The organism is Streptomyces marinisediminis, assembly GCF_026262575.1.
Taxonomy (GTDB): Bacteria; Actinomycetota; Actinomycetes; order Streptomycetales; family Streptomycetaceae; genus Streptomyces; species Streptomyces marinisediminis.
This window is the reverse complement of sequence record NZ_JAPKFL010000011.1, coordinates 1-56219: the sequence shown is the minus strand read 5'-3', so window position 1 is coordinate 56219 and position 56219 is coordinate 1. Positions and strand designations below refer to the sequence as shown.

Sequence of the window (56219 nt, the reverse complement as noted above, 5' to 3'; positions counted from 1 at the left end):
CGGCGGACCGGCTGTGATGCTCGGGACGCTCGCCGGCTTCTCCCTCCTCGCCGCAGTGCTTGGCACCCGCAGCAGGACCGATCCGCTCGGGACCGCGCCGACGCAGGGGGGACTGCGCACCGGCTGGGCCACCCTGCGCTCGCTGCCGGCCCTCGCCTGGCTGGTCGGCGGCCTGGTCGTCTCCAACTGCGCCATCGGGCTCCTCCAGGCCGCCATGCCGGTGATCGTGATCAGCGAACTGGGGCACTCCAGCTCGGACGCCGGGCTCATCTGGTCCGCCGCAGCCGCCGCCTCCCTGCTCGCCATCACCGCCGCCCGCCGTGCGATCGACCGCTGGGGCCTGTGGCCGGTCGGCGCCGTTGCCGCCGCCGTCGCCGCCGTAGCGACCCTTGCCGTCACCCAGGCCGACACCTACCGCGGCTACCTGCTGCTGATCGCCGTCCTGATGGCCGGTGAAGGCGGCCTCACCGTCGTCCTGCGCACCCTGCGCTCCCACCTGATCCCGCCCGACGTCTTCGGCAGCACCCTCAGCCTCACGATCCTGCTGCTCCTACTTCCCTTCCCCGCCGCCGGACTGCTCGTCGCCGCCGTGCCACCCGCCCAGCTCGGGCACGCCATCACAGCCGCAGCCGTCCTCCAAGCCCTCGGTCTCGCAACCGCCTTCATCCGGCTGCGCAGGCTGCCCGCAACTCCCGCTTGACCACCCGGTACGAGAGGAGCCCTTGACGCTCATGTCCCTCATCACGCAGGACAGACTTCCCGGCCTCGGCCTCCCGCACCGAGACGGCCCGACCATCAGCGAGCAGTTCCACGCCTTCGACGCCCAACACCCATGGGCATACCGGGCGCTGGAACAGCTCGCCACCCAGCGACTCGCCGGGGGAGCGAAGCGGGTCGGCATGAAGGCGTTGTTCGAGGCCCTGCGCTGGCGCCACCCGCACGGGGTGAAGGGCCTCAACAACAACTACACCGCCCTCTACGCCCGCAGGCTGCTCGCCGAGCACCCCGACTGGGTCTCCGTCATCGAGGTCCGCCGCCGGCGCAGCCCGTGAAATCGCCCGTTCCCCGCCACCATCTGATTCTCCGAGGAGCCTGTTCTTGCCCGACCGTCCCGTCGTCCTGGTCGTCGCCGCGGCCGACATGGAAGCAGAGGCGTATCGCGGCTACTGCCTGCAGTCCGTGGCAGCCGCCTACGACGTCGTCCTCATCACCAGCGACGAGCCCTCGTGGGAAGTGCCGTACATCAAGGACTGCGTGGTCGTCCCCGACCCGGCCGACCAGGCGGCACTGTCCGCAGCCGGCCGTACGCTGGCCGACCGCTACGACCTGGCCGGCGTGTTCGCCTGGACCGAGTGGTACCTCGTCCCGGTCGCCCGCCTCGTACGCCAGCTCGACCTGCCCACCACCGCCCCCGAGGTGACGCAGGCATGCCGCAACAAGGCAACCGCGCGAGCCCTGTTCGCCCGCCACGGGGTTCCGTCGGCCGCCTCGGTGAGCGTCCGCACCCGCGCGCAGGCGCATGCCGCGGCGGAACGCATCGGCTACCCGGTCGTGCTGAAACCCGCCGCCAACGCGGCCAGCTTCGGCGTGGTCCGCGCCGATACCCCCGAACAGCTCACCGCCGCCTCCGACGTCGCCGGGCGGGCGGCCGAGCGCGGAGTGGAGAGCACGAGCGTCCTAGTCGAGGAGTACCTCGACGGGCCGGAGGTCTCGGTCGAATGCGTCACGTACCGGAGCGAGACCACCGTGGTCGCGGTCACCCGCAAGACCGTCAGCGCCCCGCCGTTCTTCGAAGAGCTGGCGCATTCGGTGGACGCCTCCGACCCGCTTCTCGACGTGGTCGCCCCAGCGGCGAAGGCGGCGATCCGCGCGCTCGGGATCACCGACGGCATCAGCCACGTCGAGATGCGCCTCGTCGACGGCAGACCCCGGCTCATCGAGGTCAACGGCCGCCTGGCCGGAGACATGATCGGCCACCTGGTCCGCCTCGCCACCGGCATCGATCTGCCCCGCGCCGCCGCCGACATCGCCTGCGACCGCACCCCGGGGCCTCACCCCGACCAGGTCCTCGGCCGCCGCGATCCGCCTGATCTACCCCGAGACCTCCGGCACCCTCACCACCCTCCGGTTCGACGGCCCGATCCCTCCCTGGCTGGACAAGGTCCACTTCCAGCACCACCCCGGCGACCAGCTCGTCCTGCCTGTCGACGGCGGCGACATGTTCACCGCCCGGATCGGCTACCTCATCACCACCGGCCCCACCACTGAGACTGCCGGCGCCCGCGCCGAGTCCGCCCTCGGCCAGCTCAGCGCCCGCGTCGAACCGGCACCCACCTCGACCTGACCACCGGACGCTCATGTCACTTGACAACGACCTTCGCACCATCGACGGGGACGTCTACGTCTCCCCGCGCTACCTCGCCGGCACCACCGCGATCGGCGACCCCGCCCTGGCCCCGCTCCGCGACCTCGGCTGGAACCTGCAGCACGACGACCTCGGCAACGCCTACCTCAACGCCCCCGACCGCAAGGTCCGCCTCGGCTACCTCCCCGAAGGCGAAGACGACGGCCTGTGGCGCATCAACGCCTACAAGGACCCCTTCGGCCCGCCGACCTGGGGCGTCTGCTTCAACGACTCCTGCCCGACGGAGTTCGTGACCGCCTTCACCACCGCACTCGCCGAAGCGTACGAGCAGGGCCCGGACGCCTACCTCGCGGCGCCGGACTCCCGCAGCGCGGACCGCGAGCCCTTCCTCGCAGCCGTCCCGCTCATCAAGCGCGGCTGGCAGCTCGACCGCCCCCGCTGGGGCGCCCTCGCGATCCAGGCGCCTGACGGCCTCGCCGGACTCGAGTTCACCACCGGCCATCTCGACCCGGAAGCCGAGCTGACCACCCGCGACGCCCGCTGGCAGCTGTGGGCCGGCACCTCCATCGACCGCCCCGCCTGGTACGCGACTGCCAGCACCGACACCCCCGTGGCCCTGGTCAAGGCCGTCACCGAGTGCGTATCCGACCCCGCACCCCTGCCGCGGTGGCGGGAGGAGACCTACAGCTACGTCCACGGCATGGCCCGACTCACGCCGGCTGTGCCCCCACGTCCGCCAGGCCCGACCCCCCTCGACGTCCAGCGTGCCGCGCGCCCGACTGCCCTCACCACCTCACACAGCGTTCCGCGCTGGAGCACCACCAGCCGTCCGGCGCTTCCGGGCCCGCGCCGTTGACCCGCGCCACCTCGCCCTACGACCGGAGACATCCGCTTGGCCCTATTTGCTGACGAGTTCTTCGTGAACCACCTGAAGCTCCCCTTCGCCGAGGCAGCCGTCGTCGGCAACACCTACTACGCGACCCCTGACCCCGGCAGCCCGCTACAGCTGCGCATCGACTTCGCCGGAACGATCCGTGCCGGTGAGTACGACGGTCTGCGTCTGGCCACCATTCACCAGGACCGAGGTGAACTCGACGTCGTGAAACTGCGGTTCGAGGATCACAAGACCTTCGACCACCGCGACGCGGCCCAGGGGCGCAGTCCAAGGCAGTCGGGGTACGGCACGTTCCACGAGTTCCGCGACCGTCCCGACTGGGTGCCGTGGGAAGGCGCCCACACAGGCGGACTACGCGAGGCCATCGAGCAGTACGCGTCCGTCTGGTTCCCCGGAGACCAGAGGACGACCGCATCGTCCCGCGCTCCTGGCCGCACCACTCGGATGGCACCGGCCCCGCCTCCCGCACGCAGCGGATCCCGATCCCGCTGACACTCCCAGCCCCGCATCCACCCTCGTCCTCTTCTTCGTTCAGGAGTCCTTCTTGCGTATCCGCCCTGTCCGCCGCCTGCCCGCTGCCGTCGCCGTCGCCGCGGCGGTGACCGGCACGCTCACCTGGGCCCCGGCCGCCAGCGCTCAGATGCCTGAGCCGACGCCATCCCCCTCCACCGCTCCCACCGAGACGACCGAATCCGCCGCAGGCAGCGTGGCCATCATCAAGAAGGACCCGGCCGGCGACCTGCTTCAGGGCGCGGCGTTCCTCCTCCTCGACGCCGCCGGCCAGGAGGCGGGCACGGGCAAGACCGACGCACAGGGGAAGCTGACCTTCACCGATCTCGCCCCCGGCATCTACCGGCTGAAGGAGACCTCCTCCGGCAGCCCCCTCCACAACGTCGTCGCCGACCAGGACGTGATCGTCACCCCCGGCGCCACCGCCAGCCTGACGATCATCGACCCGTTCAAGCCCGCCCAGGTCGTTCTCAAGGCCAAGGACGACAAGACCGGCAAGCTCCTTCCCGGCTCGACCGTGAACATCGGCTGCGGCGACAAGACCCTGCTCACCCTCACCACCGGCCCGAAGGGCACCACCACCGGCGAACTGCCGGTCACCAGCAAGAAGAGCGAGTGCTGGGTCCGGCAGATCAAGGCCCCCGAGGGCTACGACCTCTACAAGCCCACCAAGAGCTTCACCGTCGGCCCGGGCGCACCCGTCACCGTGACCGTCACGAACGCCAAGACCGGCACCCCTGCGAAGCCCACGCCGACCGACAAGCCGACGCAGCAGCCGACCGGCACTCCGTCCTCGCCTGCTGCCAAGCCGAGCGAAGAAACCACGAGCGAGCCGAAGCCGGACACCACGGCCACCAGCGGGTCCGACGCCGAGTCGTCTCCCGCCCCGGTCGCAGACACGGCGGACACAGCGCCGCCGAAGATTCCGGCCGGCTCCCTCGCTCACACGGGCGCCGACGCCACCCCGTGGATTCTCGGCGGAGCCGGACTGCTCCTCGCCGCCGGTACGGGCGCGGTCACCGCCGCCCGCCGACGGACGGCGGCCTCCGAGCCCGAGCAGGACGACGGCACCGAGAAGTCGAACTGACCATCCGTACAGCAGGCCCCCGGGGAACTCGGGGGCCTGCTGCGCTTCCCCTGTTCCAGCAGAGGTCCCCGGCACCACGCCTCACCCGCTGTAGAGGTCACGTCTCATGCCAGACGGGTCACACCGGGGCATACACAAACTTCAGGACAGTCCCCACTCGTCAGGCCGATCCGAAACGCTGACAGTCCAGGCACGGGTGATTGCAGGTGTTTCGTGGCGCCGTGACTCCGGCCGGGTAGACGGGCTCGCCCACGCGCAGGCCGTGAGGGATGTCGGCGACTCCTCCGAGGCGGAACTCCGTTCCGGGCACCCACCAGAGGCGGGCAAGATGGTTGAGATGGGTGGACAGTGCAACGAGCGGATGATGCGCCCGCGTCGCTTGGAAGCACATGAGCACCTCGGTTCCCGTGGTGGGCCAGGGAACACAGTTCCCGGACTGCGGGTCGCACCACATGAAGTGGCCCAGGTCAGCGATGGTGACGAATTTGGGCCACTCCTCTGGCGGACGGTCCCGGCACCAGCCCTCGATCCAGCGGGTCACCGTCTTTACCCGCTTCGACGTCGAGCTGTAGGCGAACACCCCACCAGAGGTCGGGATGTGGTCGACCTGTCCGGTGCTGGTGGGGAACCGAAGGTGATGTACCTCGGCCCGACGTCGGCGCGGGGCAGTCTGAACGTCCGCGATGGACTGCATGGCGGTGTCCAGGACTCCGCCGTCGAGCACGCTCTTCACCTCAACCGCGGTGTGGACAGCCGACGGGTCGATATACACCCGCCCGTCGTCCTTGAGCATTCGGTGGTGCTCGACGCAAGGGTCTGCCAGAACCACGTCCTGCTGTCGGAACCAAGCGCCTGTGTCGGAGTCCTCTACGCCGGCGCGCTTGTAGATCACCGCTCGCCGCTGAATGTACTTGCCGACCACCGACCGCACCGCGTATTCGCGTTCGTTGCCCTGATCACTGGGGTGCCTCAGCGTCGACGTGTCTTTGAACGTTTCATCCAGAAGTATGGCGTCGCGTACGAAACCATCCAGGATATCCAGCTCCGCACTCATACTTCCCCCGCCCTGATCACGACTCCAAGCGGGAGCGTAGTGCTGGGCACTGACACTCGTTCGCCAGCTCGCTGCAACGACGTCCGAGCAACAGCGGGACCAGTCAAAGTTCGGTGAGATCGGTCATGGTTCAGTGAGACGGGACAGTTCGCCGGGGGCAGACGGGAAAGATCCACGAAAGACTGGCCAACGCGTGCTGGGCATGTCAACGTAGACGACCTTCGGGAAAATAGCAGGTCAGAGAGGTGATCGCCCGTGACCGTGGCTCCCGTGAGCCCCGGATTTTCCACCACAGTCGAGGCACTTCGGCTGCGTGAGTGGCAGCTCGGCCCCGGCCAGCCCGCACTCGTCTTGGACCAATTCACCGCTACCGACTTCAACCTCGTCGTGGACGACCGCGCTGACGTACACGTCAGCTCGAAGGACGGCCGCTTCTACCTCGGCTGGTTCCCGCACGGCCGCCCCGGCGCCAGCGGCGAGGGATGGAAGATTGCCGTCACCGGAACGGCCAAGGTGCGGGGCTACCACGTGTCCTTCGACACCGAGACGCCGGCCGAAATCGTCGCCGCAGCCGTGGCGCGCGTACTGGAGACCTCCCGGCGCCTGTAGCGCCGGAGGCTCGAGCCCGGCGTACTCCGCCGCAGACCGCGCTCTGGCGGTCTCCCCGCCCGCCCATATCTCATGCAAGGAGGCTCCGTGGAAGGCACGGAAATGACCGTCGGCGATCTCATCGACCGTTTGTCGGCGTGCGACCGGGATGCTCCGGTGCGCCAGGCGATGAATCCCTTCTTCCCGATGGCACACCGCATTGCCCAGGTCATCCAGGCCACGGACGAGACCGGGCAGACAGTCGTCTACCTCGCCGAAGGCCGGGACGCGGATACGCAGCTCGGCCACCTACCGCCCGAGGTCGCTGTCGAGCTGGCCTGGCAGTCTCCCGTCCAAGCGCCCCCGCGTCGCCCCCGCCGTACCGCCAGCGGCCAGTAGACCCGCACCAGCCCTTGGAGGCGCCCCTGCACCCCGACCTTCCGCTCGACCCGTCCAACCCGACCAGCGCCCAGTCCGCGTACTGGGTCGGCCCCCGGCACCTGGCCGGCGACGACGGACGTCTCTATGACACCGTCGCCGACATTCTTGCCGGCCTCGGCTGGACGAGCCTGACGATCGTCCGCGGACGACAGGAGCCGGACGAGGCGCCGGAGGACCGTCAGGTTCTGCGCAGCACCGTCCTGCACATCAGTCCCGACACCCTCCGGTGGGCCCAGTGGGTCCTGCCGGACGAGCCGTTCCGCCTTGGCGAGCTGCCGATCGCCTGGCAGGTCTCCGCTCGCGCGGACACGAGCAGCCCGCTTGCCCAGTGGTCCGCCTACTTCACGCCCGATGTTCCTGGGGAGGTTCTCGCCGACTTCCTCTTCGCGCTCGACGCCCGCGACCAGCCTGCCGTGCCGCTGGCAGGGCCCGAGCTGGTCCTCGACACCGTCACGGCGCACGGCTGGCTGCGCGACGTCGACCAGCCCGGCGTGGCAGCGATGGACCCGAGCTTTACCTCGCACCTCAGTCACGGCGAGGTACCGCCGCTCATCCAGGACGCAGACCTGCGCGCCCTGGTGGCCGAGGCGGACGAAGCGGGTCCGGCCGGGTGGCAGGCGTGGGCTGAGCCGGCGCTGGGCGCGCCGTGCCTGTGGGCGGCTTCCTTCGGCGCCAGCGTGCCGCACGACCTCGTCGCCGCGTTTGCCGGCTCGCTCAGTTCTACCGCACCGGTTCTTCGGCGGGTGCTGCCCGAGAGCACTCAGGAGCGACTCCTGCGCGCCCCGGCCGGCTGAGCGGCGGGTCGGGGCGGCTGCACCCTGCCGACACAAGCGAAGCTCGGCCATCCCGATTCGGGGTGGCCGAGCTTCTCGTGTTCCGGGCTGGTGTTCACCGAGAGGGGTGTACGTGGCTTCCCGCACGGTGCTGCTTCCGTCAGAGCGCCGCGCCGTGGATGACCGCCACCCTCGCAGCCGATCCGCTGCGCCCGTAGCAGCACCGGGCCGGGGACCGCCCGGCCGGCCGAGCGCGCCGGCGCCCCCGACCGCGGGGGGCGAGGGCGCCGGGGTGGTCGTACGGGCCGGGTGTCAGCGGGCTGCTGTCGCTTTGGCGAGCGCCTTGTCGAGGTGCCGGTCGACCAGGGCTGGCGAGCCGGAGACGATCATCAGCACGCTGCCGTCCCGTATCGCGGTCTGCTTCACCACGCTGTCGCGTCCACCGGCGGAGAAGGTCATCAGCTGGCTCCACTGCTCGTCACCGAGCCGGGGAGGGGACGTCTTCTGCGTGGTGATGTCGATCGCGTTGCTGCCAGCGAGGACCTGATACTCCGGGCAGCCGGTCATGGCCTCGAAAATGCGGTCCATGCCGTCGGAGAGTTTGCTCGCGGTGTCGCTGTACAGCTCCTCGGAGACCTCCGAGTCGCTGCCGTCGCCGTAGGTGAAGGTGGCCTCTGCCTGGCGGGGGAAGTCGAGCGAGCCTCCGGTGGCTGCGTCGCCCCCCAGTTCGTTGAGGGCAGGGCAGTCGAGGACGGTGACGTCGTCGTGCTGTGAGGGGCGCTCGGGCTTACGGGTGTAGCCGTCGCCGAGGTCAGTCTCGTCGAGCAGGCGCGCCTCGAGCGCGGCCAAGGACAGCGGGGCATCGTTGTCGGTGCTGGCCGGCTTGCCGCTGCTCGCAGAGGAGGGGGAAGCGGGCTTCTTCGCCTCGTTGTGGCCCGTGGAGCAGGCGGGCAGGGCGAGGAGAGTGACGGCGGTGAGCCCGAGGGCGGCGGAGACGCGGACGCGCATGGGTGATCTGACCCCTTGTTGTGAGGTGACGGTTGGGCAGTGCGGGCCGGTGGCCCGGTGGGGTCGTAGGAGTGGGGGTCAGTGGCCGAGGTGTCGCAGGCAGTCCTCGAACGTGGCGTGCGTCGCGTCCGCGGGGCCGGAGTGTCGGTTGTACCAGGCAGTGTCGAGACGCGCCTCGTGCTGCTGGTGCCCCTGGCTGCAGCGCAGCCAGATCTGGTCGCGGGTGGAGATGATGACCCAGTCCCGGTACGCCCCGCACCCGGTACAGGCGACGATCTCGTCGTCGAGGACGATCGGCTGCGCCCAGGGCATGACCCGGCCGTCGAGCTGGTCGTGGCTCGGTACGCGCAGCTCCGGCGGCAGGAAGTCGTCCACCACCGTCGCCGGCTCGGCGGACCGCATGTCGGCCCGCATCCGCTCGACCTCCGGCGGCACTCGGCCCTCCAGCCGCACGAACGCCTCGTAGTGCTGTCGCTCCATCTCGCAGGGCTGCGCCGCGCGGCGGCGAATCCGGTGAAACATCTGACTGTCCTCCCCTCGTCTCGTCCTGCACGCGACATGATCGTGCCGCAAGTCCCCGACCTGCTTCAATTCACAAAGTCCACAGCCCCGATAGGCTGTTCGAGGCCCGAGGCTCCGCCCGGTGCCCTGACGCCCCACATCTCTCCGGTGCGGCGCAATTCTGCATTTCGTCTTCTCTGCTTCTGGGCGGCTCCGGCCTGCCCCGTGCTGCCGGCCAGCGCCGGCCCACTTCGCCGGCCCGGTCAGAACCGACCTTGGCCACTTCGCAGGCAACGAGACGGGATGGCCGGACTCAATCGGCCTGGCGGCAGCAAGTCCTTGGGACAGGCCGACGCGTGCTTCACCGGGAGTTGCCCATCTGCTGGTCGCCCGGCCGTGGGCGAGGGAACTTGGAACGTGACGGGACAGCTCTGCCCTTTGCCCTCTTCACCGCGTGGTTGCTGGGCGCCATGCCGATGGTGTCGGCGGGGAGGCCGGCTGTGCGGCGCAGGCGCCACACGAGCACGTCGCTGATCGACTCCGCGCTCGACAGCTCCCGTCGCTCGGCGGCTTCGCTTAGGAGGGCGGCCGGGTCGTGGCCGGCGGTCTCGGCGTCGGTGAGGGTGGAGGCGAGGGCGTACCAGCCGGGTTCGGCGAGGATCTGTTCGGCCAGCTCCGGCAGCGCCTCGCGCAGGACCGCGGCCTGCCGTTGCCGGAGGGGACGGGTGAGGTGCCGGCCGCGCTGGTACAGCGCGCCGAGAGGCTGGCTGGCGGCGGTCCGGTAGGCGGCGCGCAGGTGCTTGGCGGCCTGGCGAGCCGCAGCGGCTTGCTGGGCGTGGTTCTTCTTGGCGTGCCAGTGGGCGGCTGCGGTGATGAGGAAGAACAGCATGTCGATCGCCATCGCGGTCGTCGCGCCGTCCTCCCCGCGGCCGAGCGCGGGGCCGCTGTGGACGAGGTCGCGGGCGGCCTGGCGCAGTGCCCGGTCGTGCCCGCGCTCGGCCCGTACGTGGGAGCGGGAGGCCCGCTCGAAGGCCCAGGCCGCCTCGCGCAGTTCGTTGCGTGTGTGGGCGCCGGAGGTCTTGGCGAGTGCGTCCAGGACCTCACCGGCTGCCGCGATGTACGCGGCGGCGACCGCGTCGTCGCCGTGCTCGACGATGAGCAGCGCCTGCCACGCGGCCGATGCGGTACGCCGGCGCGCGACGGCCGGACTGCTCGACGCCGGCTGCGCGGACGGCTTCGTCGCAGCGGCATCACCACGGTCGGGGCTGTCGGCAGGCCAGCGTTCCCGGATGCGGGGCAGGGACAGGTCCGGGGCGAGCCGCGCGCCGGGGAAGAACACCGGCTCGCCGTCCTTGTTTCGGTCATCGGGGAGGGCGACCTTGTACCCGAGAAGGTCTCCCGAGGGCGCGACCCGCTTGCGGATGAGCAGGCCGGCGGCGGCCAGCCGGTCGAAGAACTCCTTCTCGCTCTGCACACCGGCCACCGCGCGGCGCACCGCCTCTCGCAGCTCCTCCCGCGCGGTGCGCTCGCGGCCCTGACGTTCGGCCTTGTGGCGCTCGGCGCTCGTGGGACGCTGGGCTGCGGTGCCGTCGCCGGGCGCGACCTGGTGCAGACCGAGCTCCTTCTCGATGAGCCGGCATTCGGCCTGGGCCCGCTTGCCGGAGCGGAAGTCGTCGGGGCGGCTTCCGTCCTCGCGCACCAGGGTGGCGACGATGTGGATGTGGTCGTCCGCGTGGCGTACGGCGGCCCAGCGGCAGCCGGGTTCGCCGCCGCCGGGATCGATGCCCGTGGCGGCGACGATCCGGCGGGCGATCTCGCCCCACTCCTCATCGGACAGGATCCGGTCGTCTGCGGTGGCGCGCACGGAGGTGTGCCACACGTGCTTGGCGGGCCGCGCGTGCTTCGGGAGGGCCTCGACGGGCTGGTCGAGGAGCTGCTGAAGGTCCTTGAGGGTGGCGTGCAGGTCGCGGCCGGGGTCGGGGGACATGCCGTCGAAGGATGCGACGAGGTGCGGGTCGATGTGCTCCTCGTGCCTGCCCGGCCCGTACAGGTAGGCGAGGAGGCCGATGGTGCGCGATCCGGACTCGTTGACGCTGGGGATCATGAGGAGCGGCGCGCGATGAGCTGGGAGGCGGCTTCGCGGACGGTCTCGGCCGCCCGCTGGACGGCGGCGACCGCTGCTTCTAGCTGCGGGGCCTCCGCGCCGGAGTTGAGGGCCTTCATCGCCTGGTTGAGGTTGCTACCGGCCCAGCCGAGTCTGCGGCGGCTGTCGAACAGTGCGGTGATCACTTCGCGTTCGTCGGCGATCTCGGCGCTGGTGCGGTCGAGGTCGCGGGCGGCGGCGAGCGCGGAACGGGCTAGGAACCCGGCGACGGACAGGTGACACCGGGCGGCGGCGGATTTGATCAGGGCGAACTCTTCTTCGTTGAAGCGGGTGTTGGGCTGGTGCAGGCGCTTCTTCTCGGGCGGCTGTCGGGGACGCTGGCGGGCGCGTGCGGCGCGGTCACGGCGGCTGCGCGGCTCGGATCGCGTCTCCTCCTGCTCTGGCTTCGATCCGCCCTCGGTCGAAGCCAGATGGACCTGCGCCCCCCGGCGCAGGTCCTGTCCCGTCCCCTTGGGGGCGGGTTCGGCGGAAGCTACGCTTCCGCCCCAACTTGCTCGGCCCGAGGGCGGGTTGTAATCGAGGGCAGGTTCCGGGGTGGTGCCGTTCTGGGGCGAGTGCGTCATCGGGATTCGGGCCTCGTGGAATGGATGTGGTGCTGGATTGTGGCTGCCAGGTCGAGGACGTCGGCCGGTCCCGCGAGGACTCGGACCGGGCCGTCGAGACGGCCCTGGACGAGCCACTGGCCCGTGGGCGCGAGGACTGCGGCGTGCACGAGCCGTCGGCGGACCAGGACCTCCGCCCAGGCGCCGGCCTCGGCGACCGTGGGCTCGGATGACCGAGGAAGAACCACGGCGTACCTTCCTTAAGCGGGGCGGTGGCCCGGCGCGAAGCCGGGCTACCCATGGCGGACAAGGGGCTGAGCTGGGCTTTGCTGGCTCAACCGCACGCGGGGCAGCGCCCGTCATGGCCGCTGAGGGCCCGGGCCGTCCGTTGCTTTGCCGATGCGGCCTGCTTCGCGCTGGACTTCGCCGCTGGACTGCCCTCGTACCGCTTGGAGTGGGCGAGCATGGAGCCGATCTCCCGCTCGTACTGCGTACGGACGGTGTCGAACTGCTGGCAGGTCTTCATCCGGTGGTGCTCCTTGGCGTCGTGGTGTCGATGCTCCGCAGCTCCTGGAGGACGAGGCTCAGCCGGTCGTTCCGGCCCCCCTTCAGCCCCTCGCGGCGAAGGATCTCCCGCAGCTGGACTCGGGTGATGGCCGGGTTGCCGTCGCGTTCGAGCAGGGCAGAGACATGAGGAAGGACCTGCTGGACGAGCTCGTCCACCGACTGCTCCGAGTCGCGCGACGGGCGCTGTGCCTGCGGGGTACGGGGGCGGCCCCCGCGTTGCCCCTTCTTGGTCCTGGTCTTCGAGTTCGTCTTCCGTCGGAGAGGGACCTTGTGTCCCCGGTCCTCGGTGGGCTCGGTCCCCGTGTCGGTGTCGGTGTCGGTGTCGGTCGGTCCCCGGTCCCCGGTGGGCTCGGTCCCCGACTCAGCGGCAGTCCGTCCCCGAGGGGGTTCGTCGCCCTGACCAGGCACTTCTCCCGAAGGATGGCCGGCACCAAGTTCTGCAAGGTCGCTCCCCGCGAGCGCGGGCTTGACGGGCACGGTCCCCGGGTAGGCGGTCGCTTCTCGGGGTTCGGTCCCTGTGCCATCGCCTTCGGTCCCCGTGGCCGAGGGGGCGTTGAAGCCCCAGTCTTCGGGGACCGGTCCCCTCGGGGCGCCCGGTTTCCGGTCCCCGTGTTCCGACTCACCGGGACCGTGGGGACCGGCTACGGGGACCGGTGATTCCGAGGTCTGCTGCCAGGGGACCGTGGCGGTGGTGGACACCGGGGACCAGGGAGAGGGCAGGGGGACCGTGGCGAGGGCGAGCGCGTGCCGGCGGGCGGCGAGCTGGTCGAGCAGCTGCGCACGCTGGAGGGGGTCGGTGCCGACCGAGGCTCTGGCGACCGCCTTCGACAGTCGCCGGGTGAGCCGCCGGCCACGCCAGCTCGCCTGCTGCTTCGAGCTACGCTCGGCGAGACGGGCGGCCAGGTCGACCGCGCGGGCGGTGGCCCGGTCGCGGGTGATCTGCGCGGCGTCGCGGTCTCGGGCGGCGATGCCGAGGCGGGACAGCAGCGACTCACGCACCTCCCGCCCCAGGACGGCGAGCAGCCCGCGGGAGGCGGCATTCGGGGTGTGCAGGCGCAGTTCGATTCCCATGGCGAGGTGCCACAGCATGGCCGCCATGATTGGGCCGACGAAGGCCCGGACGGTGCCGCCGACGGCGCCGCTCTCGGCGTAGGCGGGGATCACCTGCACTCCGGTGATCACCCAGACCAGGGTGCCGGGCAGTCCGGGGGCACCTTGCGTGGCCAGGTTCTGGCGTGCCATCAGCGCGGTAGCGAAGAGCGCTAGCTCAGCGGCGGCGAACATCGCGGCACGCTCGGCGGTACCGGCCATGTCGAGGTAGTCGGCCGCAAAGCGCCACGAGGTGTCGGCACTGTAGGCGGTGCAGCCGAGGGCAGCGAGGGCGGCGACCTTGACTGCCGGCCCACCGCCGAGAGGCTTCTGCGGGTGGGTTCCCCGGCGCCGGATCGCCCAGGCGACCAGCACCAAGGCGAAGACGGCGGAGACTCCGGCGGCGAGGATGAGAGGAAGGTCGGGAGCGGCACCCAAGGACAGGGCGGAGTGGGTCATGCGGCCTTTCCGAAAGAGGCGGGCGTCACGGTCGACGCTGCCTGGCGGGACGCCGGCTGTCGGGTGCCGGGCTTGGCAGATGCAGGGCGGCCTGCTGCCGGGGTGGACTTCTGCCGCTGCTTCTTGGGCCGGGGCACGCCGTAGGTGCGGTCGCGGTCCAGCACCTTGTTGGCCGCCTGCCGGAGCAGGTCACGGGCGTGCCTGGGGCTGACCTGCAGGCCGGCGGCGAGGCGGGCGGGCTGCCAGCCCCGGACGTAGGCGTGGTCGATCACGACCTGGCGCTCGGCCCCGGTCAGGTGGATGTCGCGGCCCTGGAAGAACGCGCTCACACGCCGGTAGTCGAGGCGCTGGGGCAGTCCGTCGTGCCACGGGCGCCGCTCTGCCTCGGTGAGACCGCCCCAGATGCCATCTTTCAGGACGTTCTCCAGCGCGTAGTTGAGGCAGTCGCTGCGCACCGGGCACCAGCCGCACAGCTCCTTCGCCTCGGCGATGGCTTCGTGGTCCCGGGGGAGGGGGAAGAAGACGGCGTCGGCGTCCTCCACGTCCATGCCGTGGCACGCTCCGCGGGTGTGCCAGCTGGTGTCCGCGATGCCGCGAAGACCGGTGGCTGGTGCGTCGTAGGTGGTGATGTGGCGCAAGGAACTCTCCGATGTGCTGCCGCGTCGCCGGCCAGGGTGGTGCCCGGCAGGTGTGCGGCGTCAGGTGTCGGCTGCGGCGCGAGCGCGTGCGCCGCAGCCGGGCGGACGGTGCTGGAGGTGGACCGGGCGGTGGCGCACCGCTCGTATACGCCGGTCAGGCCATCGTGGGCTGGCGGACCTGCTCGGTCTGCTGGGCCTGCTGGGCGGCAGCGAGGTCGATGCGGCCGGGGTGCGGGGTGGCACGCGGGGCAGTTCCGCGGGCTCCGCCGTCGGGGCCGACCCTTCGGCGGCGGCACGGCTCACCGGGTTGCGCCAAACACCACTCGCAGCGGACACCGAAAGGGTCGGGCTGCCCCTGCGCGACGGCGGCCTCTCGCGCGGCTCGGGCGGGCCGGTAGGGCGCGAGGGCGGCTCGGGCGGCGGGCGGTATGCAGGAGCCGCTCTCCCGCAGCCGCGCCTCCAGCTTCGGGTCGATCCCGCCGCGACCGCTGGTGATAGCCGGGGCCTGCGCAGGCTGAGCGATGCCAGCGGCGACGGCGCGGCGGGCGCCGACCAGTTCGGCGGTCCAGGCGGCCTGGTCGTCCGGGTCGACGGACGGCGTGGGGTCGGAGTGCCGGGCCAGGCGGTCGCGCCGGTAGCTCTCCCAACGGCGGGCCACGTCCGCGGGCAGGATCTGGTACGGCGAGGTGCGGATGTGTTGGCGGGCTGCGACTCGGGCGTCCCAGCCGTGCGGGGTGGCCATCGGCACGTCGCCGAGCAGCTCGTGCCACTGGGCGAGCTGGTCGGCCGCCTCGCGCTCGGTCGTGCGGATCAGCCGGGGGTCGAGTCGGCCGATGTAGGCCAGCAAGGCGGCGGTTTCGCGGCGGTCCATGGTCAGCCCTCCGTTCCGGTCGGCTCGTCGAGGGCGGCGAGAAGGGCGGCGGTGTGGGCTTCGGCCCGCGTCATGCCGCTGGGTGCGGCGGAGGCTCCGCCGGGCACGGCGTAGAGGTTCGGGCGGCTGGGGGCGTGCTCTCGGGCGATCCAGGAGCGCCAGTCGGTGGCCCAGGCAGCCGCCGGCCTCGGTGCGAAGTCGGCTCGGTGGGCACGCCACTTAGCGTCGGCCGCCCGCAGGCCGTCCTGGCCGAGGCGCTTGAGGTGTCCCTGCTCGTGGGCCCAGGTGTGGGTGGTGGGGTCGACCTGCCACTCGCTGGCCGAGAGGACGACAGCACCACTGCTGTACCTACGGTTCAAATCCGGTTCACTACGGTTCTGTGTGCCGGTTTCCGGTAGACCGCTGTGCCGGTTTTCGGTACGTCGGGGTGCCGGTTTCCGTTGGGACCTGCCGAATTTCGGTACTGCCGGTTTCCGGTCCCTCGCGGGGGATTTCGCTACTTCGCGCGGCCGGATTCCGTACCGCCGCAGAGCCGAGACCCGGAGGGCGGGGGTGGCCTTGGGCTCGCCCGCCACTGCCTGGTCGGCGTCCTCGTCTTCGTCCTGCGCAGTCTCTGCCACGGCCTGGGCGGCGAGGGGCAGGCGGTAGACCGTGCTGCGCTGCGGGCCGGCGAGGTCGACGAGCTGCTCCAGCTCACCGACATGGACCAGGCGGTCGATGGCCTCGCGCACCGTGGAGACGGAAGCGCGCGTGCGCTTGGCCAGGCTGGACAGCGAGGCCCAGGAGACGCACTGCTCGTCGGCCACCCGGTCGGCGATCGACAGCAGGACCAGGCGTGCGGTCCCCCGGCTGGAGCTGTGCTCCCAGACCCACTCGCGGGCTTCGCTGCTCATCGGCCGCTCCCGGCGACGGGGCGGAGCCGGCGGTTCGCCGGGGCAGGGGAGGTGGGCTCCGGCGCGGTGCACGAAGGCGCCGAGGCGGAGGTGGCTGCCGCGCAGGTCAGGCAGAAGGGCCTTTTGCGCAGTGCAGGAGGCATGCGATACTCCTCGTTGCAGTGTTGTCACGCTGACGCGCCCCTCGGAAGGACTCAGCGTGGTGACGGTGGGCAACCTCCGCCCTTGCCGGGGCGGACGTGCCACTTAGCGTTCGGCGTCTGGGAGTTCCCGCTCCCGGGCGCCGTCGCTGTATACGGACCTACACGATCAGCCGTGCTCCTTACGTCCGATGTGCCGGGCAGCGCGCCCGGAGGACGACGAACATACGCACGAACCCGTGTCAAGATCCAGACTTGGTTCTTAAACTCTGCACTGGTTGCAGAGAGCAACCGCTCAACAAGCTCTCCTCAACCCCTTCGGGCAACCCCCCAGTTCTCACGGCCTGTCCGCAGTCAGCCCGGCCGCTCACGCGCTGCCACACGAAGTGGACGCGCTCGCTCCGCCGGACCATCTGAATTTAAACCGGCAGGTCAACAGTTCGTCAACGATCGGGGTTCGACGCCTCATGACTGGGCATAGGCCGATGATGCAAACCGCCGTCGGTTCCCCGCAAAGGTCATCTCCCCTTAAAGACCGCCCTGTTGCACCAGAGGCAGAGGGAGTACAGCCGCAAGTCAGTCGCCCCGGTCCACCGGCGAAACCACTAACGATCACCACATGCCTAAAAGATTGAGCATGCACAAATTTTTAGGCATGACACTGTCCGTGACCATCATCATTCATTCAGCTCGCCTGGTGAACCTGAGTAACCAAGCCGACTTCCTGTCCACGTCGGCACCGATAGGGCTGCTGAAATCCAACTTTCAACAAGAGAAGATCACCGAGGCTCGATCAGAGCACCCTTGTTGATCTATTACGATGACAGGCGACCGCTCGGACGGGCCGCATCGCGCCTGGACCGTCTTTGATCTTGATTGCGCGGCGTACCGAGCGCCGTGACGGAGGAACGAAATGGCTGGCGGATCAGCGATACTTCACGGCGCTGAGCCAAGCACTCACGGCCCGCTTCTGAGCTTGCCCGGACTCTTGCGAGGTTGGCGCGCCGCCGCTGGCGAGAGGCGAGGTCTGGGACGCGCCCTCTCTCAGACGGAAATCGCAGAAGCGATTGGTCGCAGCCGAGCCTGGTACCAGGCTCTCGAGCGGGGAAACAGGCCGAAGACACTCGACCGCGAACTACTCGATAGGATCGCGAATGTTCTTGCCCTCGGGTCAGACGAAAGACATGCGCTCCTCCTGTCGGTGATTGATGGTGAAATCTCCATCACGCAATCAGTGGGCGACCACCACACACGCCATGGCCTGCAGCGGCTGCTCGACCACCAACTACCGGACCCGGCCTACCTCACCGACAAAGCATGGAATGTGGCCGGCTACAACGCCGCGATGGTCACTATTTGGCCATGGGTGCGGGAGCCGGGCGCCAATTTGATGCGTTGGGCGCTGCTGGGCGAGGAAGCCCGAACGCAATACGTGAACTGGGAACAGAACGCTGTCGAATACGTAAAACTGCTGCGATTCGCCGGTACCAGATACCCTCATGACGATCAGCTCCTGGACCTGATAATGCAGGTCAAGTCAGATGCCGTCTGCCGTCAACTGTGGGAGAGTGTTGCAGCTGTATCCGAATCCCGGGACGGGCACAGTCACGTCATGAGGATTCCGTCGCTGAGCCGCACTCCAGTGACGGCAGTGACGAGCGTACTGTTTCCAGCAGCTACACCAGAGTATCGAGTCACAATCATCACGTGGGCCGATGAAGAACTAGCTGCCGCCAACAGCCACTACGACGCCAAACTTGCATATTTGATCGACGAGAAGCAGAACCCTGCTTCTGTGCCCTCACGGCAGCCTGCGACACATCGCATCGTTGACACACCACAGGAAGTCGAACGGATGGCCGGGAATTCCGGGCTCTCGCTTCCTGCCCTGTCTTCAGCCATTGGCGGCGCAGATTGCAAGCTCGTTGTCAACCAGGAGCAAAGGTTGCTGCTATGGGCCAGCCGCCACTCCGACGGGCGATGGGACGTTGCCCAACTCACCCCCCACTCAGTGCTCGTTCGCCTGTCGTCGAGTATATTCACCTCAGGAAACCCTCAAGTGCGTGAGGAGTATAAAACTGTAGTCCGCTACGCGTTTCCTGAAAACCCACAGCAGGCTATATCAACGTGTGAGGAAGTGGCCGCAGAGATGCGAGGGCGCATCGAAGCAGTGACGGCAGTGAACCGAGAGATTTGTGACTCTTTGCAGAATGATCGTGCCGCAGGGCGAGCTGACGTTCGTCGATGAGTGCCTGCCGCTGAGCCGCAGCCTCCTCCTTCCTGCGTCGGTGCTCCTGCAACTCCCGCCTGGCCGCTTCACCGGTTGGCAGCCTGCTCGAAGGCAGGCTCCCGGCGCGGTTGCACGCGAAAATCCCGCGATGGGTGAGGGCGGCGCGCCGGCCGCGTATCAGCCGCCCTTCGGCGGCAAGCCGACGCAGGCGGCGGCCGACGTCCTCAAAGGCGGCGATGCGCGTATTGGTCAGCCGGGTTCCGCGTCCGGCCGCCGGGCTGCGTCCGCATGAGTCAGACGCCACATCGCCGAGACCAGGGGGTCGGGCGCGGGCCCGGTGGGCGGCACGACGGAGCCCAGAGCGGCGAACCGGGACCAGACGCCTCCGGCCTCGACGGGTTCGAGTCAGCTGTGTTGCTCGGCGCCATCAACGATACGACCGCGACCGATCTGCTGGGTCGGCTCGGCCGGTGAAGTGGCGTTCCCAGACTCCTATCGAGACCGACGTAGCGTCCCGCAGCGCCCGCTCCAGAGGGTCGGGCATGTACCCCTTGCCGAGGCCAGCCGAGGCGACGGCGACCGACAACCTACGGTGCTCATCTGGGCTGATCTGCTTGCCGCACAGCGGATGCGCAAGCACGTCTCGCGCGACGTATCCGTCTTCGGACGCTATTGCCTCACGGGTGAGGCGGTGCGACACGTCGGCTTGGCGGCTATACGGGGAAAGGTCGAACACGGTGAGCCCGACCCGAGTGCGGAAGACCGCAAGCTCAGGATCGGGGTCGAGGGCTAGATAGTGCGTCACCATGGGCTCGGCAGAGCCGAGGGGGTCCTCGCCGACCGCGGTGAGGCAGAGCGCGGCGAGGCACGCAGCGACTGCGCGCTCCCAGTCCTCCTGCAGGGTGCTCTTGTTCAGGAACTCCGCTGCCTCGCCCGGCCGCCCGCCGAGGCAGCGGGCAAGCACCTCTACTTGTCGCCCGTCGAAGAGACGCTGGCCCACGCCGCGGTGCTGCTCGCTGTGGGTTCGTGCGCGGTCCCACAGCCCGGCTGCGACGAGGGCGCGGGTTCCGTCGCCGAGGAGGACGGTCCACAGCCACTGGCACACTTCCCGATGGTCGGATGCCGACTGTGTGAGGTGCTGGAAGGACATGGTGCGGCCGTCGATGACCGCTTCCGTCTTGTATCTCACTGCTCGGTTCAAGGAGTCGAGCAGGTCGTACGCGCCGAGCCCGTCGCCGTCACGGATGCGTAGGCGGGCCAGGTTGACCAGAGGTTCCAGGGTGTACCGGGCCTCCTGCGCGCTCAGGGGCTGAGCGCGCAGGAAGACTTCGGTATGACGCCAGCACAGAGTGCGCGCCAGGTCTGGCAGGCCGCAGTCACTTGCGATCAGCGCCGCCTTGTTCAGCGCGACGGTCGCGGAGGTCACCTTGCCGTCGTGCTCGGCGGAGCGGGCCAAGTCCGTGATCTCTCGGACTCGATCCGCGAGGGGCGGGCAGGCTGGACGCGGGCGGGCTACGAGTGGAAACCGCCGTGCTATCTGGCTGACGTCCATGTCACTGCCATTCGATGACGATGCGGTTCAGCGCGTTGTCGAAGGCGAAGCGGCCGGGCTGCGGTGCGAGCGCCACCGCGTCGAGTGGCTGGATCTCGAACTGGACCTCGTGGTCACGGAAGTCGCGGTTCCAGGTGCGGACCTGGTCCGCGACGCTCCCGGCCAGGGCCTCAGCATCGGGCCCGTGGCCGATGACGCCGAACTCGTACAGGGTGGCACCGTCAGGGGCCTTCTTCGCGTACGGTCGCCGCGTAAGGTAGGTGAGCGTGCCGTTCTCGAAGACTGCGGTCGAGGACGGGTAGGGCGCGGTGACCAGTCCCTTCTCAATGGCCTCGGCCTTGGCGGGCATTCGGCTCAAACCGTTCGGCATGGCGCAGCTGAGCCACAGCTCCAGGTACTCCGCCGACTCCGGCCCCCGGAAGGTGACCTCCGTCCACACCTCGGTGCGCGGCTGGCGGAAGATGTCGCTCAGGGCGTCCGCGTCGACCTTCTGGTCTCCGTTGGTGACGAGGGTGACGGTGTTGTCCGGTGCCAGGGGAACGAAGACGCGCGGGTCGTCGGCGATGCCCCGGCGAAGCGGCATGAACGTGTTCATCTGGCTGCCGACGCTGCGCCAGGCTCCATCCTGCTTCTCGAAAGCGATCGAGCGGGAGACGCTGCCGCGCAGGCGTAGAGGGATGAGCAGCCGTCCGCCGGGAGCGAGCTGGTCGAGCCAGGCGGGCGGCACGCCGTGGGCGCCGACGGTGGCTTCGATGCGGTCGTATGGCGCTTGGGGGGCGTGGCCAAGAGCTCCGTCTCCGAGGATCACTTCCACGTTGTGGATGTCGGCAGCGGCCAGTCCGCCGCGTGCCCCGTCCACGATGTCCTCGTCCACGTCGATCGTGGTGACATGGCCCTTCTCCCCGACGAGGTGGCCGAGGAGCCCGGCGTTGAAGCCGGTGCCGGCCCCCAGCTCCAAGATGTTCTGGCCAGGCTGGACATCGAGCTGTTCCAGCATCATGCCGACGATGTCGGGCTGGGATGCACAGCTGATGGACGCACCGGACTCGTCGAACTTGGTGTTCACGGGGGCGTTCCCGTACGCCTTCTCCAGGGGGGCGTTCGGGACGAAGAGGTGGCGAGGCACGGCCCGCATGGCCTCCTCTACGCGCGGCGTGCGCACGCTTCCCTCTTCGACCAACTGGTCGATCAATTGGGAGCGCAGGCGGTCGGCGGAAGGGGCTTCGGTGGTGTCACGGTTCACCCCGCTGACCGTAGTGCTCGAAGCTCCCTCAGTTCCGGCTGATGCGGCGCTGTCGCTCGTTCCCATGACTACCTCTTTCGCGAGTGTTGACAAGGTGTGCTGGTCCTCGGTGGGGAGGCCCAGACGGTTCCAGTGGAAGATGCCGTGGTGGGCGATCACGGCCCGCAGCCCTCGTTCCAGGCGGCCCTGGCGGTTGAGGTCTGCGAGCTGCTGACCGAACCACTCGAACGTGGCTATCCACACGGCCAGCGACGCGAGTCGGCCCTCGGTGACGCTGCGGCTGGTGGCACTGACGTCGATGGTCATCAACCGGTGGACAGCGGGCCGGTGCCGGTGCAGATTGCGGATCTCGTCGCCGGGTCGTTCGGCTGCGATCCTCGCCCATACGTCGCCCTGCTCGTACCAGTCGAGTCCTGCAGCGCGCATCGCCACGCTGAGCAGGAGGACTGCCAGCTCGCGGCGGCCGAGCTGGGGGCCGCTCGCGACCTGCTGGCGGGCCAGCTCCTCCAGCAGGTGACGGCTGTCGTAGTGGAACAGGGTGTGCGCGACCTTCATGCCGGACGGTCCGCCGAAGACCGTCTCTTCCGGCTCGTAGATGCCCCGTGTCCAGGAAGTGAGGACGCCGACACTGACCAGCTCGTTCAGGGCAGCGTCCAGGTTCTTCGAAGAGTCCGGTCCGGCGGGCCGGTACCTCAACCGCCACGAGGGGTATTTCCGCAGGAACGACCACTGGGACAGTTCCGCCTGTTGGTCGGTCAGCACGGGGAGCAGATACTTCACGGCGGTGGCTTCCGCGCGGCTCCAGTCGGTGAACCGGATGAGGCGCTGCGGCCATTCGTCCGCTGCCATATGCCTCTCTTCTCATCTAGTTGGTCAGGAAGCAGCTGTCCCACCCGGACGCGGACGGCGTTCCAGTGTGGAAGGTGGTCAGGGCGAGGGCGGTGCCTGCGGCACCTTCGAGGAGCCCGATGTCCCCGCCGCCGGGCGGGTCGATCAGGAAGTCCGCCAGCGTGCCGGGTGCGGTGTCGATGATCGGGGCCAGGAGCCGGGGCAAGCACTCCGTGAGGCCGGGTGTGATGGCGTCGGCTGCCACGAGCTGCGTGATGCGGGCTAGGCCAGCGAAGCCATGGCACAGAGACACGTCCACGGTCATGCTGAGTTGGCCGGGATCGGTCATGGCGCGCAGGAGGGCAAACTCGGCAGTCTGTTGGCGCGCCGGATCCTTGAGGGCCAGGGCGGCGAGTTGCTGAGCGCGGGCGAATCCGGCGGTGCCGTAGCACCAGGACGGCCGGGACGGTCCGGGGCCGGTCGTCCCGGAGCGTAGCTGCTCGCGGGTGATCCAGTACGGCCACCACGGGCCGGCTGGGCCGTCCTGCTGCCAGTGGTCGAGCCAGGCGAGGATGCGGGTGATCGCGTCGAGGTGGCCGTCGACGGTGACGCCGCGGCGCGCCGCGAGGGAGAGGACGGCGAGGGGGCCGCCGATGCCGTGGGCGACGCCGTTGTTGGCGTGCCCTTCGGGGTAGTTCGGGGAGGTCTTGCCGGAGGGGGCGAGGTGGCTCCACCAGCCGGGCAGGAGTTCCCCATCGTGTTTGACCGGCTCGGTCAGCCGGACCAGGTACGTGAGGATTTCCCGGAGCACGTCAATGTGAAGGTCGCGGCGCAGCAGGAGCGCGCCCATTCCGCTGAGGCCCCGGATCGCATCGAATTCGGTTAGAGCGGCCATATCGCCCCCGTCCATGCGCGCGTGGGCGCTGACGAGCCGGGCCCGGATCGTCGCCGTGACGTACTGGTCGAGGGTGTCCAGGGCGCGGGCGTAGCGTCCGGGGCGGTCGACGGCGGCGTGCAGGGCGAAGGCGAGCGCGGGTGCCCCGTAGTAAAGGTGGCTGTCAGCGCCTCCGACGGTGGGTTCTGCTGCGGCACAGGCGAGCCAGTCGTGTGCGCGCTGCCACGGCCCCTGGTCAGCGCGGGCCCGTTCGATGTGCAGCAGCGCCACACCGACCGCGCCGTGCGCGAGGGACTGCGGCCACCAGCCCTGGCGGTGATGCAACGACCGGACGTCCTGCGGTGCGGCGAGCCGGTCCGCGATGGTGTCGGCGGCGGCTCGTGTGCTCTCACACAGGACCATGGTGATCTCCTCGGTGGGTCCAGGCCATGGCGGCGGCGTGGGCGAGCCGTACGCAGATGCGCTCGTCGTCCTTGTCGATGCCGGCGGCGCGGATGTGGTGGGCGTGCAGCAACGAGTCGAGAACGAGGTTCGGGTCGATGCCGCCAAACTCGTCGAGTGCCTTTCGGTACCGGGCCAGGGCCTCGACGCGGTCGCTCCAGGCGGCGGTGATGGCGGCACCGCCGGGGGCCGCGCGCAGGGCCGCCCAGTCGTCGGTCGGATCGGCCAGGTGTACCGCCTCGTCGAGTACCGTGCGGTCCAGGGGGCGCGGGTCGCTGATCCGCCCGTGGGCGATCAACCAGTCCATGCCGCGGGCGGTGCTGCCAGTGAAGGCGGCAGCTAGGGCTACGAAGTTTGCTGCGGTCAGGGCCTGCTGGTGAGGGCGCGTGCTCTGGGCGAACTGGAGAGCCAGGGCCCGGGAGTCGGCGGCGAAGACATCTTCGGCCAGACTCATCAACGCCCCGGTGCCCCACCGGCCGGTTTCCGGGTAGGAGGTGGCGAACTGCAGGTCGGTGAGCAGTCCGGCACGGCGTAGTCCGGCCGCCCATGCACTCACGCGCTGTGCGGCGGGTCCGAAGTCCTGTTCGCTGGGAACCGCGATGCGTAAGCGCAGGTGCCATCGCGGGTCACGGTAGCGCATGTACCACCAGGTCGGAGGCTCGTCCCACTGGGCCAGGAGTTCGGGAAGGTGGTTGGCCAGGATCTCGGGCTGTCGTTCGACGTGCCCGTACAGCTTGACCAGCAGCCACGGAGCGGTGCCCGGGAGGTAACCGTGGTCTCGGGTGAGGAGCTGGCCGGCGCTCACGGGCGGGACGGTTGGCCAATGGGGCGAGTGAGCGGCCGTCATCAAGGCGATGATCTCGTGGGCCCGTCCGTCGAACCAGTCCCCGTTGGATTCCGCTTCGGCCAGGATCGCCGACTCGTTGGTGTCCAGGTGGGCGCGCAGCAGCGCGAGGTGTGCGCATTCGGAGAGGTCCAGCGGTAGGAGCTGGTCGCCTTCGGTCAGCGCGACGCCGTCCGGAATCCGACGGCGCGTGCGCCATTCGTCGACGGCCTTGTGCCATTCTTCCCAGGACGCCCGACCATCGGGCAGTTCTGTCCGATCCAGCCGCCACCTGGCCGGCGAGAGGATCGTACGGCTGTAGCGCACGCGGGGCAGGTAGGGCAGGGCAGTAGCGGACGCCCACGGGAAGACGGTCAGGACAGCGGCCTGGGCCCGGCTGATCTCAGTGAGGAAGCGTGCGAGCGGCGGAGTGTGTCCGCGCAGGTCCAGCGCGTGGAGCATCATGGGGTCCAGCACGCACGCGCGGGAGAGGGAGACGAGATAGAGCCGACGGCGGTCGCAGCTCACGGCGAGGTCATCGAGCGTGACGGTGCGTTCGTCCACCGGACGGTGTTCCGCCAGGCTGATCACGGTTGGCAGGAGTTCGGCAACGCGGGTGACATTGGCGTCGCCACGGTCGAGCGGAGTGAAAGAGACCTGCGTGGGTAGCGAGCCGGGCGCGTTGACCGGCAGCTCCTCCAGCACAGCGGTGGCGCGGGCCTGGTCCTCTGGACTGAGCAGCGCGAGGCTTCGGCCGATCGTCGTGCCGATACCACGGGAAGGCGCGACACCGTGGAGAGTGAAGTCCCCTTCTTCGAGGGCGGCTTGGGACGCGGCACGGATTTGGAAGCGCAGTTCCGTGTGGGCCGGGACCTGCGAGGCATCTTGGTCTGCAACCGTTAGCGTGCGAATCAGGTCCTCATCCAGGCAAATTTCGTCGCGTCCGTCGAGCAGGGCCGCCTGGGCGAGGGAGATCAACCGCTGCTCACGGGAAGTCAGGGTCTCGCGCTGTTCGGGTTCCGCGTCCCGGTATCCGGCCGGGAACCCAAGACCGACGTCCGGGTTCACGACGTCCCGGACCGGGACGAGCGAATTGATGCCGTACCGCTCGAAAAACCGGTTGTGGAAGTCCTTCCACGCTGGAGTGCCGAAGGGATATGCAGTCAGCCGGGCCAGCACGGTGGCGGCCTCCTCCGCCTCGCGGGCAACCTGCGGGGGCAGAGTGAGGGAGCAGTCCATCCGCAGGTCCAGCGTGAGAGGCTGGGCCTTGACGGTACTCAAGGCCGTCATCTTTTGACGCATGGCGTTACGCAGGCGCCGCCCGTCCGCCAGGGGGAGAGTCTGGTTGTGGTGGCGGATGGCACTTCGGACCGCGCGCAGATCAGCGACGACGTCTGCGGTCGACGGGACGTCGGCGGCCTCAACCTGCTGGACCAGGTGGTCAAGGGCGTCCAGGGTGGCGGAGGGCGCGTACAGGCTGCTGATGAGCACGCCGCGCTGGATCAGACTGGTGACAAGCCCCTCTACCCGGTCAGAAGCAACGTCGGGGAACTCGGCCCTGACCCGTCCCACGATCGTCGAGAAGGGGACGGGGGAGGCGGCGGTGTCGACGGCGATGCGTACGGCGGGGGTATACCGGAGGGACACTTCCGCCGCAGGGCTCCTCTGAGTGCGGCGTGAGCGGGGAGGATAGGGCACGATCAGCCGGTCACCCCGTATGAAGGCAGTGTTGTTGACCATTACGCGCAGGTGCTGAAGGAGTTCAGGGCCTGCCTCCAGGCGGGCGACCAAGTCAGCGATCCAGTCACCATCGGCACGGACGACGCCGCGATGCCGCTCGCCCCAGGCCCATCCCGGTCGTGCCCCGAACGAGGCAGGAGCGATGCCGGCGAACAGGCCGTGGGGCGTGGCTCGGCCTGTCATCCGCAACACGTACCGCATGACGGACACCACAGTGCGGCGTAGCTGACGCGTCTCAGGTCGAGACGCCGAGGTCAAGGTCTCAACCTGCCGCGCGAGCAAGGGACTGGCCTGCTCGATGGTGTCGGCGACCTCGGTCATCGACCAGACGTCGCGCAGCCACGCCTGCCACCGAACTCCTCGGGCCGGGGTGGCATCGGTGAGATCCGGCCACATGGGCAGCGGCAACCTCGAGTACCGGGCGGCGCGCACGAGCGCCGTGTCCGCACACCGGTACAGCGGTCCGACCTTCCTGGAAACCATGCACCCTCCTTGGTCCGTGGCGCGTGTCGGGGCGCCAGCCCGCGCGGCGGAAGACCACGCGGGCTGGCGCATCGGCGTGCTTGGGGTCAGGCCACGTTGGTGGCGCAGGACCCCTGGCAGCTCGGCTTGCAGCCGTCGTCCGTCAGGTTGATCACCGAGGAGGAACCGTCGCCGGACTCCAGGATGCTGATGTCCAGGTCGAAGGCGTCACCATCCGCCGTGGCATTCGGGGACTTCACCCGGCTCTTGTTCGCGTTCATGCGGATCTCTCCCTACTCATCGTGTGATGGAAGCTGCTCAGGCCACGTTGGTGGCGCACGGGCTGGAGCAGGTGCTGCCGCAACCGTCGTCGGTGAGGTTGATCAGCGTGGCCTGACCGTCGCCGGACTCCAGGACGCTGACGTCGAGGTCGAACTCGTCGTGCTCCATGTGCTGCTTCCTCCGTAGTCGTGCGCGGCTCCTATCGAGCCGCGGTGTGTGTGCCGCAAGGGTGGCGCCGGGCACGGCGCGGGCGCCGTGCCGGTGGTCTGGGTCGGTCAGGAGCCGCTGGAAGCGCAGGCGTTACCGCGCGACAAGCCGCAGCCGCCATCGGAGTTGATAACCCACCTCGACGGTGCGCCGGACTCGACGACGCTGATGTCGAGGTCGAACGGGTCCTGTGCGACAGAGGTCGGAGCGCTCCTCGCACGCTGGTCGGTCACCCTGGGTGTCATGGGAATCCTCCTGGTCGGTGGGATGGAGCTGTGCGATTCGAGGTGTTGCTGTGCGGCCGGCTAAGCCCTCGGAACGGTAGCCATGTGGCTGCGCCGGTCGAGCTGTTCTCGGCCACCTCTCCAGGACACGGAAACCCTTGCCCGCGAGAGGAGTTGGGGGGCGGACACGTCACCTGAAAGCTGCCGCGCCCGAGGTACGCCGTCGGGCCGCTGCAGGTCCGCCTGTGTGGCGCTTCTGAGCCGGGAGGCTCCGATCACGCGGGTGATGAACTTCATGAGCCAACACCCCTTTCGGTAGAAAGGGCGCGGGCCAGTGCCCGGTTGTGGGAGCCGCGATTCCGCTTCTTCATACGGCCTCCGCGAGCACGCCGGTCAGTGCTTCTTCAGCTCTGTCATCCGTGCCGTAGCGGCGGCGCACCGAGTCCAAGGCGATGGCAACCGGCGGCAAGCCGACGCTGGCCCTTCGCTCGTCCAGCGACTCCGGTGCACGCAACGGGCAGAGCTCGACACCGCCGACGCGCAAGAGGAGCTGCGTTCCGTACTCCTGCTCGAGCCCGTTGTTGACCAGGGCACGGTCGTGTAGGTGTGCCCAGTGCTGGATCGGTGCGTCGTCGGCCCTGACCGCGCGCTTCAGCAGGGTGGTGGCGGCGCGCTGGAAGTCGGGTTCGTCGTCACTGTGAAGGGCGATGCTCCAGGCGGCGCGGGCGGCGTCGCGGCCGACGAGGCGGTGGCCGGGCCAGTCGTGTTCCGCCAGGATTCGGCGCAGCACCTTGGTGTTGGCGTGATCGGTGTGACGGCCTTGGCCGAGTTGGACGGCATCGAGGTGGTTGCGCACTCGTTGAGCCCGGTGCGTGGCCGACGCCTGGGCGCGGGCGACCAGCTCGCGGGCGAGGTCGGGCCGAAGCGGTTGGGTCGTCATGGTGCGCTCCGGTCGTTGCCCGGGTGGCCCTGGGGCGTGAGGGGGACGGCGCAGCGGATGAGCGGAGTGAGGCCCGGACGTAGCTCGGAGCGCAACTCCAGGCGGGCGGCCCGCTCCCCGTGGGCTCCAGCGCCTGTTCCTCTGACCTCCCATCCCATGTGCGTCAGCCGGTCGAGGAACCGTGCGATGGGGTCCACGTCGAGGGCGTGCCGGGCGAGGGCTTCGGCTCGCACGTAGGGCAGGTCGAGGCGGGCGGCGTAGTCGGAGGCCCATAGGGTGATGAGTCGGACGATGTTGTCCGAGCGCCCGGGGAGGGTGTGGACGTGGGAAAGGAGCAGGCTGTGTCCGACGCCGTCGGAGCCCCAGTGCCCGAGGTCGGGGTGTCGGTCGAGCTTCAGGCAGCTGAGCAGGACACTGTCCTCGAACAAGCCCACTGACTCAGCCTGATCGTCCCGGCACGAAGCGGGGGCGTCTCCGCGGCCGGGGACTGGCAGGCCACGGTGGGCGAGCCAGTCCAGGCGGTTCTCGATGAGGACGACGGCCTCCGCTCGCTCTGCGTCGGTGGCCAGCGGTCGCACCTCATAAGTGGACCTGTGCACGGGGTCGTCTCCGGCTGGCCTGCCGGCGCCCTGGCACAACTCAGGGGCGGGAGATGTGCTCATCGGCGTGCTCCCGCTGATACCGCTGCCTGCTGGTCGGCGCCCAGAAGCCCCCAGGTGTGGGCGAGGACGACGAGTTGGGTTGTATCGGTGGCACCCGTCTCGGCGAGTAACGTGTCGACCGCGGCGCGGCTGTCGGCCGGGGCCAGGCCGGCCTCTCGGGCGATGTCGCTGGGGCTGGTGTGCTCAGCGACGGCTCGGAGCAGCAACAGCTGCTCCTGGCTGAGTTTTGGCGTCGGCTTGTGTGTCGTGGGAGCGGCCACCTGCTGGAGAGCGAACAAGCGGTGCACGATCACCAGGGGCTTGCAGCGGGGCGGGCAGTGGAGGCTCTCGCGGATGTCGCGGAGGTATTGGCGGACGGTCATGGCCGACAGCCCGGTCTTCGTGGCGATCTCCTGTGGTGTGAGGCCGTCCGCGAGGTGCTGGGCGATGCGCTGCAGGGCCGGTGTCAAGGGTGTGATCGGTGCGCTGGTCGTCACGGGCAGAGTCACGATGTCTCTTTCTCGGCTGAGATGGACGGTCAAGGTGTCGCCGGTTCCCGCGGGGGCCGCGCGGCACGGGCCCGTGCCCGGCGGTCGGGATTCACCGAGCGCCGCGCACGGGGGTTCATACGGCGGTCGGGTCGGGTCGGGCCCAGGCGGCTTCGGCGGCGAGGTGCTCGGACCACTGGATGTGCTCTTCGTCGAAGGCGGCGTCGGCCAGGCGTATGCGCTGGACTTCGCCTGTTCCGGCGGGCGAGTAGGTGTGCTGGATGTCGCGCCACAGACGCTGGAGGAGGTAGTCGCGGTCGAGGGCGTGGGCGCCGTGCAGTTCCATGGCGTCCTGGGCGGACTGCGCAGCCCACTGGTGGCCGAGGTACTTGGCGTTGACGAGGTCGGCGTCGCAGGGCAGGCCCTGGTCAAGGAGGTGCACCGACTGATAGGTGAGGATGCGGCCAGCGCGCAGGCGGGCCTCCATCGCGCCGATGCGGTCCCGCAGAACGGGCAGATCGGAGAGGGCGCCCCGGTAGCGGGTGCGCGTCTTGAGGCGAGCCGTGGTGGTGGCCACGACTGCTTCGTGGATGCCGAGGCTGACGGCGGCCAGGTTGGGCCGGCCGTACAGGATGCTGCTGCTCTGGGCCACGCTCAGCCCCTGGCCGATCTCTCCGACCACGTTGTGGTCGGGGATGCGGACGTGATCGAGGTCGAGTCGACCGGCGGAGAAGCCGTGCAGACCGAGACCGGGGCGGTGGCCAGGGACGGAGAGCCCGGGGCGGTCGGCTTCGACCATGAATGCGGTCAGCGCCTGGGAGGTGCTCACACCCGCCTCGGCGGTGCGGGCGACCACGAGGTGGGCTCCCGCGAGGTGGCTGTTGCCGATATGGATCTTGCTGCCGGTGATCGCCCACTGGTTGCCGGCGCGTTCGGCGGTTGTTTCGATGCCGCCGATGTGTCCGCCGGCGAGCGGTTCGGTCACGGCGATCGACAGCAGCAGGGAACCGTCCCTCACCCCTGGCAGCCAGCGACCCTTCTGCTCGTAGGTGGCGAAGTGCAGCAGGGCGCCGACGGGGATCAGGGTGGCCTGCAGGATGGCCGCGGCAGACGCCGAGACCCGGGCGATGCGGTGGACCAGGATCGTCTTGGCCACGTGTCCGGCGCCCAGCCCGCCGAAGGCGGCTGGCACGGTGACGGCGAACCAGCCGCGTGCGGCCATCAGGTCGGTGACCTTGCGTTCCACCCTGCCCGGAGCGGCCTCCATGCGTGCGGCGCGCGGCGCGACGTGCTCGGCCGCGAAAGCATCCGCCTCGTCCCACAGCAGTTCGTGGCGGGCGGTGAGGTAGGGACGCAGCGCAGGAGGCGGCGTTGTGGATCTGGCGGGCATGGTCGTCTCCCTCTCCCTGGGTGAACGTCACGCGGTGGAGCGGCCGGGGATTGCCGGCGGCTCCCGGGTGGGGGCGGTGGAATGGCCTAGCGGACGGGCGCGCGGGCGATGTGGTCCGTCACCTGGGCGCCGGCGTTGATGACGATGTCCCTGAGTCGTCGGGCCTCGCTCAGGGGCCGTTTCTCTGGGTCGATGACGCAGACGGTGCCCAGCACGGTGCCGCTGTCGTGGATGAGTGGGGCGCCGAAGTAGGAGCGGATACCGACCGCGTCGACCACGTGGTTGCCGCTGAAGCGCGGACTGGCGTGCACGTCGTGCAGCGGGAGTGCCTTTTTGCGGGCCATGACCTCCGGGCACCAGCCGTGGTCGCGGCTCATGGTGCGGCCGACGATGACGTACCCGCTGTCCGGCGGCGGTTGGTGGAGGCCGACAAAGGTCTGCTCCTCCAGGAAGAGGTTGACGAACCCGTAGAGGAATCCGGCCTGCGTGGCCATGTCGCGGGCCAGCTCGTCGAAGTCCTCGCTGGCGGCGATGGGTACTCCCAGGTTTTCGAGCAGCTTGTACCGCTGGACCAGCTCGGTCGCCTGCTGGGGGTGTGGGACGGTCCCGGGCGGCGCGGAGGGGCCGCGGGCGAGGTCCCGCTGGTTGCGGCGCGGAAGTGAACGTGACGGTCGAGTGGCCGACGGTACGGGGCGAGGGGCGTTGGGCTGGTGTGGCATCAGGCGTCCTGGAGGCTGGTCGTGGGTGCGGGGTGAGCGGGGTCCGTGGATGCGTTCTTCACGGCATGGCTGACGAGGGTGAGCAGGGCACCGGCGACGTGGTTGGGGTCGCGCGCGTCGCAGGTGACCACTGGTACGGAGACGGGGAGTTCGAGGGCGGTGCGGACCTGTTCGGGGTGGTAGCGGTGGGCTCCGTCGAACTGGTTGATGGCGACGACGAAGGGCAGGCCGAGGTCCTCGAAGAAGCTGACGGGGGTGAAGCTGCTCTCCAGCCTGCGGGTGTCAACGAGGACGATCGCCCCGACGGCGCCGCGCGAGAGGTCGTACCAGAGCTCGACGAACCGGTCCTGGCCGGGCGTTCCGAACAGGAATAGCTCCAGGGGTACGGGCGCGTCGGGCAGGCTCAGGCGGCCGAAGTCGAAGGCGACCGTGGTCGTCTCCTTCACCTCGAGGCCCGCCAGGCTGTCCACGTCGACGCTGGCCTCGGTCAGGTACTCCTCTGTGCTCAGCGGCGTGATCTCGCTGACGGCACGCACGGCGGTCGTCTTGCCCGCGCCGAAGCCCCCGGCGATCACGATCTTCAGCACGGCCGGTGCGGCGTCGACGAGCGAGCGCGGCGGCGTGTGCAGCACCATGGCCGGGTCATCCGGCCTGGGGGTAGGCGATGGCATCAGGCCACTTCCTCTTCAAGCCCGCGGAAAGGGCCGCCAGCAACTGGGTAGACGGACCGCATTCCGCGTCCGTATCGGCATAGGGGTGAGTGAGGGGTACGACCAGGGCGTCGACGTCCAGGAGGTCGGAGACGAGGACCTTGACGACGGTGACGGGCCGGCGGAGGCGGCCCGCCAGTTCGGTCACCGAGCGGCGGCGCTCCCGGCACAGGGCGAAGATCTCCTCACACTCCTCGGGTTGTGCCGGGCCGGGTCGCCCCTGTCCGGCGTCCAACACGGTTTCCAGACCAAGCAGGTACCGCGGCCTGGTCCGCCCGCGTGTCAGGGTGTAGGTCCGCACGAACGTCGATTCCTCGGCCGCGTGGCCGTGTGCGCTCACCGGACCTCTCCGCCCGTGCTGACGCGGACGGGAATCAGCATGTAGGGGGCGAACTTGTGGACGAGGCGCCCCATCTCGTACCCGACGGTGCCCGCGTCAGCGTCTGTAGTGGCGATGACGGCGAGGATCGTGTCCACCTCGCCGCGTTCGTTGCCGGGGCGGTTGTCGAAGGCAGCGCTGCGTCCGGCGCTCTGGACGAAGAACAGGCAGTCCTCCCGCTCGATAACGACCTGCGTGGGCGGCCTCTTCTTGCGGCTGGGACCGGTGATGTTCGCCGCGAGGGAGGCAACGCCGCTGAAGGCTGCCGACAGCTCGTCCGCCCAGTCCTTCTCCACGTCGCTGTCCAGCAGCCGCAGCCCGTCCCTCGACAGCAGGACGGCGTGTGTGACGCCCAGGGTGTCGGAGGCGAACTGACGCAGCAGCCACGCCATGCTCTCCCGCTGGCCACTCGCGGTGGTCTCGGATGCGGACGCGCGGCCGGTCTCGGTGTGCATCTCGGGATGGGTGCTCATAGGGATCGCTCCAGAAGGGGAAGAACTAGCGGTTGTCAGCGAGCCCGCGCGAACGGGAGGGGGCGTGGTTCAGGGTCTGGGGTGCTCTGCCGAAGCGGGGCGAGGAATGGCGGCCCCGCCGGCCTGGATGCCGGTACGGAAGGCGCCTGCGAGCCCTGGCGTCGCCGCGGTCACGGGCGCTTGCTCACGCTCGCGATGTGGACGGAACGAGCCGGCCTGACGGGTGCGGGTGGGAAGGGCAGGCGCTTCTGCAAGGCGATCTGCCGCCCCGGGCCCCAGCACGCCGACAGTGCCGGGGTGAGCGCTCTGCCGCGCCGGCGGGGTGGCTGGTGCTGCGGCGGCCTGCCCCGCCGACGGCCTGGAGGGGCGAGTCTCCCTGGGGAGCATGCCGGGGTCCTCGACGGGGGGAATCGCGACGAGAAGACGTGTCGGAATGACGACCAGGGCGGTGGTGCCTCCTGTCACGTTCTCCTGCAGGACGACGGACAGCCCGTGTGACTGGGCGATCTTCGCGGCAACCAGCAGCCCGAGTTGCCCCGCTCGCACCTGGCCGCTCACGTCGACCTCATCGGGGGCCTTGAGCAGGTCGTTCATCTGTCCACGTGTCTGCGGATGCATGGGGATGGCCCGGTCCTCGACCTCGATCGCCAACCCGTTCGCCACCCGCTGGGCGCGCACGGTCACCTTCGTCGCCGGATCGGAGCACTCGCAAGCGTTCTCGATCAGCTCCGCCAGCAGGTGTGTGAGGTCCGGGCCCACATGTCCTGGAAGGCCCAGCTCGGCGCCCACGGACCCGGCCGCGACGGCGACACGCGGATACTGCACGACTTCGGAGACCGCGCCGCGCAACGCGGTCGTGACGGGAATGGGGCGGCGCACACTGCGCAGAGACTGCCCGCCCAGCACCGCCGTGCTCTCGACTTGGCGCCGCATCCGCGTCACGAGGTGATCGATCTCGAAGATCTGGGCCAGCAGTTCTGGGTCGTCGGTCAGCATCTCCAATTGGCTCAATGCTTCAAGGGCCTTCCCCACCAGGGCGTGTTCGCGCATGGCCAAACGACGCAGCACTTCGAGGAGGACGACGGACTGGGACTTGTCGTGCACGCGTATCAGCGATGCGATGGCCTGCACCTGGAGTGCGTTCAATGCAGCGTTGATATCGGTCGCAGCGCCTGACTGCTGCGTGTGCATGTCCGGCAGCGCCGGACGTCCTCCGCGGCACAGCTCATCCGCCGACCACTGCACCGACTTCTCGACAGCCGCTGCTGCCTCAGCGATGGTCGTTAGCGCCGTCGCCTGAGCGGCCTCCGCGGCTGTCTGCACGGCCTCCGCGCCCGTCCGCGCTCCGCGGGCCGCCACCAGCGTGACCCCGGCCAGGGCGAAGACAAGGCCGACCAGAAGCTGGCCGGAACCTACAGCTGACATCGACCAGAGAGCGAAAGCGGCACCGAGCAGCGCGACCAGCAGCACCAAGGGCAGCGCCACGGCGCTGCGAACACGGCGCAACGCGAATGCGTCGATCCGTTGACGTCTGCGGTGGCCGGGCGCGGCCGACCGTGCCGGGAAGACGCTGACAGGCATGGGAATCCTCGTCGGTGGGTGGGTGTTAGTCGTGCTACGGCGTCAGGCTGGTGCAGGTGCGGTGCGTGTCGCGCGATGTCGACCGCGGAGTCGGAACGGCGACCGTGCCTCGGCGGCGGTGGCAGGACTGCGTTGTCAGCTGATGAAGGAGCCGAGCGCTCTGGATCAGACCCATGTGACTGAACGCCTGGGGGAAGTTGCCGACCTGACGCTGCCGGACGGGGTCATACTCCTCAGCCAGGAGTCCGAGGTCATTGCGCAGCGCGAGGAGGCGTTCGAACAGGGCGTGCGCCTCGTCGAGGCGGCCGGTCAGCGCCAGGGCGTCGACGAGCCAGAAGGAGCAGAGGATGAAGGTGCCCTCATCGCCCTTCAGGCCGTCCACTCCGGCGCGTTCTCCGGTGGTCGGGTACCGGCGAACGAGCCCGTCTACCGTGGACAGCTCATGGCGTACCGCGTCCACGGTGCCGACGACGCGCGGGTCATCGGGCGGCAGGAAGCCGACGCGGGGGATCAGCAGTGTGGCGGCGTCCAGTTCCTGCGAGCCGTAGGACTGGGTGAAGGTGTTGCGCGTCGGGTCGAAGCCTTTGGCGCAGACCTCGTGGTGGATCGTCGCCCGCAGCTCGATCAGAGGAGCCAGGTTCAGGTCGAGGGCGCCGGCTTCGGCCAGGCGGATGGTGCGGTCGATGGCCACCCAGGCCATCACCTTGGAGTGGACGAAGTGCCTGCGCTCTCCGCGGATCTCCCAGATCCCCTCGTCGGGCTCCCGCCAGCGCTGCGCCAGGTGCTCGACGAGTCGCTGGTGCAGAACTGCGGTGTCGGCGCAGTGGGCGACACCGCGGTGGTGCGCGAGGTACAGGGTCTCGATCACCTCGCCGTACACGTCGAGCTGGAGTTGGTCCGCCGCTCCATTGCCGACCCGTACCGGGGTTGATTCTTCGTATCCGGGTAGCCAGGGAAGCTCCCGTTCCTGCAGGTCACGTTCCCCGGTTATCCCGTACATGATCTGCAGGTTCTCCGGGTCGCCAGCCACCGCCCGCAAAAGCCATCGCCGCCATGCCTGCGCCTCTTGCCGGTACCCGGTCCCCAGCAGCGCGGCCAGCGTTGTGGAGGCATCGCGCAGCCAGGTGAAGCGGTAGTCCCAGTTTCGGTTGCCGCCGATCTCCTCGGGCAGCGACGTGGTCGGCGCCGCGACGATCCCCCCGCTCGGCCCGTACGTCATCGCCTTCAGCGCGAGCAAGGAACGGACCACGGCTTCGCGGTATGGCCCGTCGTACGAGCACTCCTGCGTCCAGTCCCGCCAGAAGGCGAGCGTCTCAGCGAGCGCGGCCTCCGGGTCCGGAACGTCGGGCGCGGCTGCGTGGGAAGGGCACCAACTGAGCACGAACGCCACGCTCTGCCCAGCGGCGACGGCGAAGGCACTGACGACAGTGCCGTCCTTCTCCGCCTGTGGGACGCAGGTGTCGAGCCACAGAGAGTCCGCGCCGGCCTCTGCGACCATGCGCTCACCGGCCTCGTGGATCCACGGGCTGACACTGCCGTACCCCGGCCGGGGACGAACGGCCGAGACCATGGACACCACGCCGGTCAAACCTTCGACGATCCGTATCACTTGAGGGGCCCCGTCGCGCGGCGGCATGAAGTCCTGGACGCGGACCGAACCGGCCGGCGTGCGCCACACCGATTCGAGGACCAGCGAGTCACCGCAGTACCGGCGCTCTGCGACCGCTTGGAAGCCGGACCGGTCAGCAGGCTGCGCAGGAGCGATCTGCCAGGTGCCGTGTTCCTGTGTGCCGAGGAGCCCGGCGAAGGCGGCCGGTGAGTCGAAGCGGGGGAGGCACAGCCAGTCGATCGAGCCGTCGTCGCACACGTGGGCGCTGGTCTGCATGTCGCCGATCAGGCCGTACTGCTCGATACGCGGAAGACGCTTCATCGCGTGGATCTCCGTTAGGCCCCGCTGATGTGGGGGCGTTGGGGCCGCCGAACCGGCCGGGAACAGGCAGTGAGTGAGGGAGCCGGCGGTCACCGGGATGAGGGAGGTTGATCGAGGGCTGCCTGGCATCGCTGTCTCCCGGATCAGGGCCAGTCGTGCGAGAGCCTCGGCACACCAGCCACGCCGTCGGGACGAGAATCAGACCAATGAGGACTGCCCCATTCAGGCTCATTTGTGCGGCACCGAAGCGGCCCTCACCAGGGAGGCGAGGGCGACGGCGAAGACCGCACCACGCGCCACGTTGACCAGCGGCTTGCGCCAGGGCCGTCTCGGCACCGGCCGCGTCGCTCCGATTCCGCTGTTCCGCACCTTGGAGACGAGATCCTGCGTTGCTTCGGCCAGTCTGACCAGGTAGACCCTGCTGGACAGATAACCCTCCGGGAGGCCGTCCGAGCAGAGCTGCTGCGCATGGTGCAGGGCGGGCTCCGACGGGGACGTCAGTGCTCCCAGACGCCCGCTCGAAACCTTGCAGGGTATCGAGGAGTTCTCGCACCTGACGGTAACGTGGCGCTTCCACCTGGCGCGACCCGAAGACGTCCAGCTCCATGCCCGCAGCCCACGAGGCAACGAGCGATGGCCGGCGACCGGGACGTTCGTCCACCGCAATCACCGAAGGCCGAACCAGCTCGCGCTTAGCTACCTGCGTTTGCTCGACGTCGACGGCCGAGACCTTCTGGTCACGGACCTTGATGCCGTCGATGGAACGCGTGTGATCGACTTGGCGCCGTACTTCGAGCAGATGAAGCCTCGGGGCGCGGTACGTCAGCCGCCTTGGCCAGGCGAGACGCTTGACCCTTCTTACTTGGCGGATGCGAGCGAGCAACCTACGGGAGGAGAAGCGCCGTAGGGATGCCTTCACTGTGTATACGGCCTTCCGCATCACGACTCCACGAGCGGAGAACTCTGCGGCTGGAGCCGTTCGGGATCAGCGACGAACACCCATACGTCCTTGCCGGTCCCTGTGATCGAAACGGACATGTCGTCCGTGAGAGCGCGAACCAGCACCAGGCCGCGGCCGTTCTCGGCGAGTGGGTCTGTGGGAGCGAGAACTGGCGGGCAGCGGTCTTGGTCGCGCACGATGGCGGTCATACCATCTGCGACCTGCTGGATCAGGAGGTCGGCCTTCCTGCGGCCTTCCTGATCCGGCGTCGTGTGCTGCAACACGTTCGTCAACAGCTCGGTGACAACCGTGAGGATGCGGTCGGCGACAGAGTCCTCCACACGCCACAAGCGGGTGTGAGCATGCACGATGGCTCGCACCGCCCCGAGGTCCTGCGGATGGACGTCGAGAGTCATGTCGAGCTGGCCGCCCACCATTCGGGGCATGGCCAGAACGGATGACTGGGTGCGGGTTTCGAAGGCTGATCCCACGGTCGCTCCCTCCGTTCTGCCGGAACCCCTGTCGGGGTGCTCGGTTGCGGTGTGTACTGAGACTCAATCGATCAGCAACCATTCAGACAGAGCGCGCCGCGAGAGTGCAGGGCCTGATGCCGACACCTGGAAAGTTCGGCATCACGACGTCAGAGGGCAGGACATGCCGCAGCCGATGAAGAAGCTCAACCCAGAGGCGTCCCCGCAGGAGTGGTTCGGCAACGAGCTGCGTCGAATGCGTTTGGCAGAGGGGTTGTCTGCCGCTGCGCTGGGACGGTTAGTGCAGGTCAGCGATGATATGATCTTGGCGATCGAGAAGGGTCGATACCCCAGCTTGAGGAGGGACGTAGCGCAGAGGCTCGATGCCTTCTTCGACACAGGAGGGCTCTTCGACCGGGCTTGGCCCATGGCCTTCGGTAAGCGTGATGCCGATAAGAAGCGGCCCGATGCCGATATCCGGGTGTCAGAACGGGTGGAGCGCGACGTACGGAAGGGGGAAGGCCGCATCCTGGGCGGAGGCCAACCGTTTAATAGCACTGGGAGCCCTGAGCCCGTGGACCGACGCTCGTTCCTTCAAGCAGGCAGCCTGGCGGCCCTTGCCCCACTGAGCCTCGCACCCGTCTTCACCGCAGACCTTCCACTACCGCTCAGCGTCAGTTCGAAAGAGATCTCTCAGGTCCTGACCGCGGCCACCTCCATCAGCAACATGGACAACGCCTTGGGCGGCGGGGGAATGGTCCGCGGCATGGCTGCGCGAGCAATGGAATGGTCCGCTGGTCTCCTCCAGCTCCAATGCCCGGGGCACCTTCGCGCGGACCTGTTCGCGTCCGTCTCCCGACTAGGGATGGTCGTCGGCGCTTCCGCCTTCGACGCCTACCACCACGATGAGGCAACGCGCACATTTCACTTCGCGGCGGAGTGCGCCGAAGAAGCCGGTAACTGGCACCTCCGAGCCAAGAGCTACAGCTTCCTCGCCCGACAAGCCGTGTGGGTTGACGCGCCCGACGACGGTCTCACGTATGCGGAGAAGGGACTCGTACGCTCCGACCGGCTTACGGCCACCGAGCAAGCGATGCTGCACAGCGCCCGCGCACGCGCGTTCGCCAAGTTGGGCAACGTGCGCGAGACGATGGCGGCCGTCGGTGACGCCGACAGCGCCTTCAGCCGCGCTTGCCCGTCCGAAGACCCCCCGTGGATGGCCTACTACGACGAGGCACAACACAACGGGGACACAGCACACGCGTTGTGGGACCTGGCAGTTCTCGTCGGCCAGGATCCTGGCCGAGCAGCTCGCCGATTCGATGCCGCGGTCAAGGGACACACAGACAGTTTCAAACGATCCCGGGCGATCTCCCGGACCAAACTCGCCGCGCTGGTGATGGCCAAGGGAGACCCCCGGCAGGCCGCAGCCATCGGCCACGATGCTCTGGACGAGGTCGGTAAACTCACCTCTCGACGCGCCGCCGACGACCTCCGGCAGCTCGGCCACTTCGCGGCCAAACACCCCAGAATCCCGGAGGCATCAGACCTCCGGGAGCGCATCGCCGCTACGGTCGCCGCATGACTGCCTCGGTGCCAGAGTCGGAGCGCCAGCTTCTCGAACAGGTCTGTGCCGCAGCTGGGCTCGATCCCCACGGGGCGGAAGCCGTACGCCTGGCGGAGAACCAGATATGGCGTCTACCCGGCCGGGTCATCGTCCGCATCGCCCGAGCCGGTCAGGAAGCAGCCGCGGCTCGGGAGGTCCGGGTCGCCCGGTGGCTCGCGGACGCGGGTGTACCTGCGGTCCGCCTGGCGGACGTCGCGCAGCCGGTTCTCACCAAAGGACGCCCCGCAACATTCTGGGAGGAACTCCCGCCACCGACTCACGGATCAGTCCGTGACGTCGCGGCCCTGCTGCGTCAGTTGCACGCCCTGCCCACACCAGATCTCGACCTCGGTCACCTCGATCCATTCGTGCGTGTAGCCGCCCGACTGGAAGCAGCCGTGACCCTCTCAGAGGCGGACCGAAAATGGCTGCACGGCCTGCTTGGTGACCTCACAGCCGCGTGGGCCGACCGCCCGTCCGGCCGCCCGGACTGCGCGGTGCACGGCGACGCCTGGCCGGGGAACCTCGTCCGAGCTCGCACGGGCCCCGTGATCATGGACCTGGAGCGCTTTTCGATTGGGCCGCCGGAATGGGACCTCGTCTCCACCGCAGTTCGAGCAAGAACAACCGGGGCCGTCACCTCAAGGGAATACACTGATTTCTGCGACGAGTACGGAGCCGACGTCACTCAATGGGACGGATATCCGATTCTCGCTGGCGCGCGAGAGCTGCGCATGGTCAGTTACGCCGCGCAGCATGCGGCCAGTAATCCCGAGTGGCGCGATCAAGCGCAACACCGGGTCGACTGCCTTCGCGGCAAGGCTGGCCCGCGACCCTGGTCCTGGAAGGGGATCCTCTGAGATCCGCTGTGCCCCAGACAGCTCTGCTCCCCGACCTCATCGTAGGAGTGCCCAAGGGAGCACCTGCCACTGCCCCGGGATGACGGCGGCAGTTCCCGAACAATGCGACAGTTCGGACTCGTGGCCGGTCCGGCATCACAGCACCGGGCCTGCTGTTGACGAACCTTAGAACTCCTAACGAAATGATCTCCAAGGTGGTTGGATCACTCCGGGGCCGATGATCCGGGGTGCGGGTGGTTCGGCCGAAGCCATGGGAAGGCGACGACGAGTTGCGGGCGGTGCGCGCTGCGTCGCGGAGAACGTAAATGCGTCGACAGCGCCCCTCGGCACCCGGCAAAGTGGCCGCCCGTGACGAGTAGTGAACTGTGGACCCGTGCGACCGCCGACCGCTACGACGCCGAGGAGGCCGAAGCGTCCTCGGCTGCCGTTCTCGGACCGACTCTCACCTTCCTCGCCGATCTCGCCGGAGACGGCCGGGCACTGGAGTTCGCCATCGGAACCGGACGAGTGGGAGTCCCGCTCCGGGAACGCGGCGTGCCGGTGGTGGGCATCGAACTGTCCGAGCACATGGCAGCGGTGCTGCGGCGCAAGATCGACGAGGACACCCTCCCGGTAGTCATCGGGGACATGGCCACCACCGTCGTTCCCGGCGGGTTCACCCTGGTCTACCTCGTCTACAACACCATCACGAACCTGCTCACGCAGGACGAGCAGGTCGAGTGTTTCCGCAACGCCGCACGGCATCTGGAGCCCGGCGGCCGGTTTGTCATCGAGCTGGGTGTGCCGCCGCTGCGGCTCCTGCCGCCCGGCCAGGTCGCGGTGCCGTTCGACGTCTCTCAGCAGCATCTCGGCTTCGACACCTTCGACCTGGTCGAGCAGATCCTCGTCTCGCACCACTTCACCCGCGACGGCGACGACGGCCGCTACCGCCGCGAAAACTCCCGGCACCGGTACGCCTGGCCGGCGGAGCTCGACCTGATGGCGCGGATCGCTGGGCTCGAGCTGGAACGTCGCGTCGCGGACTGGGACGGGGCTCCGTTCACCCAGGACTCCGCGAAGCACATCTCCGTGTGGCGCAAGCCAGCCTGAGGTCGGCCACCAGGCCATCAACGTTGGCCGTGCCTGTCTTGAACTTCTATCGGGAGTTCAGGCGTCGCCAGCAGATCAGTGCGCATCCAAGGGCGAGGAAGGCTTCGTGGATGTCGTCGCGGATCTCCCAGCGGATCCGCAGGCGGCGGAACCAGTGCAGGTGGGCGAATGCTCGCTCCACGACCCATCGTTGCGTGCCCAGGCCCGAGCCGTGCTCGGTGCCCCGGCGGGCGATCAGCGGCTTCACGCCGAGATCCCGGACGAGGCGGCGGTACTTGTCGTGGTCATAGCCGCGGTCGCCCAGCACCACGCCCGGGCGCCGCCGGGGCCGGCCTCGCTTGCCCCTCACCGGCGGCACTGCCTGAAGCAGCGGAATCAGCTGGGTGACGTCGTTGCGGTTGCCGCCGGTCAAGGTGGCGGCGAGCGGGATACCCGTGGCGTCGGTGATCAGGTGATGCTTGCTGCCCGTCCTGCCCCGGTCAACGGGGCTTCGTCCCGTCTTGGATCCCCCTTTCAATGCCCGTATGTGGGAGCCGTCGACGGCCGCCCGGGAGAAGTCCAGGGCGTTCACGCTGCGAAGCTTGGCCAGAAGGACCTCGTGTAACCGGGGCCAGACTCCAGCCTCGGTCCACTCGGCCAGGCGGCGCCAACAGGTCATGCCCGAGCCGAAGCCGAGTTCCTGCGGCAGATGTTCCCAGGCGATCCTGGTGTGCAGGACGAACAAGATGCCCTGGAACACCAGCCGGTCCGGATGCCGCCTACGCCCGGGATGCAGGGGCCGACGCTCCACCTTCGGTAGCAGCCGCTCGATCACCGCCCACAGCTCGTCGTCGACTTCCCACGGCTTCGGCCGAGCCACCCCAACCCCCGGATCATCAGTCCCGCAGTGATCCAACCACCTTGGAGATCATTTCGTTAGGAGTTCTTAGTCAGAGGTCGATCTTCGGTGCCTTCGAGGACGACCGGTACGGACTACCTAAAAAGCCCTTGGTCATCGGCGCCCCTGGATGGCGTAAGAACGGCTAACACACGGCTGGCGCCGGCTGCGGGACTGGAACGAGGCAGGCGTCTGGGAGGAACTGCACGAGGTGCTGCTGGCCGAGCTCAACGCCGCAGCCCGGCTGGACTGGTCCCGGGCCGTGGTCGACTCCAGCCACATCAGGGCCATAAAAGGGGGCTCCAGACCGGCCCGTCGCCGGTCGACCGGGGACGGGCAGGATCCAAGCACCACCTGATCACCGACGGACACGGCACCCCGCTCGCCGTCATCCTCGCCGGCGGCAACCGCAACGACATCACCCAGCTCATGCCCCTGCTGGACGCCATCCCGCCGGTCCGCGGACGCGTGGGGCACCCGCGCCGCAGACCGGACGCGCTCTTCGCCGACCGCGGCTACGACCACGACATCTACCGCGACCAGGTCCACGCCCGCCGCATCGTGCCGGCCATCGCCCGCCGCAACACCCGCCACGGCAGCGGCCTGGGCACCTACCGGTGGGTGGTCGAGCGAACTTTCGCCTGGCTCCACGGCTTCCGACGTCTACGCATCCGATGGGAACGCCGCGCCGACATGCACGAAGCCTTCCTCAAACTGGCCTGCTGCCTGATCACCTACCGACAGCTCGGCTCATTGTGTTAGCCGCTCTTAGAAGGCGCCTGCTCTCTCTTCGCGTTTCCTGGCCGCCGAGGGGCAGGTATGGGAGGGTTCGGAAAGATTCGCCGATAGCAGACACATTGAGTCCCATACGTACTGGATTAGCTCGGCGAAGGAAGCAAACATAGAGCGGCCTTGAGAAAGCAGAACCTGCTCTCTGTGCATCGATCGGGACCGCGAGAGGTGCGTCGCGGGCGCAACATAGCCGACGATCGCCGGTTGGCCAAACCGGCGTTTCTGCAGACTATTGAATGACCAGGGGATGCCGACGCGTCCCGATGTCTCGTGTGAGGAGTCGTGTAGCTTGTCGAAGCTGGCAATAGGTGAATCGTCCTTGCTCTCTGCGGACCATATTCGCGCCCTTCTGGAGTGGGTCCAGGAGGAATCTTCGGGGGCCGTTTTCCCTTTCCTCGCCTGCATGGCGGGCACCGCGCTTTCGCCGGGTGAAGCAGCCGCGGTCCGGGTGCAGGACGTGACGCTCCCGGATGGGGAGTTCGGAGAGGTGCTGGTCCGGGCCGGCGAGGGCCGGAGGGTTCCTCTCTCCCCGGACATCGTGGGTGTGCTGAGGCGCTGGATCGACGAGGCGGGTTTGGAAGCTGAAAACCTGCTGTTCCCAGCCGAGCTAGGTGGGCCGTTGGCGTCCTTCGAGTACAAGAGGGCGTGGAGGCAGGCCCGCCAAGCGGTGTTGAGCCCGGACGAGGTGCTGACGGGCTTGGGGGAGCAGGTCTCCGGCCTGCGCGACTCCTGTCTGGACCGCTGGCTTGAGGCGGGCGTTCCTGCATGGGGCGTCGCCGAGTGGGCTGGCGTGAGTGCGAGCTGGATTGCGTTGCGGTACCCGCACCGCTTCCGACTGGAAGACATTGAGATCGACTGGGACCACCTGAAAGAGATCCTGCGCCTTCCGGACATTCCCGAGCGGTAGTTTCCCGTCCCACGCTCCGACTCACGATCCGAGCGCAGGAGCACCGCCGCATGCATCCCGAACGTCGGCGGTCCACGTTTCACGCGGCCGTGTCACATGGTTCGGCCCCCTCAGCGATCTGGTCCCACTGTCCTGACAGGGCCGGTTGACCTGCGCCGTGGACCGCCGACAGCCCGGCTGAATCAGTTCGCCTGCTTGGCCTTTCCCTCTCTGTTTCCGAGGACTCGCGCATGCCTGCCCGTTTGCTGTCCATCCCCGCTGTCGCCGCCGCCCTGGACGTCGACCGCCGCACCGTCTACCGCTTCATCGCCGCCGGCGACCTCCCGGTCGTCGACCTGCGCACCGGGACGGAACGATCCCGCGTCCGTGTCCCTGCTGCCGAGTTGGAGGAGTTCATCGCCAGGAGGCTGGTTGGTTTCCCGCGCCCCCGTCGGTGAGCTCTCGCCCCCAGTCCAGCCCTCACCGCTTCCGAACGAAGGAGTAGTACCGCGTACCTGCGTAAATTGAAGTCCGGCAAGTGGCAGGCCACCGTTCGCAACCGGGCCGGAGACCGGTTCAGCGAGTCCTTCCCCCTCAAGGCCCAGGCGCGGGCCTGGGGCATCGAGCTGGAGACCGAATTCGCCCGCGGAGGCATGCGCGACCCGCGGGCCGGCGAAACCAAGTTCCGCGAGTGGCACGACCGGTGGTGGAGCGCCCGCATCGTCGAACCCCACACCCTCCGGGGCGACGCGTCCAGCATCAAGAACCACGTCATGCCCTACTGGGCAGACTGGGAAATGCGGGCCATCACCCGCATGGACGTCCAGAGCTGGATCCGCTCCCTGGTCGAGAAGGGCGCAGGCCCTGCCGCGATCAAGCGGGCCTACAACCTGACATCGTCCATCATGCGCGCGGCGGTCGACGACGATGTGATCGCGGTGAGCCCGTGCCGCAGCATCGATCTGCCTCCGATCGCGGTCAAACCGCCGCAGTGGTTCACGCCAGACCAGGCGCAGAGCATCCTCGACGGACTTGCCCCCGCCTGGCGGACGATGTGCCTGCTCGGCTTCTACACCGGACTGCGCTGGGGCGAGCTCTCCGGCCTGCACCGCCACCGCATCGACGTGCGCCGCTCGCGCCTGTTCGTGGTGGAGGTCAATACCAAGAGCGGCATCAAGGAGTACCCCAAGAGCTCCAAGAGCCGCCGGGAAGTCCCGCTCCCGCACCACGCACTGGAGGCTCTCGAACGCCACATCCACCGGCTCGATCGCGACGCGGTGGTGTTCACCACCATCACCAAGGGCCGCTCAGGGCGCCTGCTCGCCGATGGCAACTGGCGACGGCACACGTGGTGGCCTGCCGTCGAGGCCGCCTACCACTTCGGCGACGACGGTGAGTTGCAGCTCGTCCCGCACTACCCGCCGCACTCCATGCGCCATACCTGCGCTTCGTGGCTTGTCCAGAGGGGAGTCTCGCTCTACGAGGTCCAGCACCTTCTCGGCCACGAGAGCTTCCAGACCACCCAGCGCTACGCCCACCTCCAGCCGGACGCCCATAAGGCTGTGCTGGGAGCCTGGGAACGCATGGAAACCCCGCTCACCATCGTCGCATGAACGTTCCTTTGCCCTGTCCTCCACGGACAGGGCAAAGGCGTTTCCCGGTTGAGCCGGCCGGGTCACGTTCGCGGGTCGGTTGTCCAGTCGCCGGGAAGCGTCCAGCGGCCGTCTGCGTCGAACGGCCACGCGTAGGCGTAGGCACCGATCTTCGCCAGCTCACGCAGCGCCTCCCGCTCGGCAGGCGGATCCACAGGAGTGCGCAAGGGCTCCCTCAAGGGGTCGAGTTGCACCGCGTACGCCTCAGCCCATTCCAGCCAGTCCGCCTCGTCCGTCGCGACCGGCGCCTCGCCTGCTCGGGCGCGGGCTGTCTGGCAGAAGGCGCATCTCTTCGGTCTGCCGCCAGGCCCGAATCTGCCCGGTAAGAATCGTCGCCCTGTGCTGCTCGATCTGCTGCTCGCGGGCCCGCGCGACGGCCGCGTACCAGCGGCGCCGTTGCTCGGCCTCACGCAGCTCCTTCTCCTGCTCACGGCGGTCGGCTTCCGCCGCAAGGCGTTCGAGATCCTGCAGTAGATGTCCCAGCCGTGACTCCAATGTCCAGCGGGCGCCGTCGAGATGAGTGCGACCAGCGTTGCTGCGTACGGTGGCGGCCTCATCTTCGAGGCCGCCACACAGTACGGCTCGGAGCCGTCCCTGTACCTAAAGGTCGGTGCCGCTGGCTTCCCTCAAAATTTCGATGCTCTCAAAGTCCTTCGGCGCGGAGCGTCGGTACTGGGGGTGGCCAAGGTCCATCTGAAGCGCGGCGTGGAGCGGGGCCGGGTATCGCGTCCGGTCTGACCAGGAGAGCGCCTGGTGGCAGAGCCGAGCCGCGGCAACCGCGAGAGTCTCTCGGTCGTAGCCGTCCCGCGTGTGCATGGGGGTGATCTCCCTGGTGGTCATGCTGTACCACGGTGCGTTGAGTTCGTTCTCCTTGCGTTCGTCGGCATTCTTCGATGCCTTCCCGGGGCCTGCGCGCCAGCGGGTATTCCACTGCCCGTGGCGCTTCTTGCCGTAGTTGCGGGGTTCGGTGAACAGGAACCAGGGATGGCCTTCGGGCCGGGATTCCGGGTAGTAGAGGTCGCTGGAGGTCTTGACAGTGACGGTCTTGCCGTTCTTCTGCTTTTCGGTGACGGCGACCAGGCGGGGCATTTCCGCCTGCGCGCAGTTCATGCGGATGATGCTGACCGGGTTCCAGGACGGGGGCAGTCCGCTTGCGGGGAGCCAGAGGCGCGGGTCGCCGGGATCTTTTCCGAGGCCCTGCTTGTTGTTGTGGAGGCCGGGCCATACGCGGCGGCTGGCGTGGCCGTCGATCATCAAGGCGTAAGGCAGGCCGTCGAGCTCATCGTGGAGCTCTTGGAGGGCGGTGCGGACGTCTTCACCGGCCTGCGCCCAGCGCTGGATTTCGCCGTCGCCGTTTTCAGTGTGAAGAGGGTAGTTGGCGGCGTGGAAGTTGCTCTGTGCGAGGGCGTAGTGCTCCCACTGCGGGTGGATGTTGCTCCAGGCGATCATGTGCCACGGGCCGCCGGGTTCAGGGGAGGGGATGATTGCGCTGGCGGTGATGATCCTTTTGGGCTGGCCCTTGTACTTGCGGTCCGTGGCCTGCTTGCGGATGTGGATGCCGCAGAAGGCCATGCGGGGCAGCGGGTAGGGGTCGTCGTCGGGGTAGAGGGCACGCTCGAACCGGTCGTCCACGACCCCGCATGAACGGTAAAGGTCCAGCAGACCCATGTAGACGCGGTGGTCTTCGAAGGCTTTCGCGGGCTTCTTGATGATGTTGAAGGTCTTGGTGAACGGGTCATACTCGCGGCCGATGAGGAATTGGGACGGCACTGCGGCCTTGGCGAGCTCCCGTACGACTTGGTGCTTGGCGTCATTCTCCGCGAGGACGGTCTTCACTTCGGCGGGCTTCATGCCCTCGTGTTCCTCGCCGCGCACTGGGATCTCTGTTTCACACCAAGCGGCGAGGAGGACGCCGGGTTCTGCGAACGTGCCGCTGATCCTTTGGGCGTCGGTGGCGCGCTGAGTGCCGGGGCCGTGCTCCAGCAAGGATTCGGCGTTGCAGAAGACAGCTTCGATGCCGTCAGCGAGTGGGAATGACTTCTTTCCGTCGGGGTCAGGATCGATGCCCTCCGGGTCCAGGCCGTAGGGGTGGGCGAGGCCGTGGATCATCCGCGTAAGGGTCGCGTCGCGGTACCACAGGCACAGGATGCGGAGTTTCTCGTATCCGGCTGCCTCGATGGAACGGCGGATACCCTCCGGGGAGGGCTTGCCGATGAGATCGACGTATTCGCCATCCTGCTTCTTCTGTTTCTTCTCTTTCTCCTGGGCGGCGGAGGCGGGCTCGTGGGAACGCTTACCGAAGACGTTCCCCTTCGACTTCAGGTCGAGCGGGGAGACGGCGTCACCGAAGACTCGCTGGATGTGTTCCCGCAGCAGCGAGAGATGGTAGATGCCGGCGCCGGTACCGACAGCGAAGGAGTCCGTCTTCGGCATGGTCGGCCTGATCGCTCCAGGAGGAGGGGTCAGGATGTCGATCCTCTTGCCGTTTTCGTCCCTGACGTTCAGGCGGCTGCGCTCATCGGCCACGCGTTCCTCGATGGCGTTCAGCGATGACCGGTCGGCGTCCATCTTCGCCAGGATTTCCAGCGCGTGCTTGTTCGTCTGTCGCAGACCGCGGCCATCCAGGGACACAGACATGATCGGCCGGTCTGGTCCCTGGTCCACGAGAACGGTGCTGGCGTGGATCACCGTGTTGTTGATGCGCCGGATGTGGGCGTCAAGATTCAGGACGGGGTTCGGCTCGGCCGTGTAGGTGGCCATCTTCACCGACAGGCGGGACAGCGCGTACTGGACTTGGCTGCGGGTGGGGTTCTCGGGACGGGCCTTGACTGCTTCGGCGAGGTCGACCGGGTGGGCGAGGGTGGCGAAGATCGGGCCGATGGGCTGTTCCCAGGCGATCAGGTCACCGTTACTGATGGGCCGGTACTGCACGGCCGCGACGTTCTCGGAGGGCTGCCAGTCGACGGTCCTGTGTTTCACCTGGCCGTTCGCCGCCTCGTACGCCTCACGGACCGGCTCGACTTCCCGGTCCAGGAAGGGCTTTGACGCCAGCTTCTTGGCGATGTGCCACTTCACCGCCTCATAGGCCCAGCTGTCCGGGCTGGCGGGCTTGCCGTCTTCCTCCTGGAGGATGTTCTTGGCAAGGCTGCGGTGCTCAGGAGTGACGTCCGTGACCAGTGGGGCCAAGGTGGGTGGATCCATGAAGGGGATCTCGTCCAGAGGGACACGTCGGACGATGCCTTCCAGGTAGGTGAAGACCGTTCTAAGGGTGTCGGGCTCCACAGGGTTGAGCGTGACCATGAAGGCCAGGTTCTTGTCCAGGTAGACGTAGCCATCGGTGATCTGTTGGAGCACGGTGACAGCGATGGAGTAGGGGACCAGGAAGGGGTCGGATTCCTGGACACCCTTGATCCATTTTCCGTTCTGTGAGGCCGTGCTCCCCAGTTCCCGCCAGGCCGTGCGGATGGGTGAGTGGTAGTCGCCGAAGTCCCAGACCAGGGCGGTCATGCCGTCCAGGAGCTCGGGGGTGCACCGGATGGATGTGGTGTGCGCGGTGAGATCCCGCTGCGTGTTGCTTCGCCCCATGAGCGGGGGTACCTCGTCTCTCGGTCTCTCCGTTTGGGAGAGGATGCGGGTCCGTCTCCGCCGCGGCAAGGCGGTGACAGGCGTGGTCAGTTCAGAGCGTCTCGCGGTCGAGCCCTGCGTAGGTCAGGAATGCCTGAAGCGCTTGACCGTAGAGCTCATTCATGATGTCGCGCTGTTTCCGCGTCCAGTCGCGGTAGATCTGTTCGATGATCGTGGCCAGGTCGGAGCTGAACTTCTTGTCGTGGATGGAGTGGTCCACGATGTGGAGGGTCATGTCGGTCTCGCCCCGCCGGGCACGGCCGGCGAGCTGGATGAGCAGGACGAGCATGCCTGCGACGAGTTCCTTGCGCAGGTCGTGGTCCATGTTGGAGAACCGGGCCGGGGAGCGAAGGATCTTGGTGAGTTGCTTCCAGGAGGCTTCGCCTGCTGTGCGCAGGACGGCCAGGGGCTCGTCGCTGCCGCCGGCGGGAAGGGTGTTGTAACCGGCGGCGTTGACGCTTGCGTGCAGCCAGTCGGTGTCCTCAATGCTCAGGACAGGCCGGACGCACAGATAGATGTCGCGGACTGCCGAGCGCGTTCCGACGACGATGTTCAGGCCCCGGCCGATGACGGCGAGGGGAGCGATCAGGATCTCTCCGCGGTCGGGGAACTCCTTGAGCTCTTCGCGGACCATCCGGTCCACGTGGGCAGGCAGGTGCTCCTCGTAGTTCTGTTTCTCCGGCTTCTTCACCAGCAGGCAGATCCGGTAGTTCAGCCCGTCGGCCTGTGCCACCCCGGAGGCGAGGTAGGCGGCCTGCTCATAGGAGTTGACGGCGAGGATGACGCGAGCCCGTTCCGGTTCGTGCTTCTCCAGGCGGGCCAGGCGCTTGGCGAGCTGCTGCTCGTACAGGCCCCGGCCGAGATCGCGCAGTGCGTTGGGCTTCAGCTCTGGCGGGAGACCCCCGATCCTCATGGCATCCCCGCTGCTGCCCCGTACAGGCGTGGCGAGGGTGACGATGGACTCCGGACGGGTGTCGGGGAGCCACCAGCGGACCGGGGCATGGATGTGTTCCTGTACGGCCTGTGGTAGGTATGCGGTGGCGGACAGGCCCATGACCGGACGCTGCACGCCGGCCGCCAGCAGGGCGGTGAGGCCGCCGAGTTCGCTGACGAAGGTGTGCGGATCGCCGCCGAAAGAACGTGACAGGAGTTCCGCTTCCTGCTCCTTTTTGTCCATGCCCTTGACCTGGTAGCCGTGGATGGAGCGGCCCAGCATGGCCAGGGGGTAGAGGGTGGCGACCGTGCTGCTGCGCATGCTTTCAAGGATCTTGCGGACCGATCCCAGGTCGAGATAGCGCAGGGTCTGGGCCTGCATGCGCAGCTCGTCCAGCGCGCTGTCGAGTTCCCGTAGCACGGTGCGGGTGATCAACAGGTTCACCACGGCGGCCTGCTGATGCGGATCGGGCACGAGCTCACGCAGGAGCGTGCGCATCGCGTCGCGAGTGTCGGTGAGGTGGTCCTGGCCGCGCTGCGCGGTGAGGATCGTCAGGGCTGTTTGGATGGCGTTCCAGTCGGCTCCGTCGGGAAGCTCGGCCTCCTCATCCGGTTCGGCCGCGTACCAGCGGGCGGGCATGATCTCGTCGAGGAAGGCGAACAGCTCGGGCGGAACGTCGTCGGCCGCGGTCTGGTCGGGGAACAGGAGCTGAAGGATTTCACGGTCCCTCGAGCGGGCCAGGCGCCAGCCGGTGTTGTCACGGCTGGCCCCGTCAGGGCTGTCCGCCTGGTTGCCCGGGTTCAGCCTGAGCCCGCTGCCTGAGCAGAGCCACAGCAGCAGCATCTCAGCCATGAGTCGGGCGTGGCTGACCGGCGCTGCGAGGGCCATCTCATGGACGACGGGGAGGTTCCTGGCGTCCGAGTCGATTTCCCGCAGCGCGGTCGTCCGTTTCCGGGAAGCCAGAGTGAGCTCCGAGGTACAGCGGCTGATGGCGGCCGTCTGGAAGGCATCGATCTCATCGATCACCAGCGCATCGCAGGCACGGAGCGTCATCTCCAGCACGCTCATGCCCCTGGTGCCACGTGCCTTGCCACGGAACTCCTGCCCGTCCAGGACGACACCGATGCGTGTGCGGCCTTCCAGGAGGTTGGCGTGGTTGGTGACGATCACGGCCGCGTCGGTGGCCCGGTAGAACTGCTGGAACTTGCCGCACACCGGGGCGAACGAGCACGTGAGCCGGGTGGAGCCGGTGGGCGCAGAAGTCAGCGAGGTGCAGTTCTCCTCCCCGTACGGGTACAGGGTGGGCGGGTCCATCAACGCCCGCTGCGCGCAGCCGGCCGACAGCAGCGCGATATCGGTCCTGGCGCGCCGATCCCATTCGTCGATCTGGGTGGAGGTGCCCAGGGCGGCGTAGTCCATGGCCCGCCGGTGCATGCTCGACGGGGACATCAGCGGAGTGCAGTGAGCGGGCTCGGCTAGGTGCTTGTTCTTGTGCAGATAGGCCAGGTCGTTGTTGATGTCCCAGGCCATGTCCAGGGTGGCGCGGACATCGGTGACAGCGAGGGCGATCCGCCGGTCGTTGAGCGCTGCCCAGGACGCCATGACCCGTACGAGTACCGTTTTGCCGCTACCCGTGGGGGCGTTGAGGACCTGCAGGTCTCCGGTCGTCAGGTCGAGTTCGGTCAGCTCGCCGTCGGTCGCCTTCATTGCCTTGAAGAAGCGCTTGAGCACCTTGTGCAGGTAGGCGACGCTCTTGTCCTGGCCGCTGAGGATCTTGGCGACATCCAGGAGTTGGTTCACTGTCGGCGCGACCCGGTCGCGCTGCGGGCGGGTGTGCACCTGCGGGAGCACCTCGTGGCCGGGCGCTTCAAGGAAGCCGGGAGTCGCCTGGATATGGATCTCCCTGCTGGTCGTGCCGTGCTCTTGGCCCAGGTAGGCCGTCCTCGTCTTGAGGGTTCCCGGGCCCGTGAACGCCTGCGCCTTGGGGCGCTTGCCGAAAGTGAAGAACGGCCCGGTGACCCGCTGTGCGTAGCCGAGGAAATCCCCTCCCACCCTGGGGATCACCGCCTCGGCCAGCTGCGGGTCTCCGGCCGGCAGCCGCAGCGAACCTCCCGACCGGTCCGCGAGGTCGGGATCGGGGGCCAGGGTGCCTAGGAGTGCGAGGACGGCGGCCCGGAGTTTCTTCGCATCCGTCCATTCGGGAGCCATCAAGGCCATCACCTGACGGATCAGGTTCCGCTCGGCCACTGGCAAGCTCGCCCATTCCGACCATGCGTGCGGCTTGCGGTGGGCGAAGAACGTGGCCTCTTCGAAGCCGGCCAGGATGCGCCCCTCGTCGTCCTTGCGGGGAAAGTAGTGCGCGGCCAGAGCGAGTGCTCCAGCCAGGCCGGCTTCCTTCCCCGTCATCTCCCCGCTCACGCCTGGCCCTCCTTGATCTGCGTGATGACCATCTCCAGGTAGTCCGTCGCGGTCATCGCCGCCTTCATCCTGTATGTGCGGCACACCGCATGGAGCTGGGCCACCTGGTCCTGGCGATGGTCGGGCACCACCAGGTACTCGGCGCCGCCCTTATCGCCGCCGTCCATGTGGAGCTTGCTGACCAGGTGATTCGGCCAGGTGTAGTCCTTGAAGTCAGCAAGAAACTGCGGCTGTTCGCTGCCTTCGCGGGTGATCCACAGGTCACACTGGTCCCCGTTGGGCCACAGATGTGATGTCCAGGCGGTCCCCTCCAGGGCCGCCGCGGCGGCTCGGTGCAGCGCCAGTTCGGGTAGGCCAGGGATGACGGTGTAGCGCCACACCGGCCGTACCAGCGCCATGTACTCCGCGGCCGGCTTGGCCTGCGGCACGTGCGGTAGGGCCCCGGTCCACAGGCGTGCGAACCGGTCAGACGGGGCCCGGCATTCGAACGTCGGACTCAGCTCGGGGGCCGACTTTTTGCGGGCGGTCACGACGAACTCGTACGACGCGCCCGTTTCCTCATGCCAGGGGTACAGACACCGCACCCTGCCTCTTGTACGCGCGCCCGTGCGGGCAGCAGTCACCTTCATCGGCCACTTGCAGGCAGGGCAGGGCCACCACCAGCCGTTGAACTGCGCGTACTGGGCGATCGGCTTGAAGAAGTCGTTCGCCCGGGACGGCAGCTTGAGCTCCGCGAGACTGCCCGCCGGCACCGTCGGGTTCTCAACCAGCGTGGAGCGGTGCCTCTGGTAGAAGGAGCCCTTGATCGCGCTGAAGACGGCTTCCTGGCTGTACTCGTCATCCAGCTTCGGTTTCGTTACCTGCCCGGTGAACTTGCCGACCTTCTGCGCGGCCCGCAGGACGCGCTGGGCTTCGTGCCGGAAGTCGAACCCGTCCTCCGTGGCGACGCCCTCGCTGTCCATGAGCCGCACGCCGGCGAGAGCCTCGCTGTCGATCCAGTCGGGCAGCAGCCCTTCCAGGGAGCCAGCCCGGTCGCCAGTGAGCCTGCCCATCAGTTCGTCGAACAGGATCAGGTGCCCCGGGCCGCAGGCCGCCATCAGGATGCCGTGGGCCTCCATGAGGCGGTCCAGGCGTCTCGGCCCGTCCAGTCCCTCGCCGACCATCGCGTGCTCGCACACGGCGAACGCCTTGACGATCTCCAGCAGTGCGTGAGTCTGCTGAATATCCGTTGTGTCGTCAGCTTGCATCACGCGCCGGACCCTACGGCAGGCCACTGACAACGGGCCCTGGAAATCGCGAAAAGAGTTCAGTCAGAGCTTTCGTCGAGGCCCTCGGTGTCGATACTGGGATACAGGCCGCGGTAGGCGTCGAGGTGGTCGATGATGTGGCTCCGCCCGGAGTCGGTGAGGAACCACCGGTACGGTCCATGAGCCACTCCGTCGGGGTGCCGCAACACGATGAAGCCCCGGCTCGGGGTCCGTCCGTCAGGGCTTTGCCCCACCGCCAAGTAATGCGGCCCACGTCCGGCGAGGCTGCCGTCCACCCCCTGCGCCCCGGCGCGCGCGACCCTAACCATGATCTTCCACAGCCACAACGACAGCAGCGGCGCGGGTGGCCCTGCTTCCCGGGGAACCCCGAGGGCCGCACGGGCCACCGCTCGCCCGCGCCGGGTCATCTCCACCCGGGTACGCGGGATATCCCCCAGCCCATCGACATACAGCCGGTCCCGGTACACGACGATCAGGCCCCGCCGCTCCAAAGCGGCCACCGACGATCCAGCTCCGGGGTCGTGTACACCCGCTGCGCGCAGCCCCTCCTGAATGCGGGTGTACCCGACTACATCAGACGAGGCGGAGACCGCCAACGTCATGCGCCGCCATTCGGCTGCCGGCCGTTGTTCCGCTCCCACCAAGCGGTCCTGCCGCTGTTCTTCCTCTACCTCCTGGTCGTGACGGAAGATGCACGTCAGATAGGTACGTTGCCGCTCGTTGAGGGCCCTCCATACAGCCATCGACTCCTCGGAAGGCTGACGTGGACGTCGGACGGGAAGCACTGGGAGAGGGTCCTCCGGGCGGCTGCGGCGCCAGGCATCCATCACCACCCGGTCGGGGACTCTATAGACCTGGGCGATCATGTGCGCCACCCTCCCCAGGGTCTCCGGAGATCCCCACATCCAGCCGCGCACACGTCTGCCACGCTCAAGATCGCGGATCTTCTCGGCGCTGATATGCAGGCCGTGTGCACCACGCTTGCGTCGTAGAGCTGAGGCGGCCTCTTCCGTGCTCAAGCCAGCATCACGACGCAAGTCGGCCAGGCTCTCGGTACCCGGTTCGCGCCCTGTCAGCTCCTGCGCACCACATCGCAGAACCTCTAGCAATCGGCCGAAAGCTCGGTCACCAACAGTCCGTGTTCCCGCTTCCCAGTGGCGTACAGCACGTGGCGTAACCCCTACAGCCTCGGCGAGCTGTTCCACGCTCATGTCTCTGAACAGTCGTTGGCGTTGCAGGGCCTGGGGACGGAGGGACTGTGCCATACCGGAAGCAAAACGTAGTGAACAGTTCACTGCAACTGTTCACGACGGGGCGATCCTGATCCCGGCCAAGCCGGTTGCGGGCATCTACCGTCCAGAGCTTCGGGCCATCACTGGTTGCCCCTTAGGACGCGCGCGGTCCGTGCTTCTCGGTGGGCAGGGGGGCGAAGGTGCCGAGCATCGGTTTGGCCGCAAGCCGCGCGGGGGTGCGCCACGGTGTGAACGTGCAGGTGGTCACCGATCCGGACGGCCGTTTGCTGTGGCTCTCACCCGCGCTGCCGGGCCGGTCTCATGACCTGACCGCCGCCCGCACCCGCCGGATCATCCGCATCTGCGAGCGCCAGGGCGTCCCCATCCTGGCGGATCTTGCCTACCAGGGCGGTGGCCCCTGGCTGACCAGGGCATCAAACAAAGGCCCCTGCAGGAACTCACCTCCACCGAGAAGACCGTCAACCGGGCCCTGGCCGCGGCACGGGGCACCGGTCGAACGCGGTGTCGCCCGCCTGAAGTCTTGGCGGATCTTCCGCAGAGCCCGCTGCAGCCCGAACCGCATGACGTCAATCGCCAAAGCCGTCCTCACCCTGGAGCGGCAACGCTGAAGAAGCTCACTGAAGAACCACCACACCAAGTCGCCGCTTGCGGCTACGGTGGGCGCGGCGTTTCAGAAGGAGGGGACGTGCCAGAGCTACGGTGGCAGGTCGTGGCCGAGAGCCTCGAACGTAAGTGCAAGGCACCGACGGCCGAGCAGATTACCATCGCCCGCGCCTTGGGCTTGCCC

General features: G+C 68.4%; 56 protein-coding genes and 4 pseudogenes (1 of these 60 running past the window's edge). 25 read left to right on the top strand and 35 right to left on the bottom strand.

What is annotated here, in order from left to right:
• The 7 genes from OSB71_RS11130 to OSB71_RS11105 all read left to right on the top strand — a co-directional run.
• Window positions 1–700 carry the 3' portion of an MFS transporter gene (locus OSB71_RS11130; protein ID WP_265947060.1) on the top strand. 530 nt of this gene lie to the left of the window's left edge, so the window shows 700 of its 1230 coding nt (coding positions 531–1230); its start codon lies off the left edge, out of view; its stop codon occupies window positions 698–700.
• 31 nt (window positions 701–731) lie between these two features.
• Complete coding sequence (locus tag OSB71_RS11125) at window positions 732–1052, top strand: hypothetical protein (protein WP_265947058.1); 321 nt, start codon at window positions 732–734, stop codon at window positions 1050–1052.
• 46 nt (window positions 1053–1098) lie between these two features.
• Complete coding sequence (locus tag OSB71_RS11120) at window positions 1099–2268, top strand: ATP-grasp domain-containing protein (protein WP_502362176.1); 1170 nt, start codon at window positions 1099–1101, stop codon at window positions 2266–2268.
• Window positions 2198–2344 (top strand): hypothetical protein, encoded by a 147-nt coding sequence (locus tag OSB71_RS24715; RefSeq protein WP_502362177.1) that lies wholly within the window; start codon window positions 2198–2200, stop codon window positions 2342–2344. Before OSB71_RS11120 ends, OSB71_RS24715 begins: the two co-directional genes overlap by 71 nt.
• A gap of 13 nt (window positions 2345–2357) precedes the next feature.
• A complete protein-coding gene (locus tag OSB71_RS11115; protein ID WP_265947056.1) occupies window positions 2358–3221 on the top strand; it encodes an SPDY domain-containing protein in 864 nt (287 codons plus the stop codon).
• Between the two features lie 63 nt (window positions 3222–3284).
• Window positions 3285–3752, top strand: a complete 468-nt coding sequence (locus tag OSB71_RS11110; RefSeq protein ID WP_265947054.1) for a hypothetical protein — start codon at window positions 3285–3287, stop codon at window positions 3750–3752.
• Window positions 3753–3804: 52 nt separating this feature from the next.
• The gene (locus OSB71_RS11105; protein WP_265947051.1) at window positions 3805–4857 is read left to right on the top strand and encodes a SpaA isopeptide-forming pilin-related protein; all 1053 of its coding nucleotides are present in this window, start codon (window positions 3805–3807) and stop codon (window positions 4855–4857) included.
• Window positions 4858–5017: 160 nt separating this feature from the next.
• Here OSB71_RS11105 and OSB71_RS11100 read toward each other — a convergent pair whose 3' ends face one another.
• A complete protein-coding gene (locus tag OSB71_RS11100) occupies window positions 5018–5911 on the bottom strand; it encodes a DUF6602 domain-containing protein (protein ID WP_265947049.1) in 894 nt (297 codons plus the stop codon).
• Between the two features lie 255 nt (window positions 5912–6166).
• On the opposite strand from OSB71_RS11100, the gene OSB71_RS11095 reads away from it, so the two are divergent.
• The 3 genes from OSB71_RS11095 (at window position 6167) to OSB71_RS11085 (ending at window position 7734) form a co-directional block, all read left to right on the top strand.
• A complete protein-coding gene (locus OSB71_RS11095; RefSeq protein WP_265947047.1) occupies window positions 6167–6520 on the top strand; it encodes an SPDY domain-containing protein in 354 nt (117 codons plus the stop codon).
• 87 nt (window positions 6521–6607) lie between these two features.
• The gene (locus OSB71_RS11090) at window positions 6608–6898 is read left to right on the top strand and encodes a hypothetical protein (RefSeq protein ID WP_265947045.1); all 291 of its coding nucleotides are present in this window, start codon (window positions 6608–6610) and stop codon (window positions 6896–6898) included.
• A 14-nt stretch (window positions 6899–6912) separates the two neighbouring features.
• Window positions 6913–7734, top strand: coding sequence for an SPDY domain-containing protein (locus OSB71_RS11085; protein ID WP_265947044.1), 822 nt, complete (start codon window positions 6913–6915; stop codon window positions 7732–7734).
• 291 nt (window positions 7735–8025) lie between these two features.
• Here OSB71_RS11085 and OSB71_RS11080 read toward each other — a convergent pair whose 3' ends face one another.
• The 4 genes from OSB71_RS11080 to OSB71_RS11065 form a co-directional block, all read right to left on the bottom strand.
• On the bottom strand, window positions 8026–8721 hold the full coding sequence (locus OSB71_RS11080) for a hypothetical protein (RefSeq protein ID WP_265947042.1): 696 nt from the start codon (window positions 8719–8721) through the stop codon (window positions 8026–8028).
• Between the two features lie 78 nt (window positions 8722–8799).
• Window positions 8800–9243, bottom strand: coding sequence for a hypothetical protein (locus tag OSB71_RS11075; protein ID WP_265947040.1), 444 nt, complete (start codon window positions 9241–9243; stop codon window positions 8800–8802).
• Window positions 9244–9583: 340 nt separating this feature from the next.
• Window positions 9584–11326, bottom strand: coding sequence for a relaxase/mobilization nuclease domain-containing protein (locus tag OSB71_RS11070; RefSeq protein WP_265947038.1), 1743 nt, complete (start codon window positions 11324–11326; stop codon window positions 9584–9586).
• The gene (locus tag OSB71_RS11065) at window positions 11323–11949 is read right to left on the bottom strand and encodes a plasmid mobilization protein (protein WP_265947036.1); all 627 of its coding nucleotides are present in this window, start codon (window positions 11947–11949) and stop codon (window positions 11323–11325) included. The genes OSB71_RS11070 and OSB71_RS11065 overlap by 4 nt, the downstream gene beginning before the upstream one ends.
• A gap of 29 nt (window positions 11950–11978) precedes the next feature.
• On the opposite strand from OSB71_RS11065, the gene OSB71_RS24485 reads away from it, so the two are divergent.
• Window positions 11979–12161: a hypothetical protein gene (locus OSB71_RS24485; RefSeq protein WP_323055270.1), complete on the top strand. Its 183-nt coding sequence runs from the start codon at window positions 11979–11981 to the stop codon at window positions 12159–12161.
• Window positions 12162–12262: 101 nt separating this feature from the next.
• Here OSB71_RS24485 and OSB71_RS11055 read toward each other — a convergent pair whose 3' ends face one another.
• The 5 genes from OSB71_RS11055 to OSB71_RS11035 form a co-directional block, all read right to left on the bottom strand.
• Complete coding sequence (locus tag OSB71_RS11055; protein ID WP_265947032.1) at window positions 12263–12454, bottom strand: hypothetical protein; 192 nt, start codon at window positions 12452–12454, stop codon at window positions 12263–12265.
• On the bottom strand, window positions 12451–14043 hold the full coding sequence (locus tag OSB71_RS11050; RefSeq protein ID WP_265947030.1) for a hypothetical protein: 1593 nt from the start codon (window positions 14041–14043) through the stop codon (window positions 12451–12453). The genes OSB71_RS11055 and OSB71_RS11050 overlap by 4 nt, the downstream gene beginning before the upstream one ends.
• The gene (locus OSB71_RS11045; protein ID WP_265947028.1) at window positions 14040–14681 is read right to left on the bottom strand and encodes a WhiB family transcriptional regulator; all 642 of its coding nucleotides are present in this window, start codon (window positions 14679–14681) and stop codon (window positions 14040–14042) included. Before OSB71_RS11045 ends, OSB71_RS11050 begins: the two co-directional genes overlap by 4 nt.
• 154 nt (window positions 14682–14835) lie before the next feature.
• Window positions 14836–15552 (bottom strand): zinc finger domain-containing protein, encoded by a 717-nt coding sequence (locus tag OSB71_RS11040; protein WP_265947026.1) that lies wholly within the window; start codon window positions 15550–15552, stop codon window positions 14836–14838.
• Window positions 15553–15554: 2 nt separating this feature from the next.
• Window positions 15555–16445 (bottom strand): helix-turn-helix domain-containing protein, encoded by an 891-nt coding sequence (locus OSB71_RS11035; RefSeq protein ID WP_265947024.1) that lies wholly within the window; start codon window positions 16443–16445, stop codon window positions 15555–15557.
• 807 nt (window positions 16446–17252) lie between these two features.
• Between OSB71_RS11035 and OSB71_RS11030 the strand changes: the two genes are divergently transcribed.
• The 4 genes and pseudogenes from OSB71_RS11030 to OSB71_RS11020 all read left to right on the top strand — a co-directional run bounded on the left by OSB71_RS11030 (window position 17253) and on the right by OSB71_RS11020 (window position 19107).
• Window positions 17253–17396 carry a hypothetical protein gene (locus OSB71_RS11030; RefSeq protein ID WP_265947021.1) on the top strand — a complete coding sequence of 48 codons (144 nt, stop codon included), beginning with the start codon at window positions 17253–17255 and terminating at the stop codon, window positions 17394–17396.
• A gap of 102 nt (window positions 17397–17498) precedes the next feature.
• Window positions 17499–17765, top strand: a pseudogene (locus OSB71_RS24635) (helix-turn-helix domain-containing protein); the annotation flags it as partial.
• Window positions 17766–17786: 21 nt separating this feature from the next.
• A complete protein-coding gene (locus OSB71_RS11025) occupies window positions 17787–18833 on the top strand; it encodes an MmyB family transcriptional regulator (protein ID WP_265947019.1) in 1047 nt (348 codons plus the stop codon).
• Window positions 18796–19107 carry a hypothetical protein gene (locus tag OSB71_RS11020; RefSeq protein ID WP_265947017.1) on the top strand — a complete coding sequence of 104 codons (312 nt, stop codon included), beginning with the start codon at window positions 18796–18798 and terminating at the stop codon, window positions 19105–19107. The genes OSB71_RS11025 and OSB71_RS11020 overlap by 38 nt, the downstream gene beginning before the upstream one ends.
• A gap of 135 nt (window positions 19108–19242) precedes the next feature.
• Here OSB71_RS11020 and OSB71_RS11015 read toward each other — a convergent pair whose 3' ends face one another.
• From OSB71_RS11015 to OSB71_RS10935, 17 genes are all read right to left on the bottom strand, one after another.
• Window positions 19243–20271 carry a hypothetical protein gene (locus tag OSB71_RS11015; RefSeq protein ID WP_265947015.1) on the bottom strand — a complete coding sequence of 343 codons (1029 nt, stop codon included), beginning with the start codon at window positions 20269–20271 and terminating at the stop codon, window positions 19243–19245.
• A gap of 97 nt (window positions 20272–20368) precedes the next feature.
• Window positions 20369–22459, bottom strand: coding sequence for a methyltransferase, FxLD system (fxlM, locus tag OSB71_RS11010; protein ID WP_265947013.1), 2091 nt, complete (start codon window positions 22457–22459; stop codon window positions 20369–20371).
• Window positions 22460–22475: 16 nt separating this feature from the next.
• Entirely contained in the window at window positions 22476–23735 is a 1260-nt protein-coding gene (locus OSB71_RS11005; RefSeq protein WP_265947011.1) for a lanthionine synthetase C family protein, read from the bottom strand.
• Window positions 23722–26820: a lantibiotic dehydratase gene (locus tag OSB71_RS11000; RefSeq protein ID WP_265947009.1), complete on the bottom strand. Its 3099-nt coding sequence runs from the start codon at window positions 26818–26820 to the stop codon at window positions 23722–23724. Before OSB71_RS11000 ends, OSB71_RS11005 begins: the two co-directional genes overlap by 14 nt.
• Window positions 26821–26906: 86 nt before the next feature.
• The gene (locus tag OSB71_RS10995) at window positions 26907–27080 is read right to left on the bottom strand and encodes an FxLD family lanthipeptide (protein WP_265947007.1); all 174 of its coding nucleotides are present in this window, start codon (window positions 27078–27080) and stop codon (window positions 26907–26909) included.
• 37 nt (window positions 27081–27117) lie between these two features.
• On the bottom strand, window positions 27118–27249 hold the full coding sequence (locus tag OSB71_RS10990) for an FxLD family lanthipeptide (RefSeq protein ID WP_265947005.1): 132 nt from the start codon (window positions 27247–27249) through the stop codon (window positions 27118–27120).
• A gap of 107 nt (window positions 27250–27356) precedes the next feature.
• On the bottom strand, window positions 27357–27533 hold the full coding sequence (locus OSB71_RS10985) for an FxLD family lanthipeptide (protein WP_265947003.1): 177 nt from the start codon (window positions 27531–27533) through the stop codon (window positions 27357–27359).
• 346 nt (window positions 27534–27879) lie between these two features.
• On the bottom strand, window positions 27880–28452 hold the full coding sequence (locus tag OSB71_RS10980; protein ID WP_265947001.1) for a DUF6624 domain-containing protein: 573 nt from the start codon (window positions 28450–28452) through the stop codon (window positions 27880–27882).
• Window positions 28449–28886: a hypothetical protein gene (locus OSB71_RS10975; protein ID WP_265946999.1), complete on the bottom strand. Its 438-nt coding sequence runs from the start codon at window positions 28884–28886 to the stop codon at window positions 28449–28451. The genes OSB71_RS10980 and OSB71_RS10975 overlap by 4 nt, the downstream gene beginning before the upstream one ends.
• Before the next feature lie 224 nt (window positions 28887–29110).
• On the bottom strand, window positions 29111–29602 hold the full coding sequence (locus OSB71_RS10970) for a helix-turn-helix domain-containing protein (protein WP_265946997.1): 492 nt from the start codon (window positions 29600–29602) through the stop codon (window positions 29111–29113).
• 115 nt (window positions 29603–29717) lie between these two features.
• Entirely contained in the window at window positions 29718–30971 is a 1254-nt protein-coding gene (locus OSB71_RS10965) for an acyl-CoA dehydrogenase family protein (protein ID WP_265946995.1), read from the bottom strand.
• Between the two features lie 86 nt (window positions 30972–31057).
• Entirely contained in the window at window positions 31058–31690 is a 633-nt protein-coding gene (locus OSB71_RS10960; RefSeq protein WP_265946993.1) for a GAF domain-containing protein, read from the bottom strand.
• Window positions 31690–32325, bottom strand: coding sequence for a GTP-binding protein (locus tag OSB71_RS10955; protein ID WP_265947262.1), 636 nt, complete (start codon window positions 32323–32325; stop codon window positions 31690–31692). Before OSB71_RS10955 ends, OSB71_RS10960 begins: the two co-directional genes overlap by 1 nt.
• Before the next feature lie 7 nt (window positions 32326–32332).
• Window positions 32333–32740 carry a DUF742 domain-containing protein gene (locus OSB71_RS10950; RefSeq protein WP_265946991.1) on the bottom strand — a complete coding sequence of 136 codons (408 nt, stop codon included), beginning with the start codon at window positions 32738–32740 and terminating at the stop codon, window positions 32333–32335.
• On the bottom strand, window positions 32737–33252 hold the full coding sequence (locus tag OSB71_RS10945) for a roadblock/LC7 domain-containing protein (protein WP_265946989.1): 516 nt from the start codon (window positions 33250–33252) through the stop codon (window positions 32737–32739). Before OSB71_RS10945 ends, OSB71_RS10950 begins: the two co-directional genes overlap by 4 nt.
• Window positions 33253–33321: 69 nt before the next feature.
• On the bottom strand, window positions 33322–34833 hold the full coding sequence (locus OSB71_RS10940; protein WP_265946988.1) for a sensor histidine kinase: 1512 nt from the start codon (window positions 34831–34833) through the stop codon (window positions 33322–33324).
• Window positions 34834–34867: 34 nt separating this feature from the next.
• Window positions 34868–36763 carry a glycoside hydrolase family 15 protein gene (locus tag OSB71_RS10935; RefSeq protein ID WP_265946986.1) on the bottom strand — a complete coding sequence of 632 codons (1896 nt, stop codon included), beginning with the start codon at window positions 36761–36763 and terminating at the stop codon, window positions 34868–34870.
• 514 nt (window positions 36764–37277) lie between these two features.
• Here OSB71_RS10935 and OSB71_RS10930 point away from each other — a divergent pair.
• Window positions 37278–37670 (top strand): annotated as a pseudogene (locus OSB71_RS10930) (TrmO family methyltransferase domain-containing protein); the annotation flags it as partial.
• Between the two features lie 32 nt (window positions 37671–37702).
• Here OSB71_RS10930 and OSB71_RS10925 read toward each other — a convergent pair.
• Window positions 37703–38194: an ATP-binding protein gene (locus OSB71_RS10925; protein ID WP_265946984.1), complete on the bottom strand. Its 492-nt coding sequence runs from the start codon at window positions 38192–38194 to the stop codon at window positions 37703–37705.
• 175 nt (window positions 38195–38369) lie between these two features.
• On the opposite strand from OSB71_RS10925, the gene OSB71_RS10920 reads away from it, so the two are divergent.
• The 3 genes from OSB71_RS10920 to OSB71_RS10910 all read left to right on the top strand — a co-directional run bounded on the left by OSB71_RS10920 (window position 38370) and on the right by OSB71_RS10910 (window position 41728).
• Complete coding sequence (locus OSB71_RS10920) at window positions 38370–39758, top strand: helix-turn-helix domain-containing protein (RefSeq protein ID WP_265946982.1); 1389 nt, start codon at window positions 38370–38372, stop codon at window positions 39756–39758.
• Window positions 39755–40639, top strand: coding sequence for a phosphotransferase family protein (locus OSB71_RS10915; RefSeq protein ID WP_265946980.1), 885 nt, complete (start codon window positions 39755–39757; stop codon window positions 40637–40639). Before OSB71_RS10920 ends, OSB71_RS10915 begins: the two co-directional genes overlap by 4 nt.
• Before the next feature lie 348 nt (window positions 40640–40987).
• Window positions 40988–41728: a class I SAM-dependent DNA methyltransferase gene (locus OSB71_RS10910; RefSeq protein WP_265946979.1), complete on the top strand. Its 741-nt coding sequence runs from the start codon at window positions 40988–40990 to the stop codon at window positions 41726–41728.
• A 46-nt stretch (window positions 41729–41774) separates the two neighbouring features.
• Here the strand turns inward: OSB71_RS10910 and OSB71_RS10905 are convergent, their stop codons facing one another.
• Window positions 41775–42587: an IS5 family transposase gene (locus OSB71_RS10905; protein WP_265946977.1), complete on the bottom strand. Its 813-nt coding sequence runs from the start codon at window positions 42585–42587 to the stop codon at window positions 41775–41777.
• Window positions 42588–42762: 175 nt separating this feature from the next.
• On the opposite strand from OSB71_RS10905, the pseudogene OSB71_RS10900 reads away from it, so the two are divergent.
• The 4 genes and pseudogenes from OSB71_RS10900 to OSB71_RS10885 form a co-directional block, all read left to right on the top strand.
• Window positions 42763–43367: pseudogene (locus OSB71_RS10900) on the top strand (IS5 family transposase); the annotation flags it as partial.
• Between the two features lie 319 nt (window positions 43368–43686).
• The gene (locus OSB71_RS10895; RefSeq protein ID WP_265946975.1) at window positions 43687–44304 is read left to right on the top strand and encodes a tyrosine-type recombinase/integrase; all 618 of its coding nucleotides are present in this window, start codon (window positions 43687–43689) and stop codon (window positions 44302–44304) included.
• A 230-nt stretch (window positions 44305–44534) separates the two neighbouring features.
• On the top strand, window positions 44535–44741 hold the full coding sequence (locus OSB71_RS10890; protein WP_265946973.1) for a helix-turn-helix domain-containing protein: 207 nt from the start codon (window positions 44535–44537) through the stop codon (window positions 44739–44741).
• 66 nt (window positions 44742–44807) lie between these two features.
• On the top strand, window positions 44808–45896 hold the full coding sequence (locus tag OSB71_RS10885; RefSeq protein ID WP_265946971.1) for a tyrosine-type recombinase/integrase: 1089 nt from the start codon (window positions 44808–44810) through the stop codon (window positions 45894–45896).
• A gap of 62 nt (window positions 45897–45958) precedes the next feature.
• On the opposite strand, the gene OSB71_RS10880 is transcribed toward OSB71_RS10885, so the two are convergent.
• Entirely contained in the window at window positions 45959–46102 is a 144-nt protein-coding gene (locus tag OSB71_RS10880) for a hypothetical protein (protein WP_265946969.1), read from the bottom strand.
• Between the two features lie 172 nt (window positions 46103–46274).
• Between OSB71_RS10880 and OSB71_RS10875 the strand changes: the two genes are divergently transcribed.
• Window positions 46275–46409, top strand: coding sequence for a hypothetical protein (locus tag OSB71_RS10875; RefSeq protein WP_265946967.1), 135 nt, complete (start codon window positions 46275–46277; stop codon window positions 46407–46409).
• Window positions 46410–46535: 126 nt separating this feature from the next.
• On the opposite strand, the gene OSB71_RS10870 is transcribed toward OSB71_RS10875, so the two are convergent.
• The 5 genes and pseudogenes from OSB71_RS10870 to OSB71_RS24630 all read right to left on the bottom strand — a co-directional run.
• Window positions 46536–49520: an RNaseH domain-containing protein gene (locus tag OSB71_RS10870; protein WP_265946965.1), complete on the bottom strand. Its 2985-nt coding sequence runs from the start codon at window positions 49518–49520 to the stop codon at window positions 46536–46538.
• A gap of 91 nt (window positions 49521–49611) precedes the next feature.
• Entirely contained in the window at window positions 49612–52911 is a 3300-nt protein-coding gene (locus OSB71_RS10865) for a hypothetical protein (RefSeq protein ID WP_265946963.1), read from the bottom strand.
• Entirely contained in the window at window positions 52908–54158 is a 1251-nt protein-coding gene (locus OSB71_RS10860; RefSeq protein WP_265947260.1) for a restriction endonuclease-related protein, read from the bottom strand. The genes OSB71_RS10865 and OSB71_RS10860 overlap by 4 nt, the downstream gene beginning before the upstream one ends.
• Before the next feature lie 59 nt (window positions 54159–54217).
• Complete coding sequence (locus OSB71_RS10855; protein WP_416237245.1) at window positions 54218–55198, bottom strand: XRE family transcriptional regulator; 981 nt, start codon at window positions 55196–55198, stop codon at window positions 54218–54220.
• A 66-nt stretch (window positions 55199–55264) separates the two neighbouring features.
• A pseudogene (locus OSB71_RS24630) lies at window positions 55265–55444 on the bottom strand (helix-turn-helix domain-containing protein); the annotation flags it as partial.
• Between the two features lie 149 nt (window positions 55445–55593).
• On the opposite strand from OSB71_RS24630, the gene OSB71_RS10850 reads away from it, so the two are divergent.
• A complete protein-coding gene (locus OSB71_RS10850; protein WP_323055269.1) occupies window positions 55594–56040 on the top strand; it encodes a transposase family protein in 447 nt (148 codons plus the stop codon).
• Window positions 56041–56219: the final 179 nt, after the last annotated feature.

Coding starts and splice junctions, on each gene's coding strand:
- OSB71_RS11125 (WP_265947058.1), top strand. CDS start 732: ATGTCCCTCATCACGCAGGACAGACTTCCCGGCCTCGGCCTCCCGCAC.
- OSB71_RS11115 (WP_265947056.1), top strand. CDS start 2,358: ATGTCACTTGACAACGACCTTCGCACCATCGACGGGGACGTCTACGTC.
- OSB71_RS11100 (WP_265947049.1), bottom strand. CDS start 5,911: ATGAGTGCGGAGCTGGATATCCTGGATGGTTTCGTACGCGACGCCATA.
- OSB71_RS11080 (WP_265947042.1), bottom strand. CDS start 8,721: ATGCGCGTCCGCGTCTCCGCCGCCCTCGGGCTCACCGCCGTCACTCTC.
- OSB71_RS11075 (WP_265947040.1), bottom strand. CDS start 9,243: ATGTTTCACCGGATTCGCCGCCGCGCGGCGCAGCCCTGCGAGATGGAG.
- OSB71_RS11070 (WP_265947038.1), bottom strand. CDS start 11,326: ATGATCCCCAGCGTCAACGAGTCCGGATCGCGCACCATCGGCCTCCTC.
- OSB71_RS11065 (WP_265947036.1), bottom strand. CDS start 11,949: ATGACGCACTCGCCCCAGAACGGCACCACCCCGGAACCTGCCCTCGAT.
- OSB71_RS11055 (WP_265947032.1), bottom strand. CDS start 12,454: ATGAAGACCTGCCAGCAGTTCGACACCGTCCGTACGCAGTACGAGCGG.
- OSB71_RS11050 (WP_265947030.1), bottom strand. CDS start 14,043: ATGACCCACTCCGCCCTGTCCTTGGGTGCCGCTCCCGACCTTCCTCTC.
- OSB71_RS11040 (WP_265947026.1), bottom strand. CDS start 15,552: ATGGACCGCCGCGAAACCGCCGCCTTGCTGGCCTACATCGGCCGACTC.
- OSB71_RS11035 (WP_265947024.1), bottom strand. CDS start 16,445: ATGAGCAGCGAAGCCCGCGAGTGGGTCTGGGAGCACAGCTCCAGCCGG.
- OSB71_RS11020 (WP_265947017.1), top strand. CDS start 18,796: ATGATCGTGCCGCAGGGCGAGCTGACGTTCGTCGATGAGTGCCTGCCG.
- fxlM (WP_265947013.1), bottom strand. CDS start 22,459: ATGGCAGCGGACGAATGGCCGCAGCGCCTCATCCGGTTCACCGACTGG.
- OSB71_RS11005 (WP_265947011.1), bottom strand. CDS start 23,735: ATGGTCCTGTGTGAGAGCACACGAGCCGCCGCCGACACCATCGCGGAC.
- OSB71_RS11000 (WP_265947009.1), bottom strand. CDS start 26,820: ATGGTTTCCAGGAAGGTCGGACCGCTGTACCGGTGTGCGGACACGGCG.
- OSB71_RS10995 (WP_265947007.1), bottom strand. CDS start 27,080: ATGAACGCGAACAAGAGCCGGGTGAAGTCCCCGAATGCCACGGCGGAT.
- OSB71_RS10990 (WP_265947005.1), bottom strand. CDS start 27,249: ATGGAGCACGACGAGTTCGACCTCGACGTCAGCGTCCTGGAGTCCGGC.
- OSB71_RS10985 (WP_265947003.1), bottom strand. CDS start 27,533: ATGACACCCAGGGTGACCGACCAGCGTGCGAGGAGCGCTCCGACCTCT.
- OSB71_RS10980 (WP_265947001.1), bottom strand. CDS start 28,452: ATGACGACCCAACCGCTTCGGCCCGACCTCGCCCGCGAGCTGGTCGCC.
- OSB71_RS10965 (WP_265946995.1), bottom strand. CDS start 30,971: ATGCCCGCCAGATCCACAACGCCGCCTCCTGCGCTGCGTCCCTACCTC.
- OSB71_RS10960 (WP_265946993.1), bottom strand. CDS start 31,690: ATGCCACACCAGCCCAACGCCCCTCGCCCCGTACCGTCGGCCACTCGA.
- OSB71_RS10955 (WP_265947262.1), bottom strand. CDS start 32,325: ATGGTGCTGCACACGCCGCCGCGCTCGCTCGTCGACGCCGCACCGGCC.
- OSB71_RS10945 (WP_265946989.1), bottom strand. CDS start 33,252: ATGAGCACCCATCCCGAGATGCACACCGAGACCGGCCGCGCGTCCGCA.
- OSB71_RS10940 (WP_265946988.1), bottom strand. CDS start 34,833: ATGCCTGTCAGCGTCTTCCCGGCACGGTCGGCCGCGCCCGGCCACCGC.
- OSB71_RS10935 (WP_265946986.1), bottom strand. CDS start 36,763: ATGAAGCGTCTTCCGCGTATCGAGCAGTACGGCCTGATCGGCGACATG.
- OSB71_RS10920 (WP_265946982.1), top strand. CDS start 38,370: ATGAAGAAGCTCAACCCAGAGGCGTCCCCGCAGGAGTGGTTCGGCAAC.
- OSB71_RS10915 (WP_265946980.1), top strand. CDS start 39,755: ATGACTGCCTCGGTGCCAGAGTCGGAGCGCCAGCTTCTCGAACAGGTC.
- OSB71_RS10890 (WP_265946973.1), top strand. CDS start 44,535: ATGCCTGCCCGTTTGCTGTCCATCCCCGCTGTCGCCGCCGCCCTGGAC.
- OSB71_RS10870 (WP_265946965.1), bottom strand. CDS start 49,520: ATGGGGCGAAGCAACACGCAGCGGGATCTCACCGCGCACACCACATCC.
- OSB71_RS10860 (WP_265947260.1), bottom strand. CDS start 54,158: ATGCAAGCTGACGACACAACGGATATTCAGCAGACTCACGCACTGCTG.